57 protein-coding genes, 8 tRNA genes and 1 other RNA gene (1 of these 66 running past the window's edge) are annotated in these 57,671 nt (G+C 30.0%); 53 read left to right on the forward strand and 13 right to left on the reverse strand.

The annotated features are described in order from the left end of the window. The 4 genes from C7U55_RS13795 to C7U55_RS07465 form a co-directional block, all read left to right on the forward strand. A partial coding sequence (locus tag C7U55_RS13795; protein WP_204638415.1) for a hypothetical protein occupies nucleotides 1–261 on the forward strand: 261 nt, incomplete at its 5' end. A gap of 44 nt (nucleotides 262–305) precedes the next feature. Beyond that, nucleotides 306–467 carry a LytTR family transcriptional regulator DNA-binding domain-containing protein gene (locus tag C7U55_RS07455; protein ID WP_275666258.1) on the forward strand — a complete coding sequence of 54 codons (162 nt, stop codon included), beginning with the start codon at nucleotides 306–308 and terminating at the stop codon, nucleotides 465–467. Continuing rightward, nucleotides 464–1,612, forward strand: a complete 1,149-nt coding sequence (locus C7U55_RS07460) for a hypothetical protein (RefSeq protein WP_106988037.1) — start codon at nucleotides 464–466, stop codon at nucleotides 1,610–1,612. Before C7U55_RS07455 ends, C7U55_RS07460 begins: the two co-directional genes overlap by 4 nt. Beyond that, entirely contained in the window at nucleotides 1,609–2,133 is a 525-nt protein-coding gene (locus C7U55_RS07465) for an accessory gene regulator B family protein (protein ID WP_106988038.1), read from the forward strand. The genes C7U55_RS07460 and C7U55_RS07465 overlap by 4 nt, the downstream gene beginning before the upstream one ends. A gap of 18 nt (nucleotides 2,134–2,151) precedes the next feature. Here C7U55_RS07465 and C7U55_RS07470 read toward each other — a convergent pair whose 3' ends face one another. From C7U55_RS07470 to C7U55_RS07480, 3 genes are read right to left on the reverse strand one after another with little or no spacing between them, the layout of a single operon-like run. After that, on the reverse strand, nucleotides 2,152–3,285 hold the full coding sequence (locus tag C7U55_RS07470) for a nucleotidyltransferase (RefSeq protein WP_106988039.1): 1,134 nt from the start codon (nucleotides 3,283–3,285) through the stop codon (nucleotides 2,152–2,154). Next, the gene (locus C7U55_RS07475) at nucleotides 3,282–3,731 is read right to left on the reverse strand and encodes a threonine/serine exporter family protein (protein WP_106988040.1); all 450 of its coding nucleotides are present in this window, start codon (nucleotides 3,729–3,731) and stop codon (nucleotides 3,282–3,284) included. Before C7U55_RS07475 ends, C7U55_RS07470 begins: the two co-directional genes overlap by 4 nt. Further along, nucleotides 3,731–4,486 carry a threonine/serine exporter family protein gene (locus C7U55_RS07480; RefSeq protein ID WP_048923547.1) on the reverse strand — a complete coding sequence of 252 codons (756 nt, stop codon included), beginning with the start codon at nucleotides 4,484–4,486 and terminating at the stop codon, nucleotides 3,731–3,733. The genes C7U55_RS07475 and C7U55_RS07480 overlap by 1 nt, the downstream gene beginning before the upstream one ends. A gap of 148 nt (nucleotides 4,487–4,634) precedes the next feature. On the opposite strand from C7U55_RS07480, the gene C7U55_RS07485 reads away from it, so the two are divergent. The 3 genes from C7U55_RS07485 to thrS all read left to right on the forward strand — a co-directional run bounded on the left by C7U55_RS07485 (nucleotide 4,635) and on the right by thrS (nucleotide 7,633). Then, entirely contained in the window at nucleotides 4,635–5,354 is a 720-nt protein-coding gene (locus C7U55_RS07485) for a pseudouridine synthase (RefSeq protein ID WP_106988041.1), read from the forward strand. A 53-nt stretch (nucleotides 5,355–5,407) separates the two neighbouring features. Beyond that, nucleotides 5,408–5,635: a hypothetical protein gene (locus C7U55_RS07490; protein WP_083991722.1), complete on the forward strand. Its 228-nt coding sequence runs from the start codon at nucleotides 5,408–5,410 to the stop codon at nucleotides 5,633–5,635. Nucleotides 5,636–5,884: 249 nt separating this feature from the next. After that, nucleotides 5,885–7,633, forward strand: coding sequence for a threonine--tRNA ligase (gene thrS, locus C7U55_RS07495; protein WP_106988042.1), 1,749 nt, complete (start codon nucleotides 5,885–5,887; stop codon nucleotides 7,631–7,633). Nucleotides 7,634–7,870: 237 nt separating this feature from the next. Here the strand turns inward: thrS and C7U55_RS07500 are convergent, their stop codons facing one another. The 3 genes from C7U55_RS07500 to C7U55_RS07510 are packed head-to-tail and all read right to left on the reverse strand — an operon-like array spanning nucleotide 7,871 to nucleotide 11,538. Further along, nucleotides 7,871–8,788, reverse strand: coding sequence for a glycosyltransferase family 2 protein (locus tag C7U55_RS07500; protein ID WP_106988043.1), 918 nt, complete (start codon nucleotides 8,786–8,788; stop codon nucleotides 7,871–7,873). After that, complete coding sequence (locus C7U55_RS07505; protein ID WP_106988114.1) at nucleotides 8,781–9,176, reverse strand: GtrA family protein; 396 nt, start codon at nucleotides 9,174–9,176, stop codon at nucleotides 8,781–8,783. Before C7U55_RS07505 ends, C7U55_RS07500 begins: the two co-directional genes overlap by 8 nt. After that, nucleotides 9,166–11,538: a YfhO family protein gene (locus C7U55_RS07510; RefSeq protein ID WP_106988044.1), complete on the reverse strand. Its 2,373-nt coding sequence runs from the start codon at nucleotides 11,536–11,538 to the stop codon at nucleotides 9,166–9,168. Before C7U55_RS07510 ends, C7U55_RS07505 begins: the two co-directional genes overlap by 11 nt. 171 nt (nucleotides 11,539–11,709) lie before the next feature. Here C7U55_RS07510 and C7U55_RS07515 point away from each other — a divergent pair, with 171 nt between their 5' ends. Genes C7U55_RS07515 through C7U55_RS07525 form a run of 3 tightly spaced genes read left to right on the forward strand, consistent with a single transcriptional unit; the run spans nucleotide 11,710 to nucleotide 14,391 of the window. Then, nucleotides 11,710–12,378 carry a PIG-L family deacetylase gene (locus C7U55_RS07515; protein WP_106988045.1) on the forward strand — a complete coding sequence of 223 codons (669 nt, stop codon included), beginning with the start codon at nucleotides 11,710–11,712 and terminating at the stop codon, nucleotides 12,376–12,378. Next, entirely contained in the window at nucleotides 12,375–13,067 is a 693-nt protein-coding gene (locus C7U55_RS07520; RefSeq protein WP_106988046.1) for a response regulator transcription factor, read from the forward strand. The genes C7U55_RS07515 and C7U55_RS07520 overlap by 4 nt, the downstream gene beginning before the upstream one ends. Beyond that, the gene (locus C7U55_RS07525; RefSeq protein ID WP_106988047.1) at nucleotides 13,060–14,391 is read left to right on the forward strand and encodes a HAMP domain-containing sensor histidine kinase; all 1,332 of its coding nucleotides are present in this window, start codon (nucleotides 13,060–13,062) and stop codon (nucleotides 14,389–14,391) included. Before C7U55_RS07520 ends, C7U55_RS07525 begins: the two co-directional genes overlap by 8 nt. Before the next feature lie 49 nt (nucleotides 14,392–14,440). On the opposite strand, the gene C7U55_RS07530 is transcribed toward C7U55_RS07525, so the two are convergent. Together C7U55_RS07530 and C7U55_RS07535 are read right to left on the reverse strand one after the other, a co-directional pair. After that, a complete protein-coding gene (locus C7U55_RS07530) occupies nucleotides 14,441–16,117 on the reverse strand; it encodes a Na/Pi cotransporter family protein (RefSeq protein WP_106988048.1) in 1,677 nt (558 codons plus the stop codon). Nucleotides 16,118–16,204: 87 nt separating this feature from the next. After that, nucleotides 16,205–16,510, reverse strand: coding sequence for a hypothetical protein (locus tag C7U55_RS07535; protein ID WP_106988049.1), 306 nt, complete (start codon nucleotides 16,508–16,510; stop codon nucleotides 16,205–16,207). 78 nt (nucleotides 16,511–16,588) lie between these two features. On the opposite strand from C7U55_RS07535, the gene C7U55_RS07540 reads away from it, so the two are divergent. From C7U55_RS07540 to C7U55_RS07675, 29 genes are all read left to right on the forward strand, one after another. Continuing rightward, nucleotides 16,589–17,293 carry a gamma-glutamyl-gamma-aminobutyrate hydrolase family protein gene (locus C7U55_RS07540; protein ID WP_106988050.1) on the forward strand — a complete coding sequence of 235 codons (705 nt, stop codon included), beginning with the start codon at nucleotides 16,589–16,591 and terminating at the stop codon, nucleotides 17,291–17,293. Between the two features lie 77 nt (nucleotides 17,294–17,370). Beyond that, nucleotides 17,371–17,445, forward strand: a tRNA-Cys gene (locus C7U55_RS07545). A 10-nt stretch (nucleotides 17,446–17,455) separates the two neighbouring features. Further along, a tRNA-Arg gene (locus C7U55_RS07550) sits at nucleotides 17,456–17,532 on the forward strand. Between the two features lie 5 nt (nucleotides 17,533–17,537). Beyond that, a tRNA-Pro gene (locus C7U55_RS07555) sits at nucleotides 17,538–17,614 on the forward strand. A gap of 10 nt (nucleotides 17,615–17,624) precedes the next feature. Beyond that, nucleotides 17,625–17,700, forward strand: a tRNA-Ala gene (locus C7U55_RS07560). Nucleotides 17,701–17,714: 14 nt separating this feature from the next. Next, nucleotides 17,715–17,807: transfer RNA gene (locus tag C7U55_RS07565), tRNA-Ser, on the forward strand. A 14-nt stretch (nucleotides 17,808–17,821) separates the two neighbouring features. Further along, a tRNA-Asp gene (locus C7U55_RS07570) sits at nucleotides 17,822–17,898 on the forward strand. Nucleotides 17,899–17,903: 5 nt separating this feature from the next. After that, nucleotides 17,904–17,979, forward strand: a tRNA-Phe gene (locus C7U55_RS07575). A gap of 15 nt (nucleotides 17,980–17,994) precedes the next feature. After that, nucleotides 17,995–18,071 (forward strand) — tRNA-Asp (locus tag C7U55_RS07580). A gap of 52 nt (nucleotides 18,072–18,123) precedes the next feature. Then, the gene (locus C7U55_RS07585) at nucleotides 18,124–18,849 is read left to right on the forward strand and encodes a histidine kinase N-terminal 7TM domain-containing protein (RefSeq protein ID WP_106988051.1); all 726 of its coding nucleotides are present in this window, start codon (nucleotides 18,124–18,126) and stop codon (nucleotides 18,847–18,849) included. A 12-nt stretch (nucleotides 18,850–18,861) separates the two neighbouring features. Next, nucleotides 18,862–19,245, forward strand: a complete 384-nt coding sequence (locus C7U55_RS07590; RefSeq protein ID WP_275666259.1) for a GGDEF domain-containing protein — start codon at nucleotides 18,862–18,864, stop codon at nucleotides 19,243–19,245. An 82-nt stretch (nucleotides 19,246–19,327) separates the two neighbouring features. Beyond that, nucleotides 19,328–20,449: a DUF2812 domain-containing protein gene (locus C7U55_RS07595; RefSeq protein WP_158569643.1), complete on the forward strand. Its 1,122-nt coding sequence runs from the start codon at nucleotides 19,328–19,330 to the stop codon at nucleotides 20,447–20,449. A 101-nt stretch (nucleotides 20,450–20,550) separates the two neighbouring features. Beyond that, a complete protein-coding gene (locus tag C7U55_RS07600) occupies nucleotides 20,551–21,837 on the forward strand; it encodes an FtsX-like permease family protein (protein ID WP_106988054.1) in 1,287 nt (428 codons plus the stop codon). Beyond that, nucleotides 21,809–22,600, forward strand: a complete 792-nt coding sequence (locus C7U55_RS07605; protein WP_106988055.1) for an ABC transporter ATP-binding protein — start codon at nucleotides 21,809–21,811, stop codon at nucleotides 22,598–22,600. The genes C7U55_RS07600 and C7U55_RS07605 overlap by 29 nt, the downstream gene beginning before the upstream one ends. Nucleotide 22,601: 1 nt before the next feature. Further along, complete coding sequence (locus C7U55_RS14120; RefSeq protein ID WP_275666257.1) at nucleotides 22,602–22,727, forward strand: hypothetical protein; 126 nt, start codon at nucleotides 22,602–22,604, stop codon at nucleotides 22,725–22,727. Between the two features lie 100 nt (nucleotides 22,728–22,827). Then, nucleotides 22,828–23,346, forward strand: a complete 519-nt coding sequence (locus tag C7U55_RS07610; protein WP_106988056.1) for a hypothetical protein — start codon at nucleotides 22,828–22,830, stop codon at nucleotides 23,344–23,346. Continuing rightward, nucleotides 23,346–23,729, forward strand: a complete 384-nt coding sequence (locus C7U55_RS07615; RefSeq protein ID WP_106988057.1) for a hypothetical protein — start codon at nucleotides 23,346–23,348, stop codon at nucleotides 23,727–23,729. The genes C7U55_RS07610 and C7U55_RS07615 overlap by 1 nt, the downstream gene beginning before the upstream one ends. 86 nt (nucleotides 23,730–23,815) lie before the next feature. Further along, entirely contained in the window at nucleotides 23,816–24,727 is a 912-nt protein-coding gene (locus C7U55_RS07620) for a calcium/sodium antiporter (RefSeq protein ID WP_106988058.1), read from the forward strand. 37 nt (nucleotides 24,728–24,764) lie between these two features. Continuing rightward, nucleotides 24,765–25,763 (forward strand): D-alanyl-D-alanine carboxypeptidase family protein, encoded by a 999-nt coding sequence (locus tag C7U55_RS07625; RefSeq protein WP_106988115.1) that lies wholly within the window; start codon nucleotides 24,765–24,767, stop codon nucleotides 25,761–25,763. Beyond that, nucleotides 25,756–26,310 carry a hypothetical protein gene (locus tag C7U55_RS07630; RefSeq protein WP_106988059.1) on the forward strand — a complete coding sequence of 185 codons (555 nt, stop codon included), beginning with the start codon at nucleotides 25,756–25,758 and terminating at the stop codon, nucleotides 26,308–26,310. Before C7U55_RS07625 ends, C7U55_RS07630 begins: the two co-directional genes overlap by 8 nt. Then, a complete protein-coding gene (locus C7U55_RS07635) occupies nucleotides 26,303–26,815 on the forward strand; it encodes a spore maturation protein B (protein ID WP_106988060.1) in 513 nt (170 codons plus the stop codon). The genes C7U55_RS07630 and C7U55_RS07635 overlap by 8 nt, the downstream gene beginning before the upstream one ends. Nucleotides 26,816–26,850: 35 nt before the next feature. Continuing rightward, complete coding sequence (spoIVA, locus tag C7U55_RS07640) at nucleotides 26,851–28,323, forward strand: stage IV sporulation protein A (protein ID WP_048923527.1); 1,473 nt, start codon at nucleotides 26,851–26,853, stop codon at nucleotides 28,321–28,323. 143 nt (nucleotides 28,324–28,466) lie between these two features. Then, entirely contained in the window at nucleotides 28,467–28,739 is a 273-nt protein-coding gene (locus tag C7U55_RS07645; protein WP_048923526.1) for an HU family DNA-binding protein, read from the forward strand. Nucleotides 28,740–28,798: 59 nt separating this feature from the next. Next, nucleotides 28,799–29,497: a zinc metallopeptidase gene (locus C7U55_RS07650; protein ID WP_106988061.1), complete on the forward strand. Its 699-nt coding sequence runs from the start codon at nucleotides 28,799–28,801 to the stop codon at nucleotides 29,495–29,497. 63 nt (nucleotides 29,498–29,560) lie between these two features. Further along, nucleotides 29,561–30,043, forward strand: coding sequence for a hypothetical protein (locus C7U55_RS07655; RefSeq protein WP_106988062.1), 483 nt, complete (start codon nucleotides 29,561–29,563; stop codon nucleotides 30,041–30,043). A gap of 2 nt (nucleotides 30,044–30,045) precedes the next feature. Continuing rightward, nucleotides 30,046–30,633 carry a DnaD domain-containing protein gene (locus tag C7U55_RS07660; RefSeq protein WP_106988063.1) on the forward strand — a complete coding sequence of 196 codons (588 nt, stop codon included), beginning with the start codon at nucleotides 30,046–30,048 and terminating at the stop codon, nucleotides 30,631–30,633. Continuing rightward, the gene (nth, locus tag C7U55_RS07665) at nucleotides 30,626–31,255 is read left to right on the forward strand and encodes an endonuclease III (protein WP_106988064.1); all 630 of its coding nucleotides are present in this window, start codon (nucleotides 30,626–30,628) and stop codon (nucleotides 31,253–31,255) included. Before C7U55_RS07660 ends, nth begins: the two co-directional genes overlap by 8 nt. Nucleotides 31,256–31,264: 9 nt before the next feature. Further along, nucleotides 31,265–31,888, forward strand: coding sequence for a lactate utilization protein (locus C7U55_RS07670; RefSeq protein WP_106988065.1), 624 nt, complete (start codon nucleotides 31,265–31,267; stop codon nucleotides 31,886–31,888). Between the two features lie 25 nt (nucleotides 31,889–31,913). Next, nucleotides 31,914–32,414, forward strand: a complete 501-nt coding sequence (locus C7U55_RS07675; RefSeq protein ID WP_227213250.1) for a flavin reductase family protein — start codon at nucleotides 31,914–31,916, stop codon at nucleotides 32,412–32,414. A gap of 114 nt (nucleotides 32,415–32,528) precedes the next feature. Here the strand turns inward: C7U55_RS07675 and C7U55_RS07680 are convergent, their stop codons facing one another. The 5 genes from C7U55_RS07680 to recU form a co-directional block, all read right to left on the reverse strand. Beyond that, entirely contained in the window at nucleotides 32,529–33,980 is a 1,452-nt protein-coding gene (locus C7U55_RS07680) for a C69 family dipeptidase (protein WP_106988067.1), read from the reverse strand. Between the two features lie 60 nt (nucleotides 33,981–34,040). Then, a complete protein-coding gene (locus C7U55_RS07685) occupies nucleotides 34,041–35,651 on the reverse strand; it encodes a sensor domain-containing diguanylate cyclase (RefSeq protein WP_106988068.1) in 1,611 nt (536 codons plus the stop codon). A 97-nt stretch (nucleotides 35,652–35,748) separates the two neighbouring features. Continuing rightward, the gene (locus tag C7U55_RS07690; RefSeq protein WP_106988069.1) at nucleotides 35,749–38,400 is read right to left on the reverse strand and encodes a transglycosylase domain-containing protein; all 2,652 of its coding nucleotides are present in this window, start codon (nucleotides 38,398–38,400) and stop codon (nucleotides 35,749–35,751) included. Nucleotides 38,401–38,500: 100 nt separating this feature from the next. Then, entirely contained in the window at nucleotides 38,501–40,765 is a 2,265-nt protein-coding gene (locus tag C7U55_RS07695) for a transglycosylase domain-containing protein (protein ID WP_204638416.1), read from the reverse strand. Then, entirely contained in the window at nucleotides 40,762–41,349 is a 588-nt protein-coding gene (gene recU / locus C7U55_RS07700; protein ID WP_106988070.1) for a Holliday junction resolvase RecU, read from the reverse strand. The genes C7U55_RS07695 and recU overlap by 4 nt, the downstream gene beginning before the upstream one ends. 136 nt (nucleotides 41,350–41,485) lie before the next feature. Here recU and C7U55_RS07705 point away from each other — a divergent pair, with 136 nt between their 5' ends. The 14 genes from C7U55_RS07705 to polA all read left to right on the forward strand — a co-directional run. Next, entirely contained in the window at nucleotides 41,486–41,821 is a 336-nt protein-coding gene (locus C7U55_RS07705) for a DivIVA domain-containing protein (protein WP_048923515.1), read from the forward strand. Between the two features lie 2 nt (nucleotides 41,822–41,823). Then, nucleotides 41,824–42,148, forward strand: an RNA gene (rnpB, locus tag C7U55_RS07710) — RNase P RNA component class B. Between the two features lie 87 nt (nucleotides 42,149–42,235). Then, nucleotides 42,236–43,639, forward strand: a complete 1,404-nt coding sequence (locus C7U55_RS07715) for a TrkH family potassium uptake protein (RefSeq protein ID WP_106988116.1) — start codon at nucleotides 42,236–42,238, stop codon at nucleotides 43,637–43,639. Between the two features lie 4 nt (nucleotides 43,640–43,643). Further along, on the forward strand, nucleotides 43,644–44,303 hold the full coding sequence (locus tag C7U55_RS07720) for a potassium channel family protein (RefSeq protein WP_106988071.1): 660 nt from the start codon (nucleotides 43,644–43,646) through the stop codon (nucleotides 44,301–44,303). A gap of 8 nt (nucleotides 44,304–44,311) precedes the next feature. After that, nucleotides 44,312–44,851, forward strand: coding sequence for a TetR/AcrR family transcriptional regulator C-terminal domain-containing protein (locus C7U55_RS07725; RefSeq protein ID WP_048923513.1), 540 nt, complete (start codon nucleotides 44,312–44,314; stop codon nucleotides 44,849–44,851). 98 nt (nucleotides 44,852–44,949) lie between these two features. Further along, nucleotides 44,950–46,290, forward strand: a complete 1,341-nt coding sequence (locus C7U55_RS07730; protein WP_106988072.1) for a dicarboxylate/amino acid:cation symporter — start codon at nucleotides 44,950–44,952, stop codon at nucleotides 46,288–46,290. A 101-nt stretch (nucleotides 46,291–46,391) separates the two neighbouring features. Then, nucleotides 46,392–48,032, forward strand: coding sequence for a SulP family inorganic anion transporter (locus C7U55_RS07735; protein ID WP_106988073.1), 1,641 nt, complete (start codon nucleotides 46,392–46,394; stop codon nucleotides 48,030–48,032). A gap of 128 nt (nucleotides 48,033–48,160) precedes the next feature. After that, a complete protein-coding gene (locus tag C7U55_RS07740; protein ID WP_106988074.1) occupies nucleotides 48,161–49,498 on the forward strand; it encodes an MATE family efflux transporter in 1,338 nt (445 codons plus the stop codon). A gap of 186 nt (nucleotides 49,499–49,684) precedes the next feature. Further along, on the forward strand, nucleotides 49,685–50,956 hold the full coding sequence (locus C7U55_RS07745) for a hemolysin family protein (RefSeq protein ID WP_193446931.1): 1,272 nt from the start codon (nucleotides 49,685–49,687) through the stop codon (nucleotides 50,954–50,956). Nucleotides 50,957–50,985: 29 nt separating this feature from the next. Then, nucleotides 50,986–52,293, forward strand: coding sequence for a class I SAM-dependent RNA methyltransferase (locus C7U55_RS07750; RefSeq protein WP_106988076.1), 1,308 nt, complete (start codon nucleotides 50,986–50,988; stop codon nucleotides 52,291–52,293). Between the two features lie 15 nt (nucleotides 52,294–52,308). Beyond that, complete coding sequence (locus C7U55_RS07755; RefSeq protein WP_106988077.1) at nucleotides 52,309–52,551, forward strand: TIGR03905 family TSCPD domain-containing protein; 243 nt, start codon at nucleotides 52,309–52,311, stop codon at nucleotides 52,549–52,551. A 44-nt stretch (nucleotides 52,552–52,595) separates the two neighbouring features. Then, nucleotides 52,596–52,901 (forward strand): hypothetical protein, encoded by a 306-nt coding sequence (locus C7U55_RS07760; protein WP_048923506.1) that lies wholly within the window; start codon nucleotides 52,596–52,598, stop codon nucleotides 52,899–52,901. A 53-nt stretch (nucleotides 52,902–52,954) separates the two neighbouring features. Then, nucleotides 52,955–56,017: a DNA polymerase III subunit alpha gene (gene dnaE / locus C7U55_RS07765; protein WP_106988078.1), complete on the forward strand. Its 3,063-nt coding sequence runs from the start codon at nucleotides 52,955–52,957 to the stop codon at nucleotides 56,015–56,017. A gap of 8 nt (nucleotides 56,018–56,025) precedes the next feature. Next, nucleotides 56,026–57,671, forward strand: the 5' portion of a protein-coding gene (polA, locus tag C7U55_RS07770) for a DNA polymerase I (RefSeq protein ID WP_106988079.1). The gene runs 967 nt beyond the window's last position; only the first 1,646 of its 2,613 coding nucleotides appear in the window; the start codon lies at nucleotides 56,026–56,028; the stop codon falls past the right edge of the window.

The following is a 57,671-nucleotide window of genomic DNA, read 5'->3' on the forward strand; positions in this document are numbered from 1 at the left end:
TTGAATTTAAAATCGGAGGTATATAAGGCCAACACAAAAGATTCATCATATTTTGAAAAAATGGGCCTTATAAATAACATGTGCAGTTGGATTAAAAGATACATATGGAGATTTATTGGTATGGATGTAGAAAACTTACAAACATATTTAAATTGGTTCATTTATTTACAGCGTTGTAAACGTGACAATGACAAATGGCCAAAAAGTGAGCGTATATTAAGGCATTTGATACTTGAAAGAACTAGATATACCCGTAAATAAAGGATTTGTCAACCACACGATTGTAGATTAATAGAAATTCTTTTATACAAGTACATCGTGCTTATGTGATTAATATGAAATATATTTATCTAAAAGGTAAAACAGCGGTTCAAATGTTTAATGATGATTCTAAAAATTCAGTACCAATAAGCAGAAGATATAAAAGAAATTTAGATAGTGCTTATGGAGAATATTTATTATCATGAGTTATATCATTAATCTTTTAGAAGCACTTATTGTAAGCTATGGACTCGTTGAATTATGTAATATTGATAAAAAGAAACTATTCTTTGTATTGAATACTGTAATTACATTTTTAATGATTAATTACTTTGACTGCATAAATCAAAATTTTACAGTTTCAATGTTGATTTTTGGTTTATTGTGGTATGTGTTAGTTTGTATATTTGCACAAGAAAATTATATATACAATTTATTTATTGCTATTTTTATTAATTTATTATGTGATTTATCTGCTGTAATACCTGTATTATTTATTTACAAGTACAGTGTAGTGTTTGCTGGTTTAACAGCAAAATTGATACAGTTTATAATGACATATCTGTTTGTGAAATTTAGAAGGAAATATTATTATTTTGAAGATAAATATTGGTTTACAATTATAACTGTCATGGTTTTAGGTGAGTTAATAATTATTTTTCAAGATGAACAAATCATTTCTAATGTTTATACAACAACTAATGTGCTGATAAATATATTTATTGTTATAATCATGGGTATTTCTCTTTATTTCTTTCAGTTGATAGAAGAATCAAATTTAGAAAAGGAAAGAATTACAAAATTGTATGAAAAACAAAAATATCAAGATTTAACATATACATTCATGAAATCTGCTAAAGATGAGTTAGATAGATTTGAACATCGGATGATTTATAAGATTCGTAATGTAAAACTAGAAATAGAAAAGCATGATTATGATGAAGCAATCAAATTGATTGAGAATTATAGAGATGAAATACATCGTATTAATCGTACAGTTTATACAGGAAATGGTGTTTTTGATACATCGATGATGTTAAAGCTTAAAGAGTTAGAATATGATGTAACACCTTGCTTTACAATTTCTAGTCGTGAGTTTTATAACAATGTTCAATTTATGAATTTAATTTTAGAATTATTGGATGCAATTCATGTTAGATCGTTAAGTTTGATTATTAAAGAAGAGAAGAATATTTGTATTGTTCAATGTGTAGGCAAAGATTTGAGTTTATGTTTTGATGAAATAAAACATATTTTTGATAAGAAAATAGATTTTGCGTATAAGTATCAAATGCAAGAAAATGACAGTATTGACTTATTTACATTAAAAATAAGGATGGAGGACGAATGAAGTATTTTACACGATATTTAGCGAGAACATTAAATCTTGATCAAGAACAAGAAGATGTTATTTATTATGGCTTGTTTGTTGTGGTCACAAATATTTTTAGTTCTTTAACGGTATTGTTTATAGGTTTTTGTTTGCATCAATTATTTTATACATTTCTATTACAGGTATTTTATACGCCATTAAGATTATATGTGGGAGGATATCATAGTAAAACACCACAAGGTTGTTTTATAACATATAATGCAATTTATTTTGTATTTATTGTGATTATGTCTCATCTTTCTAATTCATTAGTGATGGATTTAGTGACATTTGGATTATTATTTATAATTCTAATTGATCTTTATCTTCATGATGATTCTAAGAAAAGAATGATGAAATTAATTCTTGTTTTAATTCATCTGATATTAATTATTTTGACATCTTCACTATCATTACATTATATCTTTGTATTATCAATTGATATCAATATTTTATTCTATGGCATGAAATATTTGTTTCCTCATACTAAAAATGACTAAAGCACTCGAAAGAGTGCTTTATTTAATAATAGGAATATTTTTAAATTCTTGTTCAAGAATAGAATCGTCTTGTAAAGCAAGAAATTTAGAAGTTTTGATTTCTAAATCAAGAGCAGGATGTTTATAAGTGGATAGATTTGTAATGATCTTGTAGTCACATGTTTTTTTTATTTGATGAAGGTATGCTTGACCTTTTTGATTCATTTTTAATATATGAAGATAATCGACACTAAGCGCATTTTGAATTTCTTGCTTTGTATTATTTAATAAAATATGCAAAAGCATTCTTTGAATTCTTGTTTTTGTATATCTTTTACTTGTAAGAGTACTTACAAGTTCATCGTAATAATTTACTTGATAGATTACTTTCTTTAAAAGATTTTCAATTCCTTCATCAACAAGGTGAAGATTTTTTAATGAATTTTCATCTTGAATGATTATTTGATATTTTAAATAACTAAAGAAATCACTTTGTTTATAAAGCTTTGTATAATAAGACATATCAAATAAGTATTCATGAACATCTTCATGATTAAAAAGTGCTTTTCTTAAAGCAGTTGCAGAAGCAACTTTATTAAGAGTTGTTTCATGATAATCATTTGATCTTTCAATACAATGAAGATTTATTGGATAATGATTAAAAATCACTTCTTTGACATAACCTAATCCTAAAAGATCATTAGGCGTAACAATGCTTTTTCCAAGTAATTGACTTAATGCTTGATTACAGGCATCAGGATAACGTAAACCTTGATTCATTGCATCTCTTACATATTGATTATACGTATCAGGCTGTTTTTCAATAGCATAGGCAATTTCTTTAAAGGTTTCAATAGTGCCACATTCACTGCCAAAAACAAGATCGGTAACACCTATATGATAAAGCAAATCAATGGCTCCTTTACAAAAATAATCAGCACTTTGACTTACATAAACAAAAGGAAGTTCAATAACAAGATCAACACCATATTTAATAGCAAGTTCACTTCGTTTAAATTTATCAATAATTGCTACTTCGCCTCGTTGAACATAGTTTCCTGACATGATTGCAATCGTTAAATCAGGTTGAACGATTTCTTTTGCTTTTTCTAAATGATAAAGATGACCGGTATGGAAAGGGTTATATTCTACAACAATTCCTAATATTTTCATAAGTGATCGTCCTTTTGTTTAATGGTTTTAATAACTTTAAAGAAAGTTGAAACGATAAGAATAGCTGTAGCTAGTGCTAAAGCCGTTCCTACTGTTTGAAAAAGTGAATCAATAAATAGTTTTTGATCATAAGAAATCAAATAAAGCATCGTTTGATAAATTCCTTTACCGGGTACGATAGGGAAACAACCAACGACAATAAAGATGGTTGCCGGTACTTTACATATTCTTGCCATGATTTCACTAAATAAAGCAACAATAATCATCGCACATAAACTTGACATGATATTACTTAAATAAGGAATGACAAGTAAATAGACGATCCAACCAAGCGTTCCTCCAAAGGAAGCAATAAGGACATAATCAAGGCGACGATGAATACGAAAGACAAAAGAAAAGCCAAGACATCCTAAAAAAGCGCCTAAACATTGTATAACTTGTTCCATTAAATCATTCCTTTCATTAAAATTCTCATAAGACCTACACCTAAAGCAATTGCCGTTGCAATAAAGAAAGCCTCGACAAGGCGTGCTTGACCAGAAACATAATTGCCATCAATAATATCTCTTAAACTGTTTGTAATCGCAATTCCTGGTGTTAAAATCATTAAACATCCAATAATAGTTGCATCTAAATTGTTAATCATTTTAAAATGATAAAATATAATAGACAAAGCCGTTAAAAACATACTAGTAAGTGTCGTACGCATAAGGGCATTGATTTTTAAGCTTTCATTGATCCAGATAAAGAAATACATTAAAAAGCCAATAATGGCAGCAATGACTCCTTCTTTTAAACCACCCCCAAAGAATAAAGCAAATCCTCCAGCTCCTAAACCATAGCCAAGAAAAACAAGAGGCATAATGGGATTTAAATGATTGATTTCATTAATTTGTTGTTCAATAAATTCATTATTTGGTTTTTCTAAACAAATTTTTCTTACAAGATCATTTAAAGCACAAACAGCATCAAGGTTTGTACGATTTTGTAGGGTTCTTTTTGTATAAGAAGCACTTGTATTATCTTTAAAAGTCACACTAATAGTAAAGTAAGTAGGAAGGGCAAATACCCCAATATCTTTAAAACCATAGCTTTGACACATTCTTTCTAAACTTTCTTCAACACGGTAAATTTCAGCACCATTTTTTAAAAGAAGGCGACCAATTTCCGCAATATTTTTTAATAATAATTGTTCATTCATTTCTTTATTTCACCAAATGTTAGTATAACAAGGTTTTAAGACTTAGAAAAGAAAAAAGAGACGTTAAAATGAGTTTTTTTATTTATAAAAACAGATTGCAAAGTATGAATTTTTAGGTATAATAGCTTTGATAAAGTAGGTGAGAAAAATGGAAAGATTACAAAAATATATTGCTTCAAGTGGATATACTTCAAGAAGAAAAGCAGAAGATTTAATTAGAGAAGGAAGAGTTTCAGTTAATGGTCAAGTTGTTACTGAACTTGGAACAAAAGTTAAATCTGGAGATGTTGTTTTAGTAGATGGTGAGGCAATCGTTGGTGAAAATAAAGTTTATTATCTTTTTTATAAACCACAAGGTTGTGTTTGTACATTAGATGATGAATTTGGTAGAGATAAAGTTGTTGATTATTTTGAAGATGTAGAAGAAAGAATTTATCCAGTAGGACGTTTAGACTTTGATACAACGGGAGCTTTAATTATGTCTAATGATGGTGATTTTGCGAATATGATCATGCATCCAAGAAGTCACTTAGAAAAAATCTATGAAGTGACAATTAAAGGATTAATTAAAGGGGAAGATCTTCATCATTTAGAAAAAGGGGTTTATTTAGAAGGTAAAAAGACAATGCCTTGTAAAATTAAAGTAACTTATAAAGATATAGAACATAAAACAACTGTTTTAAAAATAAAACTTTATGAAGGTAAAAATAGACAAGTTAAAAAGATGTTTGAAAGTGTTGGACATCCTGTTAAAAGATTACACCGTATTTCTGTAGGATGTGTCAATTTAAAAGGATTACGCCCTGGTGAATATCGTCGTTTAAAACCACAAGAAGTCAAAGATTTAAAAAAATTAGTTGGTAAATAAATTTCGACATCTTTTTTCAATCAAGATGCTTATACTAATTCTTGGTGATAGAAATGAGAGTACAAATTATTGATGAAAAACAATTAGAAATCTGTAGTATATGTAAAGCAACTGGTAAATGGGTCGAACCTGTTTGTGTAAATGGCATTGAAGGACTCTATTGTCTAAAATGTGATACCCTTACATTAAATGAACATCTTCCTTCAAAGTTGGTTTATTTAGCTTTTAAAAAGAAATGTTTAGAAATTAAAGAAAAAAAGAGCAACCAGTTGACAATGTAAAATATTAGGGTAGAATAAAAACGTAAATAAAAAAGCAATGATTTAGGATATGTTTTATAGATGATTTGATTTAGAGAAAAGGTGGTTGGTGAAAACCTTGAGAATGTTTATAAAATACTCCCTAATAGCTACACTTGAAAAAGATTGTCGTTAACTGCGTTAAAGTTTTGAGGCTGAAAAGCAAATTAAGGTGGTACCACGAAACTCTCGTCCTTTGGATGAGAGTTTTTTATGTAAAGGAGAAGAAAAATGGTAGATTTTAAAGAAAATGAACAATTAAACACATTAAATCACTCTTGTGCTCATGTTATGGCACAAGCAATTAAACATCTTTATCCTCAAGCTAAATTCTGGGTAGGTCCTGTTGTTAGTGAAGGATTCTATTATGATGTGGATTTAGGAGATGAAGTTGTTAGTGATGAAGCAATCGCTAAAATTGAAAAAGAAATGAAAAAAATCTGTAAAGATGGTAAAAGAATTGTTCGTCGTGAAATTTCTAAAGAAGAAGCATTAGAAATGTTTAAAGATGATGAATATAAATTAGATTTAATTTCTAATTTAGAAGATGGAACAATTACTTGTTATAGCCAAGGAGATTTTACTGATTTATGTAGAGGTCCTCATGTTGAAACAGTTAAAATGTGTAAAAACTTTAAATTAATCAAACATTCTGGTGCTTATTGGAAAGGTGATAAAAACAATAAAGTTTTACAACGTATTTATGGTGTATGTTTCCCAACTGCTGAAGAATTAGAAGAACACTTAAATTTATTAGAAGAAGCTAAAGAAAGAGATCATCGTAAAATTGGTAAAGAAATGGAAATCTTCATGGTGGATGATTTAATTGGTAGAGGTCTTCCAATGTATTTACCAAAAGGATATGCTATCTGGCAAAAACTTGAAAGATACATCAAACAAAAAGAAAAGAAATTAGGTTACTTACATGTTTTAACCCCTGCTGTAGGAACAGTTAATCTTTATAAAACATCAGGACACTGGGATCATTATAAAGAAAATATGTTCCCACAAATGGAAATGGATGGAGAATCATTTGTTTTACGTCCAATGAACTGTCCTCATCATATGATGATTTATGCTAATAAATTACATTCTTATAAAAACTTACCAATTCGTATTGGTGAAATTGCTCATGACTTTAGATATGAAGCTTCAGGAGCTGTTAAAGGAATTGAAAGAGGAAGACATTTCTGTCAAAATGATGCGCATTTATTTGTAACACCAGAACAAATTAAATCAGAATTTAAAGGAGTTATTGATTTAATCTTAGATGTTTATAAAGATTTCAATATTACAGATTATCGTTGTGTATTATCACTTAGAGATCCAGAAGATAAAGAAAAATATCATGATGATGATGAAATGTGGAATAAAGCAGAAAATGAATTACGTGAAGTAATGAATGAACTTGGTATTGAATATACTGAAGAAATTGGTGAAGCTGCTTTTTATGGTCCTAAATTAGACGTTAATGTTAAACCAGCCATTGGTAATGAAATCACTTTATCAACTTGTCAATTAGATTTCTGTCTACCAGCTAAATTTAATTTAACTTATGTTGCTGAAGATGGAACTAAGAAAACTCCAGTTGTATTACACAGAGCGATTTTAGGTTCATTAGATCGTTTCATGGCTTATATTTTAGAAGAAACAAAAGGAAACTTACCATTATGGTTAGCGCCTACACAAGTTAAAGTATTACCTGTTAAAAATGAATATCATTTAGATTACGCTCAAGAAATTTATCAATTATTATTAGATGAAGGTTTTGAAGTAGAACTTGATTCAAGAGATGAAAAATTAGGATATCGTATTCGTGAAGCACAAATGCAAAAAGCAAACTATATTCTTGTTTTAGGTAATAATGAACGTGATGAAAGAACTGTTACTTATCGTAAACATGGTGAACAAAAAGCAACAACTGTAACAATTGATGAATTTGTTTCTATGTTAAAACAACAAATTAAAGATAAAAAATAATGAATTGAGGCATGCACAGCATGTCTTTTTTCATTTATTATAAAGATAAGTCATAATATTGAAAGTATAATAATTATAGCTATGTGTATCATTGATAGCCCTAAAAATTTATAGTAAGTAAAGTCTTTAAAATGCAACGCATTATGATAGTATACTATCATGTGATTGGTATAAAACTATACTGTAGATGACTTATGAGAAAGGAGCTAAAGAACCTAATCCTTTGGATTAGGTTCTTTAGCTCCTTAATTTTTTATTTGTATTTTTAATGATATAAATCGGTCTTTGTTTTGCTTCAAAGTAACAAGAGGAACAATATTGTCCTAAGATAGAAACAAAGATCAATTGAATTCCACTTAAAAATAAAACAAGACTTGTAAGATAAGAAATAGGATGAACAAAACTGGAATAAAGAGAAGTTATTAAAGAAATACCTATTAAAATCCCACCAATAACCCCGGCAATAGTAATAGGGGTTGATGAAAAGGAAAAGATACCTTTAAATGCATAAGAAAATAAACTTTTAAAACTCCATTTTGTATTACCACCTTGACGTTCTACATTATGAAATTCAAGCCATTTCGTATTAAAACCCACAAAAGAAAATAATCCTTTCATATAACGATTATATTCTTTAAGTTCTAAGATAGCATCAACCATTTGACGTGTCATCATTCTAAAATCTCCAGCGCCATCATCCATATCCATTTTTGTAAGAGTTTGAATTACTTTATAAAAACTATGTGATAAAAAATTACGAAGTTTTCCTTCACCGGTACGATCAATTCGTTTGCCTGCACAACAATCATAGTTTTCCTCTTTTAAAGAACGATACATTTCTTTTAAGAGATAAGGAGGGTGTTGTAAATCGGCATCCATGATGACAACATAATCCCCTGTCGCATTTTCAAGTCCAGCATACATGGCCGCTTCTTTACCAAAGTTACGCGAAAAGGAATAATAGAAGCATTGTTTGTTTTTATGAGCCATGAGTTTAATGAGATCTTCTGTATGATCACTACTACCATCATTAATAAAAAGTAATTCATAAGTTGTATTTTCAATACTTTCTAATACTTTTGTAACCTCTTGATAGAATAAAGGTAAAACATCTTCTTCATTAAAACAGGGAACAATAACACTAATTTTATCCACAATAAACACCTTCCTTTTTAAATACTTTAAATTTACATAAAACATAATTAGAGATAATTGTAATAAAACTGACAACGATTTTAGAAATCATTGGTTGAATATGTAATAAATCAATTAAAAGAGAAAGACAACCTGTTTCAACAAGTAAAGTTACTAATCTTAATAAAACAAAAGAAACAAATTCTTTCTTGCTTTCATTTGAACTTTTAAAAACATACTTTTTATTAGTATAATAAGCAAAAAGTACAGCACCAAGCCACGATACACTATTTGCGATAAGCCAATGAGCATTTAATTTTAATAAAACATAATAAACACTATAATTGACAAGTGTTGTCATCCCACCTACAAAAATATAACGTATCAGTTCTTTTGTATCATTCTTCATTTTTCTTTTTCCTTTCATATATAAAATTAAAAACAACAACCATCATTCCTAAATAAGAAAGCACAAATCCACTGTGATAACCTTTCGGCTTAAATTGAATTGAAATGCGATGATTTCCCTTAGATATCTTACATCCTAAAAAAGCCGTATTTACAATTTCACTCTTAACATTTTTTCTATCTATTTGAATTTGATAGCCTTGATCATAAGGTAAATGGGTAATTAAATAACCTGAATTTGATACATCTATTGTTCCATTGATAAGATCTTTTCCATTTTCTAGAGAAAGAGAATCTACTTCTTTTTCTCTATTCTTAATGATAGAATCATCTAATGTATAAGCTTTGAGGTTTTTTAATTTGTAATTTCCTTTAGAAAATGAAACAATAAGTTCATCATTTTTTATATTTGAAATCAAATAGGTAAAATGAGTGTTTTGATTATAATAGGGTGATGTTATTTTTGATAATTTATTTTTAATACCATTGATTGTAATCGAAACAGCTTGCTTAGGTTTTTTATTTTGTACATCAAATTCTAAAACCAATATTTTATTTTTTAATGATTGTAAGAGTTTATAAGTTTTATTTGTTTTCTTTTTTTGATGTATGGTATATGAATCATCCAATCCTAAATCAAGAACTTTAAATTGACTTTGATAAGTAGAACTTCCTTTCTCTACCACAGCATTGTTGTAAAGTGTATCTAAAGTGTAAGGATAATTGAGTTTTTGAAATTGTTTTTGACTATAAAGTTGACTTGTCGCATAAACAACAGGCATTACTTCTTGGCTTTGATAGAGCTTATAATTTTTTTCTTGGTCAGCTTGTTGATAACTTTCTACTTCTTTAGTTGAAATCACTGAATCAATTGCCATCATCTTTAAATAAAAGGGATTGTCTTGATCAAGTTGAGCAACACGATTGTTTAAAGAAATAGGAAGCTTTAAAGTATCATAGAGAAATGAATTGTAAAGGGCATGGTTTGTCGAAGTATACCCTGAAACACGTGTAACCTTATTTTGAAATGTTTGATTCATGGTTTGAGAAGTATTAGAAAATAAAGCAAGTCGAGATATTTCATTTCTTTGAATTAAAGTAGTTATTTCTTGATTATTATATTTTTGATATTTTTCTTTTAAGAGAAAGCTCTTTGATGGATTGTTCAAATAAACAACTAAGCAAGGAACAAGTAAATAAAGAAAATAACTTTTTATATTTTTTTGTCCAAAATATAAAATGATAAAACTAAATATTAAATCAAGGAGTACCAAAAAAGGTCTTTGAATAAAAAACAAAGGAATCAACCATAAAATAAAGCAGTATTTAAATTTATTAAGAGAATAATCCTCTAATACATATCCTATTTGTAGACAAATAAGGGGAATAAAAACAATCAAAATCTTGCTTCTTGCATAAAGAAAACCATTAAGAATCAAACTAGCTAAAGGCATCAACATAACGAATATTAAAAGTAAAGATAATTTGCGTGTCTTTTCTTTAAAAAGTCCTAAAACAAGTAACATCCATACAAAATACGTCATTCCACAACCATAGTTATCATAAAGAAGACCTCTTAAATCAAAGGTTGGGATCAACAACTTTGAATAATTAAGAGCCTGGACACTTTTATGTCCACCAATAATTACAAACAAGGTTGGTATTGTAAGAATGGCTGTTAATAAAAAGATAGAAAGATAAACTTTAAAAAGGTTGATTATATGTTTTTTATTATTTCTATAAGGAAAATAATGTTTTAAAAAGTAAATAAGATAAACAATAAAACATCCTATACTATAAAAATAACTATGCACAATAAGTAAACTACCCCATAAGATCATCCCTGTAATATTTCCATCTTTAAAATAATGATCAACACTTTTCAACATTAAAAAGAGAAAAGGAAGAACATTAACAAACATGATTTGTTTATGACTTTGAAAAAATAAAGAGGAACATAATACTAATAAACTTATAAAAAAACAAAGTTGGCGTTCTTTTAAATGATTTCTTAAAAATAAATAACAAGAAATTGTTGTAAGAATCATTAAGAAAATACTATAAACACTAAGAATATCAATCATTTTTATATTAATAAATAAAGCTCCAAGTAAAACATCAGGACGTAAATAGCCATAATAAGAGAAATAATAAATATTTACGCCAGACATTAAATTTTTTAGATAAGTAGGAAACAAGGTTCCTTCATCCCTTATAGCCTGTCTTAAAGCATCACTTAACATGACATGTTGGTTAAACCAATCTATTGAATTTCCAAATAAATGTTGCCCTTTTAAAACAAATATCATAGATATTGTTATAATGAATAAAGACAACATATAGATATAATCTTTTTTCTTCATCTTTTTTTACCTCACTTTTATTCTAACAAGGACTTCTTAATAATCACCTAAATGATTTCTAAAGAAATCATAAACAAATAGGAGAATTTAAAGGAAAATATTTAAAAAGTCTTAAGAATTCTTATGAATTTGTTTTAAGAAGGAAGTGGTAAGGTATAAATGGTGAGAAAAATGAAGAAGAGTGTTGTATTATTATGTATAGTGGTTGTTTTAGGAGGTTTTTATTTTGATCAAAGTAAAGTACCGCATCAAAAACAAATCAATCAACTCAATTTAACGGAATGTCAAAGATTAATGATCGTGGCTCATCCTGATGATGAAACAATATGGGGTGGCAGTCATTTATTAAAAGGACATTATTTAGTTGTTTGTTTAACAAATGGAAAGAATGAAGTACGTAAAAATGAATTTATGAAGGTAATGAAACAAACGCATAATCAAGGAATTATGTTTGATTATCCTGATAAAACAGAGGGTAAAAGAGATCGATGGATACATGTTCAACAGGATATAAAAAAAGATGTTTCTTATCTTGTACATAAAAAGGATTGGCAAATGGTAATCACTCATAATCCTTTGGGTGAATATGGACATATTCATCATCGTATTACTTCACAAATTGTAAGTTTACAAGCTTCGAATGAAAACTTATATTATTTTGGAAAGTATTATAAAAGAAAGAAAGTACCTGCTCATTTAAATGAGATAACAAATAAAGATGAAAAAGAAAAAAGAAAACTTACAAATATTTATGCTTCACAAAAGAAAGTGATGAAGCATTTAAATCATATGATGAAATATGAAAATTGGATCAAAGCCAAAGATTGGAGAAGTTTATGAAAGAAAAAATAATGATTGTCGATGATCATGAAGAAATTAGAGAAGTTATTCAAGTGTTGCTTTCAAATGAAGGATATCAAATTATTGAGGCACAAAATGGAAAAGAAGCTTTAGAACTTTTAGATGAGACAATAGATTTAATTATTTTAGATGTAATGATGCCCGAGATGAATGGGTATCAAGTATGCTTGCTGGTAAGAGAAAAAACAAATGCACCTATTTTATTTTTAACAGCGAAAGGACAAGAAAGTGATAAAACACTTGGTTTTTCAAGTGGTGGAGATGATTATTTAACGAAACCATTTTCTTATAACGAGCTTAATGCCCGTGTCAAAGCTTTGCTTAGACGTTATCATGTTTATCAAGGCAAAGAAAGGCATGAAGAAAATACGATACAGATCATTGGTGATTTAGAAATAAATCAAAGCAAAAAAGAAGTAAGACGTCAAGGAAAGAAACTTGCTTTGACAGATTTAGAATATGAAATATTAGGTTATTTATTATTAAATCGTAAGCAAGTGATTTCAGCAAGTCAATTATTTGAAGCAATTTGGCATGAAAATTATTACTATGGGGCAAATAATACGATTATGGTTCATATTCGTAATTTAAGAAAGAAGATAGAACATGATCCACAAGATCCACAAATTATAAAGACAGTTTGGGGAAAGGGGTATTATATTGATTAAAAGAAACTTAAGCTTATCAATGAAGATTATTTTATTACTTCTCTCTTCAGCTGTTCTAGCTATTTTAAGTTATGGCTTTTTTAGAGTGAATGTAACGGATTTTTATACATATATTGAAAATTCTGAAAAACCTTTTGATGAAAAAAAGTTTATGAAAGATTTTAAAAAAGAAGCTAAGAATATTTCTATTTATACAAAAGATAAAGAAGATAAAAAAGCTTTGAAAAAGCTTTTAAAAAAACATGATGATTATATGAATGTTACTCTTTATGATGATCATGAATTGTATATGGATGGAAGCTTTGGGAAAATTCTTGATGAACCAGTAGGATTTACTCCTTTGTATATTTTAAAAAATGATTTTGAACAGTATGCTTATAGTAATTTTTTTGTACAATCGGTTAACTTTAAAGATGGAGAAGGAATCGTTTATGTCAGCTCTATGCATTTATTAAAATATGTTAAATATTATTTCTACGTTGCCTTATTTGTAAGTTTACTTATATTCTTTTTGCCAACTTTTATCTTTATTAGGCGAAAGGTTAAATATATTAATGTTTTAAAACAAGAAGTTTTAAATATGTCACAAGGGGATTTGAATCATGAAATGACGATTCAAAGTAATGATGAACTGGCTATACTTGCAAGTGAAATGGATCGTTTAAGAATAGAATTGAATCAAAATATTGAAAATGAAGCAAAAATTAAAGAAGCGCATCATGAACTAATTACTTCTTTATCTCATGATTTAAGAACACCATTAACAACCCTTAGAGGCTATTTAGATATTTTGAGTTTGCATTGTTATAAAAATGAACAACAAATGGATCATTATTTAAAAGGATGTATTGAAAAAACTGAACAAATCAAGGATTTATCGAATAAGACTTTTGAATACAGTCTGGTTTATGAACAAGATTTTTCCCTGCAGCTTGAAAAAATATCAAGTCAAGAACTCTTTGATTATTTTCAAGATAATTTAGAGTATTTGGAATTAGAGGGTTTTCATCTTCAAAGAGATATCAATTTTCATGAAAAAGAACTGCTTTTAGATTTTTCAATGATGAAACGCATGATCAATAACCTTTGTTCAAATATCATAAAATACGCTAAAAAAGACAAAGCTGTTCTTGTTGGATTTTCATTAAAACAAGATCAATTAAAAATAGTTTTTCAAAACGAAAAGAAACAAGATATCCAACATGTTGAAAGTAATAAAATAGGTTTAAAAAGTGTTCAAAGAATTGTACAAATGCATCATGGGGAAATCTTTATTCAAGATCAAGGCTTTTATACAGTTATTATTGTTTTACCAACGACCTAACAAATTTTTGTTAGGTTTTTTATAAAAGAAAAGACCAACATTTGTTGGTCTAAACATTTGTTTCAGGTTTAATCATTTTTAATTGTTTCATGATTTTACGAATATGATAAAGACTTTCAGCAATATTTAAACCATGATCACCGATTCTTTCGAAATCTGTTAAGATTTTTGTATAGATAACACTATTTTCAGTTGTACATTTCTTTTCTTTTAAACGAATAAGTTGATTAACTGCGAATTGATGTTGTGTTTTATCAATATTATCTTCCATGACATCGACTTTATCAACGATATATTTAAATTCATCATAATCCATAATAATAAGTTCATCTAAAATATTATTACAAAGACTTTCCATAATTCCAATTTCTTTTAAAGCATCTTCAGAAAAATGAGTATCATCTTTAGCAAGTTTTTGAGCTCTAGCAGCAATATTCATCGCGTGATCACCAATTCTTTCTAAATCAGAAGAAAGTTTTAAAAACAAGACAATTGATTGGGAACTTTCTGCTTGGAATTCATGAGAGATAACAGCTGTTGTAAAATTGATGACTTGTTGATTTAAATAATTTATGTATTCTTCATCTTTTTGCAGACGTATGTATTTTTCTTCATCATAATGATCTAATAATTCAAAAGCACGTTTTACGTTATGATTAGCAACATTTAACATATGTTGTGTTTCGTTAAATAGTTGTGTATTGGCAATGGCACTTGTTCCGATATGATAATCATTATCAAAAATACTAAAGTCTAAATATTTTAATTGCATATCTTGTTGATCTTCTTCACTATCAGGTAAAATGCGACAAGCAAGATTAACCAATCTTGTACCGATTGGAAGCAAGAGCAATGTAGTTGTCACATTGAAAATGGTATGTACATTAGCGATTTGAGCTGCTACATTACTTGGTGTTAAACTTTGAACAAGGTCTGCAAATGGGAAAAGCATACTAATTGTCACAAATAAAACAGTTCCAATAATATTAAATGATAAATGAATAACTGTTGTTCTTTTAGCATTTTTTGATGTTCCAATAGAAGCTAAAACAGAAGTAATACACGTTCCAATATTTTGTCCAAATAAAACATAAATTGATGATGAAAGTGTCATAACGCCACTTTTAGCAAGGGCTTGTAAAATACCAACTGAAGCTGATGAACTTTGAATTAAAGCAGTAAATAATGCTCCTACTAAAATCCCAATAAATGGATTTTGAAATTTAGAAATAAGTCCAACGAATTCAGGCATCGTTCTTAAAGGAACCATGGCACTTGACATTGTCTCCATACCAATAAATAAAATACCTAACCCGCCAATAACACCACCGATAGCATCCAATTTTTGACTTTTGAAAAAGACAATCATTGCTACTCCAATAAAGGCAATCAATGGAGCAATAGCTGTAATATCGATTGCAATTAACTGACCGGTAATTGTTGTTCCAATATTGGCACCCATGATGACCCAGACAGCACTTGTAAGTGACATTAATCCAGAATTAACAAAACCAACAACCATAACAGTCGTTGCTGATGAGGATTGAATAATTGCTGTTACAAGAGCTCCTACAAGGACACCTAAAATACGATTTGATGTTAATTTTTCTAAGATTGTTTTCATTTTATCGCCGGCAGCCATCTCTAAACCATTGGACATCATATTCATTCCATAAAGGAATAAAGCAAGACCACCTAACATCGAAAATAGATTTGTAAGTTTCATATAAATCCCCCTATATCCGCAAGTAGCTTAACACTTTCTTAAGGCAATGTATATAAACTTAACATATTCTTAACAAAAAAATAAAGGCTACAAACCTTTACTTTGATGTATATATTTTGTTTTTAAAAAGCGATAAGGCTCCATAAAATCACGCATCTCTTTTGCGTTGAGTTCATTTCCAGAAGTAATCCTATCAAAAATATCTTGATTTTTCTTAGTCACTTCCTTAATTTCATCTGTTGCTTCTGCTTTTCCATGTTCACTAAAGAAACGAATAAAATACTCTTCTGTTTGTTTAGCCATATCTTTTGTATTTAATAAAACCCAATTTTCTTGATGAACAACATCAATTAAATTAATGAGGGTTCTCGCTACTTGTTCTTGATCAATCATTTTTTCCACCTCGTTAAACATTATAGCAAAAAATAAGCAAGTATGTTATAATAATGTCTAACGAAAGGATGTGTTTGTATGAAAAAACCGATCATCGCTTTAACTCCTTTAGTTGACCAAGAACAAGAAAGTGTCTGGATGCTTCCTGGCTATTTAGAAGGAATAATAGAAGCGGGGGGAATACCCGTCATGCTTCCTTTAATTAAAGAGATGGATGAAATCAAAGAAGTTGTCCAAAGATTTGATGGCTTTATTATTACTGGAGGGCATGATGTAGATCCAAAGTTATATCATGAAGAAAAGAAAGATTACTGTGGTGCCTTGTGTAAAGAAAGAGATGAGATGGAAATGGTGTTGATTCCAGAAATCATTAAACAGGATAAACCAATGATGGGAATATGCAGAGGGCATCAAATTATTAATGTATGTTTAGGAGGAAGTTTATATCAAGATTTAGATAAGGAATACAAACTTACAGAAGTTCATCGACAACCGACCCCTTATGATCAACCAAGTCATGAAGTAATGATTTTAAAAGAAACGCCACTTTATCATTTTCTTGAAAGCGAAAGTATGTTTGTCAATAGTTGCCATCATCAAGCAATCAAAGAATTATCATCACAGTTATTACCAATGACGTATTCTTCTGAAAAATTAGTAGAAGCATTCTATATGCCAAATCATCATTATATTGTTGGTTATCAATGGCATCCCGAAATGATTTATAAAAAAAGTGTAGAAAACAAAAAAATATTTAAAGATTTTATCAAAGGATGTCAGTAATTTTAAAAAATTATATTGACTTTCGTTTTATGAAATAGTATACTTAACTAGCTTTAAGTTAATAGAAAGCAAATGTTGGTTCCTTGGCCAAGTTGGTAAGGCAACAGACTGCAACTCTGTCATCATCGGTTCGAGTCCGGTAGGAACCTCCATTTGAATAATGCGCTAGTAGCTCAACTGGATAGAGTGCTTGACTACGGATCAAGAGGTTGTGGGTTCGATTCCTGCCTAGCGCGCCATTAAACGGGAAGTAGCACAGCTTGGTAGTGCACCTGGTTTGGGACCAGGGGGTCGCAGGTTCAAATCCTGTCTTCCCGACCATTTAAAAATTGGGGCCATAGCTCAGCTGGGAGAGCACCTGCCTTGCACGCAGGGGGTCAGCGGTTCGATCCCGCTTGGCTCCACCAATTTTATTTTATGCGGAGATTTACCCAAGTCTGGCTGAAGGGACTGGTCTTGAAAACCAGCAGAGGATTAACGTCCTGCGGGGGTTCGAATCCCTCAATCTCCGCCATTTTTATTGTTATTGGTCTGGTAGTTCAGTTGGTTAGAATGCCGCCCTGTCACGGCGGAGGTCGCGGGTTCGAGTCCCGTCCAGACCGCCAATAATGGTTCCGTAGCTCAGTCGGTAGAGCAGAGGACTGAAAATCCTCGTGTCGGTGGTTCGATTCCGCCCGGAACCACCATTTAATTAAATATTTGGTCTGGTAGTTCAGCTGGTTAGAATGCCGCCCTGTCACGGCGGAGGTCGCGGGTTCGAGTCCCGTCCAGACCGCCAATAGTCGTGTTAAGAGTCGTTTTTCGACTCTTTTTACATATTCGGAGGATTTATGCAATCTTTATTATATATTTTTGAAATCAATATTATCTGTTTTATCGTTCTTTTATTTATTTTTAATTATTATAACTATAAGACAATAAAACGTTCGACAAGAGAAAGAATTTTTAACCATATACTTTTATTATCAATAGGTCTTTGTTTCTTTGGCTTTTGCTTAGAATTTTTAAATGGAAAGATGTTTAATTTGAATCATCTTATTTTAGAAATAATGAATAGCCTTTATTATCTTTCGATGACAATGATTGGTTATAAGTGGCTTAATTATGTTTATATTTGTACTTTTAAAGAAGATTTACAGACTAAAGTAAAACGTCTTCTACAAATACCAATTCTTATTTTAATGTTTCTTATTCTAACAAATCATTTTAATCATTTTCTTTTTGTTATCGATTCAAATAATTTATATCACCGAGGAATGGGAATTTATATTCATTGGATCATTAGTTGGTTTTATATTGTTTTAGCGACAATTATGAGTTTATATGTGATAATTCATACAAAAAGCAAATTTCAAAAAAAAGAGATCTTACCTTATTTCTATTTTGTGATTGCTCCTATTATCGGAAGTATCATTCAAATGTATTACCCTAGTTCAGCTTCTTTTCAAGTAGGAATCACAATTTCTTTATTAATGATTTTCTTTAATTATCAAAATAATATGATTCAAAAAGATCCATTAACAGGACTTAAAAATAGACAGGTCTTGGAACGCTAGTTTGATCGTTTAATTACGCCTCATTTAAGCCCTTTATCAATTATTATGATTGATGTTAATAAATTCAAAAGAATCAATGATGAATATGGACATCTTGTAGGAGATCAAGCCCTTCAAACAACAGCAACTGTCTTAAAGAATTATTTTATACAAAACCATCCTTTCTCAGATCTTTATCGCTATGGTGGCGATGAATTTCTTATTATCCATCATAGTTTAGATGAACAGGAATTAAAAAAAATCAAGAAGGAACTTACGCAAGAATTTCAAAAATTAGATATGCCCTATTCTTTGACGGTCAGTATTGGTTATAGTTGTGGGAATGTTTATTCAGAGGAAACAATAAAAAAAGTCTATCAAGAAGCAGATAAAAATATGTATAAGCAAAAGAATTGATCTGTTCAATTCTTTTTTATAATATAAATAATATTTATTGCATAAAAATAATATATTTTATATAATGACTAAGGGTGATTCTATGAAGTTTAAATACAAATCTACAAGAACATATTTAGTTGAAGAAAAGAAGTTTATTCAACTATTAGAAGAAATGTCTTTAAAAGGGTGGCAGCTTGATGAAATTAAATATAATTTCTTAAAGTTTAAAAAAATAAACCCTCAAAAAAGAAAATATCAGATATTTTATAAACAGAATACACGCAAGTTAAAAGAAGCAGGGTATCATTTAATTTGTACATGTTATGATTTACAGGTTTGTTATGTAGATGATCTTTTTGTACAAAATACTTTCTCTAATGAATCAAGAATAAAAGTCTTAAAAGGTATTTATCCTTTTAAAAACTCAATTGCCTGGATGCTTATTGCCTGTATTTTACTTTTTGCTTATTTTCCTTTTTCAAAAGAAATACAAACACTGAATTATTATATTTTCTATTTAGGAAGATATCTTTTTAATGGGATGTTCTTTTTTGTAGGAGCTTTTTTGTTAGGTTACTCTCTTTATAATTTATATCTTGGAAAGTGTTTAGAAAATTATCATCCAACCATTGAAAAAGTTCTCTATGCTTTAAAGATGTTTTTGCTTGGTTTAGCGATAATTGTTGTAAGTCTTTATATTCTACAAATTGGAATTCTTGCAACCATTATTTTTGTGGCTTCATTGATTTTATCTTGGATCGTGACACATTTTTCTGGTCAAAATTTTAAAAGTAGAGTGATTCGCTACATGTGTATTATTATTTCTATGGCTCTTGCTTGCATTGATACTTCAGCGCCTATTTATGAAAATGTTCAATGTTATCAAGATTCTAAAGGATATGTTACGGAAGATGGTGGAGCTTTTTATAAAGGACTCAACGTAGAAAATAAACGAGGGATTATTGAAGCGGTTTATGAAAGTACAAGTTCATGGCATGCACAACATCTTTATCAATACCAAGTAGAAAGGGTTTATAAGAAACACTTTAAAGAAGTAAAACCATATCAAGAGGCTAAGATGAAATTTACGAGGATTTCACAGGGTTTACAATATAAAAATGAATATCTTCTTTTAATCAATAAAAGAGTGATCTATATTCAAGATATTCATACATATGATTTAGAAACGATCATCAATCATTATAAAAGATTAAGGATTTGAGGAAACTCAAATCTTTTATTTTTATATTAAAATAATAAAAATAATATTGATATATAAATGATATAATAATATAATAAAAGTAAAGAAAGGGGAGAAAAAAGATGTTTGATTACTTGAAGAAAATCATTAAGAGTCAATGGAAGATGTATAGTTTTCTGATTTTGATTCTTTTATGTTTATCATCTTTTGAATTTGTTTTGTTATGTATTTATAGTTGTTTTGAAATAAATCAAGGCATAGATACGATTTTATTAAGATTTATTCCAACTTTAGGGGTTTTTGTTTCAATGTTTCTTACATTATTAATGAATAATTATTTTTTAGAAAGTAAAAAAGAAGAATTTTCAATCATTCTTTTGTCAGGATGTCGTAATCGAGAAATCATTTTTTATATCATTGTTCAATTTGGTGTTCTTTTTCTCATTGGTGATTTTTTAGGAGGTGTCCTAGGGATTGGTTTGATGAAAATTATTAATTTATACTCTAAATATTATTTTTATTATATATATGATAGGGTGTTCTGTTTATATATTGCTTTCTTTATTTGTAAGATTATTTATATTTATATGATCAACTTTAGTCAGTTTATTCAAATTAAGATGTCTATTTCAGACTATCTAACACATCACCAACAAAAAACATCAAAAGTATCTTTTAAAATCAAAAAACAAAAACCAATAAAGGAAATTCTTATTACGATACTTGCTGTTTTGATGATTGTTTTTTCTTTACAAGGTTTGTTTCAAATAGAAAATTCAACACTTCTTCCTATTTATTTTATATTTTTCTTGATGGGAGAGTTGATTTTAATCAATACGACAATTCCTTTTATGTATGATTTACTTCATGATTCTTATTTACTTAAAAATCCAAAAGGTTTAACAGTTTTAAGTTACGTCATGAATTTATCAAAAGTTTTAGGATCTATTGTTTATGTTTTATCAGTTGTGGTTCCTGTTTGTTTGGTTGTTTATTTTTTAAAGATTGATAGTTTAGCTTATGTAAGTGTGTCTAATATTTCTTATATCATGATGCTTTTAATAATGTTTATTTGTTTTATTTTAAGATTTCAAGTATATCTTCCACAAATACATCAAGAAATCGTGGTTAAAAAGGCATTGGGATTTCGTTTAAAGGAGATTCAAAGTATTTATCGGGATGTAGCAGTGGTTTTTGTTTTATTAATTGATATTTTTCCTTTTATTCTTTATGGAACAATGCTTTATTTAGCGTATCTACAAAATCAAATTACCTATAATAATATGCTTTTATTAAGTTTATCTTATTTGATTTTATTTCTTATTTATGGATGTTATATCAATTATCAATATCAAAAAACAATCAAGGAGGTCTATTTCAATGTCAAATATATTAATCGAAGCGAATAATATTTCGAAAATTTATGATCAAGATATGTATTTAAAAAGAGGAATTAATTTTTATGCCTTGCATCATGTTGATTTTATTGTGGAAAGAGGAGATTTTATTACTGTTATGGGGCCAAGTGGTTCTGGTAAAAGTACATTAATGAATTGTATATCAACGCTTGATAAAGTTTCTTCAGGTAAATTAGAAATCTTACAAAAACCTGTTCTTGCGATGAAAGAAGATGAACTGAGTGATTTTAGAAGAAATTATTTAGGATTTATTTTTCAAAATCACCATTTAATTTCTTCACTTACTATTTTTGATAATATCGCGACACCACTTATTTTAAACAAAAATAATCCAAAAGATACCAAGGTAAGGGTTGAAGAAGTTTCAAGAAAACTTAATATAGAAAAAATTCTTTATAAAAAACCTGATGAATGTTCAGGTGGAGAAAAACAAAGAGCTGCCATCGCTCGTGCCATCATTACCCATCCCCTTATTCTTATTTGTGATGAACCAACGGGAAACTTGGATAGTGAAAACTCTTATGAAGTACTTACTTATCTTTCAAAACTCAATGAGGAAGGAACGGCTATTATTTTAGTAACACATGATAGCATGATTGCAAGCTATGCTAAAAAGTTTATGTATTTACGTGATGGAACGATTCATATGGTGATTTCTAGAAATGATGCGAGTCAAGAAGAATTTTTCCAAGCAATCGTAGAAGTCACAACACAAGATAGTTTAAGAAAACGTTTTATGCAAGGAGGCGTTTAAGATGGAAAAGATGCTGGTTATTTCATTGACGATTATTTATATCATTGCATCGGCATACTTTTTTAAAAATAAGATAAGAAATAATATTTTTGATTTTGCAGGCGTATTGTTGATGAGTTTTTGTTAGTCGATTAATCATTATAGTTATAACGCATTTTGTGCGATTATTGTGGGACTAGATTTATTACTTTTATTAGTTGTCACTAGAAAAAAGGGAGGAAAAGAAAATGAGTGAAATGAATATTGTGAATTTAGGAAATAAAAAAGAAAGTAAAATGTATGATAAAAGATTAATTGTTTATGGTGTTGTGGAAAATATGGAAGCTGATCCAACAGCCTTAAAGAAATTGAAACCACTTTATATGTATCAAGATCATTTAGAATTTATCAATCCTTATCATGATCAAATAATTATTGATGCTAGAGATATTGATAAAGTTGTCTTAAAAATGTGTGGACGTATGAAAATTTTTGGTTTCTTTTCTGAAAATAATTTCTATTTAGATTTAGATGTTCATGTCAAAGAAAATATTTATAAATTTGAAGTCCAAAATATGCAAACCGCAAATAATATTATTGATTACTTAAAACATGCCCCTTTTACAGTAGAAGATTATATGGATGTTTATGCTATCTTTGAAAAACATCCTGATTGTTTGGCAAGAACACGTTATCTTCAAGCGAACTTTAAAAAGATAGCCAAGAAATATGGACTTGATTTTCCTCGTCAAGGAGGAACTTATTGATGAAAAAGTTAAGAGTTGATCAAAAGATTATTGTTATTGCTTATGCATTAGATTTATTGATGCCGTTTTTAATAAGTTATGGAACTTATAAACCAGCCTATGAAATGACAAAGTTGATGTATCTCGCTAGTCAGCTTGGGATTATTTGTTATGGAAGCTTTATGATTTTACCAATTCCTTATGCGATTGCATTAGTCTTTTTAAAAGAAGCTGATTTAAAAGGAAATAGTCTTGCGTGGCTTACTTTAGGAATCATCAATCTTGCAATCTTTCATCGTTTTAATGTTCAAAGTATCATTGAAATGCCAACGATCTTTATCTGTATTGTTTTATGTTTATTGATTCAAGTATTTATTTATTATAAGAATAAGAAGTTTGCTTAAAATGACAAAATAAATGGAATAGAAGAAGGATAATAGAAGCATATTATCCTTTTTTTATTATTAAATTTAAATAAGAGGTGAATGTTATGATACAAGCAATCCTGGTTTTAGCTTTAGGTTTTTATGTGCTCGTCAAAGGAGCAGATTGGTTTGTCGAGGGAGCATCTTCACTAGCCTGTTACTTTCATATTCCACAACTGGTCATTGGTTTAACAATTTGTGCGATGGGAACCAGTCTTCCTGAAGCTTCAGTCTCTTTAGTAGCAGCAATCCATGATAATGCTCAAATTACGATAGGAAATGTCGTTGGAAGTAATATTTTAAATATTTTAATTATTTTAGGAATTAGTTCTTTAATCACTCGATTGAAGATCCAAAAATCTACTTTTTTGATAGAAATACCCTTTATGCTTTTTTCAACATTAGCTTTACTTATTATGTCTAAAGATGAAGTCATTACTTTTAATGAGGGAATGATTTTGGGTGCTTTCTTTTTGGGATATTTATTTTATCTTTATTTTCTTTCAAGAAAAAATGAAGAACAAGAGGAAAGTAAACATTCTCTTCTTGTTTGTTTTACTTTAATTTTATTGGGAATCTTTTTTGTTATTATTGGAAGCCATCTTGTAGTAAATAGTGCCACAAGTTTATCAACAATGATAGGCTTATCCAAACGGTTTATTGGTTTGACAGTCGTTGCTTTTGGAACCTCACTTCCTGAATTGGTTACATCGGTTGTAGCTGCTAAAAAAGGTAAAGCTGATATTGCGATTGGTAATATTGTAGGAAGTAATATTTTTAATATTTTATTTGTTGTGGGAAGTGTTTCACTTATTTGTCCAATTCCTTTTGAAAGTCATTTTTTCGTTGATGTTTTAGTTGCTTTAGGTTCTGGTTTGTTTTTATGGATATCAACCATTAAGAATCAAGAACTAAGAAGAATTCATGGGTTCTTGATGCTTGTTTTTTATGGATTGTATTTTTTGTATTTGTGTTAAAAAAGAATTAAAAACATACAATGATACTGGTGATGCTATGAAACTATTACTCAGTATCTTTTTTGTGTTTCAAGTTGTTTGCAGTAAAGTAGAGTTTTATGGAGGTAGTTATCTTGTTTATGATAGTTATAATGATTATGTTGTAGAAAGCTCTAATGAAAATAAAAGGCAATCAGTAGCTTCAATTTCTAAAATCATGACAGCGATTTTAGTTATTGAAAATAGTCGTTTAGATAAGAAAATTATAGTAGATGAAACGATTAATAAGGCTTATGGAAGCTGTGTTTATATACATATAAAAGATAAAATGACGATTCAAGATCTTTTATATGGGTTAATGCTTCGTAGTGGAAATGATTGTGCCTTGATGCTTGCAAAAAGTGTTGGTGGCAGTGTTAATCGTTTTGTGGAAATGATGAATGAAAAAGCACAGGAATTGAATATGAAAGATTCACATTTTTCAAATCCTTCAGGTCTTGATGAAGAAGATGAGGGAAATGTTTCAACGGTAAAGGATATGGCACTTCTTTATGATTATTGTTGTCAAAACCCTATTTTTAATGAAATTGTACAAACAAAAGTATATAAACGTCAGGATGGAATGGGTTTTTGGCATAATAAAAATCGTCTTTTAAAAGACTATTCTTATTGTGTTGGGGGTAAAACGGGTTTTACTAAAAAGGCAAGGAGAACGTTGATTACAAGGGCGATAAAAGGGGATCATGATTTAATTATTGTAACTTTTAATTGTGGGAATGATTTTGAATTTCATAAAAAGAAATATGAAGAATGTTTTGAAACAATGGAAAAGCAAGTGTTTTTTGATAAAGGGGTTTATGTTATTGGAGGAAAACCTTATTTATTTGATGAAAGTTTATTTATAGAAAAGAAAAAGGAAGATTGTGTTTCTTATATAATTAAAGATGAAAGTGTTTATTTGTATGTGAATCAACATTATATTCGAAAACAAAAATTGAAAAGATTTTGTTTTGTAGATCTTTATCAAATGATTTTAAAGGATCTTTTTTATGAATAAGTTCTTTCAGTATACACTTATTATTTTATTAATAATTGGCTTTATCATGAATCATCAACAACAAATGCTGGCAGCTCTTTTAAAAACTCCTTTTGAAGTTTTTGAACTCACTAAAACCCTTGTTTTAAGTTTATGTCTATGGAATGGCTTATTAAAAGTTATTCAGGCTTCACGGATGATGGACCATTTTACCTTTCTTTTAAGACCAATTCTTAAATTCATTTATGGAAAATGCATAGAAGAAGAAAGTCTTTATCAAAATCTTTCTTCTAACTTACTTGCCAATCTATTAGGATTAGGAACTTTGGCAACTTTGAGTGGCTTAAAAGCAATTCAATTACTTAAAGAAAAAGGATATCGACAAGCTATTATGCTACTTGTTGTCATGAATACGGCGGGTTTCTCTATACTTCCAACGACCATGATGACATTACGTCAAAGCTATCATAGTAAGCATCTTTTAGCCTTTTATCCCTATAGCCTTTTTATTGGGTTTATTATTAGTGTGGTTGGAATTTTGATTATTAAGGCGATTGATCATGAATAGTTTTATTCTCATTATTTTATTATGGAGTTTTTTAGAATGTTGCTTTCATCATGTTTCTGTTTATGAAACATTTATAGAAGGAGTCAAAGAGGGATGCCAATATTTATTGACTTTATTTCCACCTTTAATGTTTCTTACTCTTATTGTTTCTTTGTTTCAAAGTTGTGGAATCACAACTTTACTTATTGATCTTTTCAAGGAGCTTTTAAATATTTTGCATATTCCCGTCGATTTATTAGTAATGGCCGTAATTAGGCCTTTATCAGGACAAGGAGCCATGGTTTTATTAAAAAGAATTTATGAATGTTATGGAATAGATCATGTTTATAGTTTACTTGCTTCTATTGTTCAAACTGGAAGTGACACGACCCTTTATGTAGTAACGTTGTATTTTGGCAGTATTAAAGAAAAGAATTACCGTTATAGTTTAGTGCTCGGTTTCTTTTTAGATTTTTTAGCGTTTTCTATGATTATTTGTTTTTATCATTTTGGAATGATTTCATAGAGATTTCATATATTGGAATTAAAGGAGTTATGATAATGGAAACAAAACAAATTCTTAAAGATATTGGACAAAGATGTCAGGGAGATATTTATTTAGGGGTCGTGGGACCAGTAAGAAGTGGAAAGTCTTCTTTTATTAAACGTTTTATGGAAATGGCTGTTATTCCCTATATTGAAAATCCAGATGTAAGATTGCGTACGATTGATGAATTGCCGCAATCAGGTAAGGGAAAAATGATTATGACGGTGGAACCAAAGTTTATTCCTAATCAAGCAGTATCGATTGATTTACAAGAAGATTTGAAAATCAATGTAAGATTGGTGGATTGTGTTGGTTATGTTATTGAAGGGGCAAGTGGTTATCAAGATGATAGCGGAATTCGTCTTGTTAAAACTCCTTGGTATAATGAAAGTATTCCTTTTGATCAAGCCGCTAAAATTGGTACTAAAAAGGTTATACAAGATCATTCAACGATTGGAATTGTCATGACCAGTGATGGAAGTTTTTTAGATATTGAAGAAAGAAATTATCATCAAGCTACTCAAGATATCATTGAAGAACTGCAAAATATTGGAAAACCCTTTATTGTCATTGTCAACAGCAAAGATCCTTCAAGTACCACTTGTCAAAATGTTGTTGAAAGCTATCGTCAAAAACACGATGTGCCTGTTGTGGCTATGGATGTAACAAACATGTTGGAAACGCAAGTTGTTCATTTATTACAAGAGGCTCTTAATGAATTTGGTGTTAAGGAAGTCAAAATCGAAGTACCACGTTACATTGCTATGCTTTCACGTAATCATTGGTTAAAACAAACATTAGATGAAGCTTTAAGGAATTCTTTGGTAGAAATTAAAAAGATACGAGATATTCAGCATCTTACCGAAGGTATGGAAAGTTATGATTTTATTAAAAGAGCATATTTAAAAAATGTGGATACATCTAAAGCTCAAGCAGTGATCAAAATAGAAGAAAGAAGTGGTCTTTATGATGAACTATTAACCGATATTGTAGGTTATGAGGTGGATCGCTCTTCTATTTTAGCTCTTTTACAAGAGTTAATGACAATCAAAGAGGAATACGATGGTATTTCTAATGCTTTATCCATGGTTAAACAAACTGGATATGGTTATGCGATTCCTCGTTTAGATGAAATTGAACTATCAAAACCAGAAATTATTAAACAAGGTTCACGATATGGTATGAAGCTCAATAGTAAAGCAGCAACAACGTATATGATTAAAGTAGAGATTGAAAGTACTTTTGAACCAATAATTGGTTCAAAACAACAAGCAGAAAGTTTTATTGATTATTTAAATCATAATGGTAATGATAAACAAGCAATTTTTGAATGTGATGTTTTTGGTAGAAAATTAGGGGATTTAATAGAAGAAGGTATGTATTATAAGCTCAATACGATTCCTGAAAATGCGAGTATGAGGATTCATGATATTTTATCTAAAATCGTTAATAAGGGAAAATCGAATGTTATAGCAATTGTTTTATAAAGGAAAAAGCTACTTAAATACTGGTGTATTTAAGAGGCTTTTTTGTTTATAAAAAGAATTAAAAAAGATTGTTAAAAAGCACTTGAAACAACTTTTTTTAGATGATATACTAACCAGGTATTTTATTATTGCGGGGTGTGAAAATGAATAAAAAAGAATTAGTTGAATCAGTTTCAGTTGAACGTAATTTAACAAAAAAAGAAGCAGAACTACTTGTAGATACTGTGTTTAATACGATTACTAGAAGTGTTGTTGAAGGAGATAAAGTATTGATTTCAGGTTTTGGTACTTTTAAAGTTAATGATCGTAAAGCAAGAAAAGGTATTTCTCCTAAAACTCAAGAAGAAATGATTATTCCTGCGAGCAAAACTGTAACATTTAAACCTAGTAACAGACTTAAAGATGCGATGAATTAACGCATCTTTTTCATTTTTTGTTCATAAAAGGTGTCTATACTATAAGTGAGGTGAAAAATATGTATTATTATTATGATAGTTATTATATGATTGGTTATTTACTTGTTATTGTGGGTGCAATTATTATGGCTTTAGCCCAAATGAAGGTAAGCAGTGCTTATAATAAGTATTCAAGAATTGAAAACAGTAGACATTTAACAGGAAGAGATGTCGCTTATGAAATCTTAAATCAACATGGTTTAAGTGATGTCCAAATTTATGAAGTCAAAGGACATTTATCGGATCATTATAATCCTTCTAATTTAACCTTAAATCTCTCATCAGAGATTTATCATGGCACAAGCATTGCTTCTTTAGCGGTAGCAGCACATGAATGTGGTCATGCTTTACAACATCAAGAAGGTTATAAACCCCTTACTTTTAGAAATATGATTGTCCCTGTTTGTAATATTTCTCAAACAATTGGTTGGATTGCTATTCTTTTAGGATTATTTATTGGAAAGAGTTCAATTTCTTGGTTAGGTGTTTTACTTATGAGCTTGATGCTGCTTTTTCAAATAGTGACACTTCCTGTGGAATTTGATGCTTCATCGAGAGCACTTAGTATTTTAAATGATCGTTATTTAACAGAAGATGAATATCCAGGTGCAAAGAAAATGTTAACGGCAGCAGCACTTACTTATGTTGCAGCTATGTTATCAACACTTTTATCTTTATTACGTATTGTATTAATGGTCATGTCAAGAGATCGAGATTAAGCCTTTTAGAGGCTTTTTCTTTTTATTAAAAAAGGGTATAATAATTTGGCGGAGGTGTTGTTGGTGAAGGCGTTTTTAAGAAAACATCGATTTAAGATTTTAGTAACAATTTTAAGTTTGATTTTGATTTATGTTTGTTTTTATATGTTATGGGTACATATTCCCTATACAAAGCATCAAAATGAATTAACAAGTATTCAAGAAAGTATTTGTGATAAATATAATTATACGTATAATGGTTATTTTAATGAATATCAAAATAAGAAGACAAATTATATTGTAAAGGTAAAAAATAAGAAAAAGAACATGTATGTTCTTTGTAATACAAAATTAAAGAAAGTAGACACATATAAAGGGAATGGTGTTAAAAGAAGTGATGTTAAAGAAGCTTTTTATCAAAAGTATCATTTAAATTGTACAAAGATAGAAGTGGGTTATGAAAATGAACAATTTGTTTATTGTTTAACTTATAAAGGAAAGGATACGCTTTTATATGCTTATTATAGTTTAGATAATGGGGAATTTTTAAAAGCTTATAGGTTATAAGAATGATAAAATATTTAACAGATTTAGAGTGTATTCAATTTGAAAGATTACTTTTACTTAGAAGTAAAGAACTTTCTTTATCGGATCAAGAAAGTCATTTACTTCTATTAATCTATACATTTAGTTCACTTCGTAAAAAGATGATTACACCAACGCTCTTATTACAGTATTCGTCTTTAACACCTCAAGAAATGGATCATGTTTTAGAATCTTTACTTCATAAAAAATGGATTTCTAATAAAAATGGTGCGATTTGTTTAAATAACTTTATAAAACGTCTTTTAGAAAAGGAAGAAGAAGTTGTTGAAGAAAAGATGAATTTAGTAGATGTCTTTGAAGAAGAATTTGGTAGACCACTTACGCCAATGGAACTTGAAAGTATCAAAGAATGGGTTCAAGGAGGTTATAGTGAAGAAATGATCTATAAGGCTTTAAAAGAAGCTGTTAAAAGTAATGTATCTTCACTTCGTTATATTGAAGGTATTTTAATTAATTGGGCTCAAAATGGAATCAAAGAACGTTATATTGAAGAAAAGCCGAAAGAAAGAGTAGTGCCAGAAAGTCACTATCATTGGTGGGAAGATGAATAAAGAAAAAACCAAGCGTGTCCTTGATTATTTTGAGGAACTTTATCCAGATGCCCATTGTGAACTCAATCATCGTAATGTCTTTGAACTTCTTGTTGCTGTTATGCTTTCGGCACAAACCACAGATAAAAAAGTCAATCAGATAACACCAGGGCTTTTTGAAAAATATCCAAAGGTAAGTGATCTTGCAAATGCTTCTTTAGAAGAATTACAAGATCAAATCAAAGTCATTGGTCTTTATCGAAATAAAGCAAAAAACTTAAAAGCAATGGCTCAAGAACTTGTAGAAAACTATCAAGGTGAAGTACCTTGTACACGAAAAGAACTCGAAAGTTTACCAGGAGTAGGTAGAAAAACCACAAATGTCGTTTTATCCGTTGGTTTTAATGTTCCGGCTTTTGCGGTCGATACTCATGTTGAACGTATTTCTAAACGTTTGGGTTTTGCAAAAAAGGATGATACTGTTCAAGATGTGGAAAGAAAAGTGTGTCGTTCGATTGAAAGAAGTCGTTGGAATAAGGCACATCATCAATTTATTTTCTTTGGACGTTATTTTTGTAAGGCACAAAATCCAAACTGTAAAGAATGTCATCTTTATGATATGTGTAAGGAAAAAAGAAAGTAGGGAGATGTCATGGATCAACATAAAAATCAACTTTTTGAAATAAAAAAGAAAGAATTGAAAAAAGCATTTCAACGAAATGGCATCGAATGTCTTTTTTTAGAAAATAAACAAGAACTTCTTGATTATTTAAAAACTTATTTAAAAGATAATAAAACTGTTGGTGTTGGAGGTTCTATGACTCTTTTTGAAACAGGAGTTATTGATCTTCTACGAAAAAGTCCAGTACAATTTCTAGATCGCTATCAAAAAGATTTAACAAGAGATGAAGTGGAAGATATCTTTCATCAATCATTACTTGCAGATCTTTATCTAACAAGTAGTAACGCTATAGATATGCAAGGTAATCTTTATAATATTGATGGTAATGGAAATCGTGTAGCAGCGATGATCTATGGTCCTAAAAAGGTCTTAGTGATTGTTGGAAAAAACAAAATTGTTGAAGATGAACAAGCGGCGATCCAATATATTCAAAATGTTTCAGCACCGGCAAATGCTATGCGTTTAAATAAAAAAACACCATGTGTACAAACAGGAAAATGCATGAACTGTCAAAGTGATGAACGTATTTGTAGTATGTATACAAAAATATCAAGACAAAAACAAGGACGTATGAGTGTGTTTGTTATAAACTAAGAATTCGGTTATTAGGAGGAAGATTATGTTTGAAAAATTAGAATTGAGTGAATTACAAATGAATCCTTTTGATGAAATTGGTCAACATTGGTTACTTATTTCAGCAAAGAAAGAAGGGGTTGTTAATACCATGACAGCTAGTTGGGGACAAGTAGGACATTTATGGGGTAAAAATGTAGCTACTGTTTATATTCGCCCACAACGTTATACAAAAGAATTTGTTGATGCGGGTGATTATTTCACAATTACTTTCTTTGATGGTTATAAAAAAGAATTAGGAGTACTTGGTTCTAAATCAGGAAGAGATGGAGATAAAATTACAGAAGTTAATTTTGACAAAGAAGAAGTAGAAAATCAACCTACTTTTAAACAAGGAAAAATGGTTTTTATCTGTAAGAAAATCTATAGTGATTGGATCAAACCAGAACATTTTATTGATGACTCTTTAGATGAAAGATGGTATCCACAAAAAGATTATCATGAAATGTACGTGGGTGAAATTATTGCAGCATATAAACAAAAATAGTGAATGATATGAATTGATTTCATATCATTTTTTTGTACTAAAAGTCCACTAAAAAAATCAATTATAAAAAAGATTGTAGAGTCGATATATTTCAACTTACAATCTTTTTAATCTTTAAGCATCTGAACGTGCAAAGGCATTTTTCATAGAATGACTTAATTCATTTAAAACAAGGCTTAAAGTCTTTGATGTTTCTTTCTTTAACATATCCGCAATTTTTTGATTAGCTTCATGTTTAAGTATCATTTGTTTTGTTGAATCTTTTTCTTTTTGAAGAAGTTGGTCATATTCAAAAAGAATTTGATGTCCTTTTGACATCACATTTCTTTGATACCTTTCAATATGTATTGCTGAGTGACGATAAGAAGCATCTGCCATGGCAGCGATTAAACGACTTGACCAATAGAAATTATCGGTTGATACTTCAGCAGTTGTATTAGAAAGATAATCAGGTGTTTCATTGATTGCTCCATAAAATGGAACAAGGGCATTAAAGACGTTTGATGCATAAGCAATCCATTCGATTGCTTGGAATTCTTGAGGCATATAAGGTCTTAATTGTATCACAGAAACGAAGTCATTACGATTGATTCCAATTGGACGATACATTCCTTTTTTAGAAAGGTCTCCATGGTTTTTATAAGGATCATAGTCTGTTCCTTGGAAATGTGAAGATAATACGTATTTGACATCTTCAATTGTAATTTTCTTTTCTGGTTTTAATGACCAAGGAATATCATCATCTTCAGGATGATGATCAAAAGTATGTGGATTTAAATATTTTTCAATAATCCAAGCACGAGGTGTATTATAGATATGATCAGAATCATCATGACTTCCAAAAATATCGCGTGCATTAAAACCACCATCAAAAGAAACATTTAAATGATGAAGATCAATAAATTCTTGTAGATCTTTAGAACACATATGATTTTCTTGTTTTCCTAGAGCATCTTCTAGATCAAATTCATCAATACCAAATTGATTTGGCATCACAACATAGAAATCATCAGGAACTCTTTTAGCTATCCAATGATGTCCACCAATTGTTTCTAACCACCATATTTCATTGACATCTTGAAATGCAATTCCATTCATTTCATAAGTCCCATATTTTTCAAGTAACATTCCAAGTCTTTCTACACCTTCACGGGCACTATGAATATAAGGTAAGACAATATAGACAATGTCTTCTTCACCAATGCCTCCTGGAATATCATTTTCTTCATCATATTCGACAAGTGGATCTGCACCTAGAACACGAGGGTTGGAAGTAATCGTTTCAGTGGCAGTCATTGCGATATTTTCTTCATTGATTCCACTTGCAGCCCAGATTCCTTTTCCTTTTACAGCGTTTGGCATAGCTGTATATTTTAAGGGATTATCAGGTAAATCTATTTCTAGATTTGAAAGAACAGTTTTGTATTTTCTTTGTTGTTGATGTGGTTCTATAACCACAAATTTTTTTGCGGTAAATCCATTAGCTCCAGAATCATCATTTCTTGCAATTAATGTTGATCCATCATAAGAAGCATTTTTACCTACAAGTATTGTTGTACACGACATAATTTTCAACTCCTTTTTTATTTCATTATAGGCTTTTTTTACAAAAAGAAAAGTAGAAGATTATTCTTCTACTTGATAGTGAATTGTAAAACGATGTTGACCATTATTTTTAGATTGATAAAGGGCTTCATCAGCAAATTCAAAGGCATGATCAAAAAGTGTATCATGGTCAAAAAGATAGACTCCTAAACTTAAAGAAAATGGAACGTCTTGATGATCAAGTGTAATTTCATCTAAACAATTCAAGAGTTCTTCACAATGATGTTGAATTTGTATTTTATCTGTTTCTTTAATAAAAATGATAAATTCATCACCACCCATCCGAATGACGATATCATCATTTGCACTGTGAACAAGTAAATATTTAGCTAACGAAACAAGTAATTCATTTCCTATAAGATGTCCAAAAGTATCGTTAACACTTTTAAAATGATCAACATCTAAAACAATAAGCGCATGTTTGTTTGACGGAAAGTTCTTTATATAATCATTCGCTAAATATTTTCCAGCTTCCAAATTATAAAGATGTGTTAATGAATCTCTTTGAATTTTTTGTTTAAGCATATTTTGTTTATGCCAGTTTTCTGTAATATCTGATGCTGTTGCTAAAACAATTTCTGGTTCATCATTTGAATTATAAATGACAGTTGATTCTAAAGTCTTTACACAATAATTCTTTGAATTACGATAGAATTCACGATAAGTAACAGGTCCTTTTATTTTTTGAGTAAATAAATCAACTATTTTATGACGATCTTCTTTAAAAACTGTAGTACGATCTGAATCTACATATTCTAAATAATGGTCATAGACTCTTTTCTTTGATTCATCTAAAATATCGATAATCATTTTATCTTCTTGAATATGATATTCAAGAATAGAAATAGCATTATCTTTTAAGACCATTTCATATTTTTCTTTTTCTACAATTGAATTAAGTTCACGATCTTTAATAGCTGAAATATCAGTAATAAAACATTGAACAGTGAGGTATTTTTCATTATTAAAAACATATTGCCCTTGATCATATATCCATAAATAAGAACCATCATTTTTACGAATACGGTATTCTAATTGATGAGTTGGAGAAGTAGACATATTTTTTGTCAATGTTTCTTTAACTTCTTTAAAATCTTTTTTATGGATACAGTTTGACCAGTGGTGTTGACAATCCTTTAAGAATTCTTCTTTATTGCAATAATGTAAAAGATTTAGAAGATTATCATTAATATCTACAATTGTAAAATCATTATCAAGTTTAAAAGAACAAGAAGCAAGAACATAAGGGGCAGGTTCTAAATTCTTTTGTATTGAAGCGATAGATGTATGTAAAACTTCTACTTTATGATTTTTAAAAATAAGTGTATAAAAATATTTTGTTTTTGTATGGTAGCTTTGCATATTTAAATAAAATGATCCTTCTATTATACTTACAACATCGTTTTCATAGACAATTGTTGAGGTAATATCTTCAATATTAAATGAAAAATCATTATCTTTATATTGTTGGATATGCTCTAGAATATCTTGGTAAGTTAATATATTTTCTGTATATAATCCCATTGCTTTAATGCTTTTTGAAAGATAGGGAATAATAACATTTATATCTTGATTGTTAAATATACAGTTTATTATCTTTTTTGCGAGTTCAATATAATTTTCTTTTTCCATAGATAAGGCTCCCTTTAAAAAATTATACAATATGTTTCTTTGGTTTTGTTAAAAAATAAAAAGAATGCTTCAAATTAAATTTTGAAGCATTCCTCTTTTATTGCACTGTAAAATGAATTGTTTTTTCAACTGTACTTGTTCCGTTTGATTCGCTCATTTTAATAGCATAACTATTTCCAGAGGTTAGATTAGAAATGGTAGCACTATTTTGATTGATTGAGGAAATAATAGTGCCATTACTATCTAATAAAGTAATAGAACATGTGTTACTTTCACTTTGTAATTGAATATTTACTTGTAAAGAAGAATTATGAATGGTTGAGCCATCATAGACATCTCCTTGTTCATTTTTAATGACAGCATTTAAAGAATTTAATTGTAATTGGATTTCTTTTTCAATTTTATTAGATGTCTTATCTCTTGCTTTTTCATAATTATAATATCCTGTAACTTTCACGTTTTGATTTACAGTATAATTAATAGTTCCCGTAGGTGATGAAAAACTTTCTTGATGAACTATTTGACCGTTATTATCAGTGACGATGACGGTATATTGAACTTTTCCAAAAAGTTTTGTTGATTCTGTAGCGTTTTCATCACTTGTCGCATTTTCTGGTGAATAAGGCGTAAATTGATAATTAATTTTATTTTCACTATTTAGTGAAATATCAAATGAACTAAGCTGATTTAAATTATAAGCATCACTATCTAATTTATTACTTGGTACAGTTCCTTTTTTAAACCATGCTGTGATGACAGTGTCTTCACTTGCTCCTTCTGTCGGTAAAACATAAGGGTAAATTCCTTTCATAATTGTTGCTTGTTCCACGTCATCAGGTTGACTTGGATAAGATTTACCTGTCCCTTTATTTTCCAAATGCTTCAATAAAGTTTGCACAACCTTACCAGGATAGGCCTTATAAGTACTTGTCGTTTTTCCTTTATCAATACCTTCTTTTGCAAATCCCATCCATACGGAACAAATATATTCACTTGAATAAGCTGACATCCATAAGTCACGGCTTTTTCCTGCCATACCTTTCCCTTTTTTAGAATCCCAGTTTGATGTTCCAGTTTTAGCACCAACGTTAGAAAGACCGGAAAGATAGGCATAATTACCACTACCATTTTTAGTGTAATCAAGCATGGTTTCTCTTACCATAAAGGCACTCGCTTTAGAATAAGCACTTTGTTTAATGTTATCTTGAATTTCCTGATCAATTTTATAAACTTTACCTGTTTGAACGACTTCAATATAGTTGATTGTATGGCTTTCAACATATTGGCCATTATTAGAAATAGTTGCATAGGCACTTGCCATTTCTAAAGGAGAAATCCCATTTGTCCATCCTCCAATAGCACTTGCAAGTCCAATGGATTCGCCATCCATATTGATACCAATGGATTCCATTGCTGATTTTATTTTTTTATTACCAACTTTTTGTTCGACTTCATCAAAAGTTTTGATAGCAGGAATATTCCATGAATTTTCAAGGGCATTTGAAACAGTGACCATTCCATGGAATTTACGATCCCAGTTTTTAAACTTACCACCATAAGCATCATCATCCATAATAGAATGTCCCGTACACCAATCTAAATATTCAAAAGCAAGACCATAATCTAAAAATGGTTTTACTGATGAACCAGGTTGTTGTTTTGTTGTCGCAAAGTTAAGGTTACCGTAAGAATAATTACGACCACCAATAAGAGCAACGACACGTCCATCTTGACTTGATTGAATGGCACCTCCCATACGCATATCTTCATCGCTATAATCATACTTTTCGCCATTTCCAATAGCAGTGGCAAGTTCTTGTGTTTCTTTATCACAATAAGTGTAAATATTCATTTGAACTTCTTTTGGATCAAGTCCTGTACGATTTTTGACTTCTTCAGTGACAAGATCAACGTAAGCTGCAAGTGACGAATTATTTGTACTAGGTGTTGCTAAAGTGTTTTCAATTTTTACTTTTTTTGCTTCATCACATTCTTCTTGAGTAATATAGCCATGTGTTACCATTAAATTTAAAATACGGTTACGTCTTGTTGTTGCTTTGTCTAAGCAATAATAAGGATCAAAATTATAAGGTGAATTTAAACTTCCAGCAAGCATGGCAGCTTCGGGAAGAGTTATTTCACTTACATCTTTGTTAAAGTAATAACGACAGGCAGCAGAAATACCAATTGAATTTGTACTTCTACCAAAGTAAATTTTATTTAAATAAAGTGTTAATATTTCTTCTTTACTTAATTGTTTATCTGCTTGAATTGCTAGAAAGATTTCTGAAAGTTTTCTTGTATATGTTTTTTCTGCGTTAGGAAAATAAGTTTTTTTAATCAATTGTTGAGTGATTGTTGAACCACCGCCACGAATATGTCCCGCTGCTAAGTTAGTAATAGCTGCTTTTGCAATACGTGGTAAGTCAAAACCATCATGTTCAAAAAAACGCGAATCTTCAGCAGCAACAACGGCATCGACTAAAACTTGAGGTAAATCCTCATAAGTGATATTTTCTCTTGTTCCATTTTCTTCACTACCGTAAGTATAAATGGCTTCACCATTTTTATCATACATAACACTCGCACCAGAAGATAGCAATTTTTTAGCATCGAAAGCTTCTGTATCTTTATAAATTCCATATCCTAAAAAACCTATTCCTCCGACAACAAGTAATGAAAAAATGATAATACAAGTAATAACAATTCTTTTTTTATTGAGTTGTTTCATTATTTTATTTGCAGGCATAATATTCCTCCAATCTTATTTGTACTAGAATAAGTATACCTTATTTTAATTCATAAAAGCAAATCTATAAAAAAGGAAATAGAGAATTTCTATTTCCAAGTTATTGATTTGTATTTTGTGAGGTATCAGGTGTTGTTGAACTATCTTGATTTCCCTGACTGCCAGTACCTTGATCTGTAGTTCCTTGATCTGTAGTTCCTTGATTTGTAGTACCTTGATCTGTAGTTCCTTGCTCACTGTTTCCTTGATCACTAGTACCTTGATTTTGGGAACTTTGATCTGTATTTCCTTGATCCGTAGTTCCTTGATTACCAGTATCTTGACTTGTTGTATCATCTGTATTTTCAGTCGTTTGTTCCTCTGTTGCTTCTTCAGTTGTTTCACTTGCATGATGACTATGAGATGTTCCTTTTTTATAATATTCATTACCATCTTTAATAACTGTAGAAGGTTGTTCTGGATAAATCTTATTAGAATCATTTTTTTGTAAATGCTTTAACAACATTTGAACAACTTTTCCAGGATAAGCTTTATAACGACTTGTTGTCTTTCCTTTATCGATACCAGTTTTATCAAATCCCATCCATACCGAGCATACATAGTCAGGTGTATAAGCTGTCATCCATAAATCACGGCTTTTTCCACCCATACCATTTCCTTTGCTTGAAGCCCAGTTTGAAGTCCCTGTTTTAGCACCAACATTATCAATACCTGATAGATAAGCGTAGTTCCCACTACCGTTTTTTGTATAATCAAGCATGACTTCACGAACCATAAAGGCACTTGCTTTCGAATAATCACTTTGTTTTGCTTCGTCTTGAATGTCTTCATCAACGTTGTAAACTCTTCCCGTTTGAACAATTTCAATATAATTAATTGTATGACTTTCTGTATAAAGACCATTATTAGAAATTGTTGCATAGGTACTTGCCATTTCTAAAGGAGAGATACCTGTTGTCCAACCACCGATGGCATAAGAAAGGTTTGCTGGATCTTTTTGCTTAGACATGTCAATACCAAGGGATTCCATCGCTGAAACAACTCCGGATTTACCAATTTTCTTTGTAACTTCTTCATAAGTTTTAATGGCAGGAATGTTCCATGAATTTTCTAATGCAGAAGTTACAGATACTGTACCATGGAATTTTCTGTCCCAGTTTTTAGGTTTGAAGTTTCCTTTTGAATAAGGTTCATCAACGATTGTTTGACCAGTGCACCAATCAAGATTTTCAAAAGCAAGACCATAATCTAAGAATGGTTTTACGGAAGAACCTGGTTGTTGTTTCGCTGTGGCAAAGTTTAAAAGTCCGTAAGAATAATTACGTCCACCAATAATGGCAACAATTCGGCCATCCTGACTTGATTGAATAGCACCACCCATACGCATATCTTCATCACTATAATCATATTTATCACCGTTAGCAATAGCTGTAGCAAGTTCTTGAGTGTCTTTATCACAATAAGTGTAAATGTTCATTTGAACTTCTTTTGGATCAAGTCCTGTACGTTCTTTAACTTCTTCAGTAACAAGGTCAACATAGGCTGCAAGAGTCGAATTATTGCTTGTTGAAGAAGAAGTACATAAAGTATTTTCAATTTTTACTTGTTTTGCTTGGTCACATTCTTCTTGGGTAATATAACCATGGACAACCATTAAGTTTAAAATGGTATTACGACGATTTGTTGCTTTATCTAAACAATAATAAGGATCATAGTTATAAGGTGAATTCAAGCTTCCTGCAAGCAGTGCTGCTTCGGGAAGAGTAAGTTCACTGACATCTTTATTAAAATAGTATTTACATGCAGCAGCAATCCCAATTGAACGAGTACTTCTACCAAAATAAATTTTATTAAGATAAAGTGTTAATATTTCTTCTTTACTTAATTGTTTATCTGCTTGAATTGCTAGAAAGACTTCTGAAAGTTTTCTTGTATATGTTTTTTCAGCGTTTGGAAAATAAGTCTTTTTGATTAATTGTTGAGTGATTGTTGATCCACCTTGTCTACCACCAGTTGCTAAATTGGAAATAGCAGCTTTAGCGATACGTGGTAAATCGAAACCATTGTGCTCAAAGAAACGAGAATCTTCAGCAGCGATGACAGCATCGACTAAAACTTGTGGAAGATCATCGTATGTGATATTTTCTCGCGTTCCATTTTCATCACTACCATAGGTATACATAACCTCGCCATTACTATCATACATGACACTTGCACCAGAGGATAAAAGCTTATCGGCATCGAAAGCTTCTGTATCCTTATAAATATTAAATCCTAAAACACCAGCTAAAACAATAGCACTAGCTAATGCAATTGTTCCTATAATACGAATAGGTTTTAATTTTTTTAAAGTTCTTGTTTTCATTTAAATACCTCACAATAATATTGATCAACGATTTCTAAATAATGAAGTCGTGGAAGATAGCCTGTTCTAATCAAATGTCCATTTTCTTTAATGGTTTCATACTTGAGAGATTTCCGATCATTTTTCCGATAAGCTTCAACCATAAAAGAAGCATCCAGTAAATAAACTTCATTTACTCGTGTGAAAGCAATAATTAAAAAAGCAATTCCTCCGTGTTTTATAATTCTGTCTAAATGATTGATTTGATGTAAAGAAATATTTGTAAAAGGAAAAGAAAATGTTTTGGTTTCTTTTGCTTCAAAATCAATATATCTTCCTTTATAAATCCCATTGTAGTCTGTTGTTGAAGGTGCTTGGAAGTAGGCTTCCACGATTTTAGCAGCACTTCTTTCTGGATAAGAGACTTTAACGATTTGAATAGGTGTTGGTTTTTTATGAATAACTGCTATATCGTTGGCTAAATAATATTGATTTGTAAGATTGATATCTTCTTCTAGATTCATTCCACGATGAGCAGTATCATGTTTACCATCTATTTTACGTATATAGGATTGTACTTTTTTCTTATTTGGATAATTAACCATAGAGACCTCTTTTAAATTTTTATAGCAGTATTATAACACATATTTAATTTGTGATAACAACTCTTTGATAAGAAATTGTTTTTTATCTTGAAAAAAGGAAATAAATTGGTACAATGAGGTAAAGGAGTTGAAAAGCATGGAAAATAAAGTCGTATTAAGTCCAAAGAAAATTGTTAGTAAAGAATTTAAAGTAGATTTTAAAGGATATAATGCAGATGAAGTTGATCACTTCTTAGATCAAGTTGTCAAAGATTACGAGGCTTTTGCAGGATTATTAAATAATTCTTATGATCGTATTGAACAGTTAGAAAGACGTTTAGCTGATCAAAAAGCAATGCTTGCACGATTAGAAAGAGAAAAAGCTTTACAAGATGATAACTTAAGAGCTTTAGAAGATAATGTGTCATCAAATGTTGATATCTTAAAAAGATTATCATTATTAGAAAAAGCAGTATTTTCACAAAATAAATAACAAATGACAGATAATCGCTGCTTCTTTGAAGTAGAGGAAAGTCCAGGCTGCCACAATCTGCGATGATTGTAGTGTTTGTGCCTCACGAATCAATAAGTGAGGGTAGTGTAAACTAACGACAGAAGGAAAACCTAAGGGCAACTATGGTAGAACTTCATAAATGGCTCCACAGAGACAATTCCATAGGAAACTATGGGTGAAAAGAGGAAAGCTCCGCAAGGCAGAAACCCAAATTTGGTAGGGGAATCTTTAAATCGGAATTGAACGGGATAAAGGACGTTTCGGCGTAGATAAATGGTTATCATGTACAGAACTTGGCTTATTATCATTTGTTTATATAAGGCATGGCACCATGTCTTTTTTTTATTAGATTTTTGATGTATAATAGGGCATATTCAAGGAAAGGAAATGGTTATGAAAACAAGAACGGTTCATAAACCTTATAAAAAATTAGATATTTCAGCCGTGAGAAGAATAGGATTTAGCTTTTTTGCGGTTATTTTAATTGGTTCATTTTTACTTAATTTACCAATGTCTCATGTTGTACATTCTTCAAGCAGTTATCTTGATCACCTTTTTGTGGCAACATCGGCAACATGCGTGACAGGACTTGTAACCCATGTTACTTGTCAAGAATATACTCAAATTGGACAAATTATTATTATTTTACTTATTCAAATAGGAGGACTTGGTTTTTTAACCTTACTTTCTATGCTTTATGTGGTTTTTAAAAGAAAACTAAGTTATGCTAATAAGATTGTCATGCAAGAAGCTTTAAATCGTACGTCTTTAAAAGACATGGGAATTTATATTAAGCGTGTATTTAAATATACGGCTACTTTTGAAGGTGTAGGAGCCATTTGTTTAATGTTTTCTTTTGTTCCAAAATTTGGAATATCAAAAGGAATCTATTATAGTATTTTCCATTCGATTTCTGCTTTTTGTAATGCAGGATTTGATATTTTAGGCGCTAATTCATTAATGAATTATGTAGGAGACCTTTGGGTCAATTTAGTGATTTGTGGTTTGATTATTGCGGGTGGATTAGGTTTTGTGGTATGGATTGATTTACGTTTATCATTGATTCATTATCGTGAACATTTCAAATATTTTAAATTAAAAAAATATTTAGAATCACTTTCTTTGCACACAAAGATTGTTTTGATTTCTTCATTTGTTTTGATTTTTGGAGGAATGGCTGTGATCTTTTGTTTAGAATTCAATAATCCACAAACATTACAGCCTTTATCTTTACCGCAAAAAATTCTAGCAAGTTTCTTTCAATCGGTCACTTTAAGAACAGCTGGTTTTGCGACAATCGATATGGCAGCCCTTCATCAATCAACAAAGTTTTTTATGTCTGTTGCTATGTTTATTGGTGGTTCACCAGCTGGAACAGCAGGTGGGGTCAAAACCGTAACAATTGTGATTACTTTGTTGTATGTTCGTGCTTTAATGCGAGGAGATGATAACATTCATGTTTTTAAACGAACAATAGATGATCAAATCGTTAAAAGAGCGTTAACGATTCTTATTGTTAGTTTTACTATAACTGTTGTTGGTCTTTTTGTTTTATCGGTGAGTGAAAATGCGGAATTTATTGATTTGGTTTTTGAAGTCTTTTCAGCCTTTGCAACGGTTGGGTTAACGGCGGGTCTAACACCAAATTTAACGGTCGTGGGAAAAGTAATTATAATTATTATGATGTATATTGGACGTATTGGATCAATTACGATGGTTTTACTTTTTGTTAAAAAATATAATTCAAGGAAAGGAAAAGATGTGAACTTTGTAAAAGAACATATCTTAATAGGATAGAAAAATGGAAAAACAATTTGTGGTTTTAGGGCTTGGTATATTTGGGTCAACACTTGTTAAAACGTTATCACAGTTTGGTAGAGAAGTAATTGCTATTGATAAAGATTCTGAAAATGTACAACGTGTCTCTGAATTTGCGACAAAAGCGGTAATTGGTGATGTTACAGATATTCAGTTTCTCACAGATTTAGGATTAGATGATATAGATGTAGGAATTGTTGCCATTGGTGATCGTTTAGAAGACAGTATTCTAGCAACTATGAATCTAAAAGAACTAGGTGTTCCTTATGTGATTGTTAAAGCCAAAAATAAACGCTTTAAGGTTGTTTTAGAAAGAATTGGCGCAGATCATGTGGTACGTCCTGAAAAAGAAATGGGGGAAAAGATTGCCCGTACATTGCTTCGAAAAAATATTAAAGATTTAATTGAATTGGATGAAGAAAATTGTATTGTGGAAATGAAGGTTCCTCAATCTTGGATAGGTAAATCATTATCACAACTTGATTTAAGAAAACTTTATAGTATCAACGTTTTAGGAAAACGTGATCCTAAGACTCATAAACTTGAAGTCCCTGTTGATCCAAGTGCACCAATAGAAATGAATGATACTTTTTTAGTTTTAGGTCAAACAGATAAGATTGAAAAATATGATTATTTATTATAGAGGTCTCTATGAAAAACGAAGAAACGCTTTTACTTTTTGCTAAAGCAATCAAATCTTTAATAAAAACACAGCCTTTAGATAAAATTACCGTAACAGATATTGTCTTCCAAGCAGGAAAAACAAGACAAACATTTTATCGTCATTTTCAAGATAAATATGATCTTGTGAATTGGTATTTTGAAAAATTGGTTTTAAAATCATTTGAAGAAATGCGTCAAGGAGGAAGTTTACAAGAAGCCCTCAATTTAAAATTTGCTTTTATTGAACAAGAACATGCTTTTTTTAAAGAGGCTTTTAAATCAAATGATTATAATAATTTAATTCATTATGATTTTTGTTGTATTTATGATTTTTATAAAAAATTTATTTATAAAAAGACTGGAAAAGATCTTTCAAAAGATATTGATTTTTTATTAAATATGTATTGTCGAGGATCTGTCGATATGACGGTTGATTGGGTTTTAAATGATATGCCCATTAAAAAAGAAGAAATTGTTCAATATTTAATGGATGCGATTCCTGATAAATTAGAAGCTTATATGATTTAAAGATTATCTTTTTTGGTAATCTTTTTTTATTTATATATTGTATTTTGAATAAAAACATGTATAGTAATGGCAATTTGGGTAAATTTAGGAGGAAAACTATGAAAGAAAGTAGTGGAAAGCAGTTAGCAAAGAAAATGTTGATTGCTTTAGTTTGCGGTCTAGTTGCTGGATTTGGATGTATTTTATTAAGAGAACATTTGAATTCAAGTGGTCAAGCAGATTTATGGAAAACAATTAATAATATCTTTTTTCAAGATATTAGCGCAGAAGGGGCAACAAGTGCAGCTGGTATTTTCTATATTATCGGACAAGTTTTTGTTAATTCTTTACAATTAATCATTGTACCAATGGTTTTTGTTTCAATTACACTTGCTATCTGTACAATTACAGATACAAAGAAATTAGGAAGAATTTCTTCTAAAACAATTTTTACTTTTTTAAAGACAACCGTATGTGCTTTGATTTTTGCAGGTGTTATTGGTTTTATTGTTTATCATTTAGGACTCTTTAATTCAGTAGATGCAGGAAATATTAGTGTACAAGAAGGAATAACAGGATCAAATCCTTTAAATATTATTGTTTCGATTGTACCAAACAATTTTATTAGTGCGTTTACTAATAATGGAAATGTTCTTGCTATTGTATTTCTTGCAGTTGTTACAGGTCTTTCAATGAATGCATTAGAAGACCAAACAAAAACATTAAAGAAATTATTTGAAGAAGTATCAAAAATCATTTCTTTATTCTTAACATTCGTTATCAACAAATTTGCACCTTATGCAATCTTTTGTTTACTTACAAGAACATTTGCAATCTATGGGATTGATTCATTAAAACCAGCTCTTGCTTATGTTGTAACTGTTATTATTGCGTTATTTGTTTATTTATTCTGTGCATATCCAATTTATTTAGCTACGATGGCAAGAGTAAATCCTAAACCATTTATGAAAAAAGCTGCAAAAGTAGCGTTGTTTGGTTTTTCAACTTCATCTTCAGCAGCAACACTTCCTTTAAATAAAAAGACAACAACAGAAGAATTAGGTGTTTCAGATCAAATTGCTTCATTTGTCTTACCATTAGGAATGACAATCAATATGGATGGAACAGCCATCATGCAAGTTATTGCAGCAATGTTTGTGGCGGTTTCTTCAGGATATAAAGTAACCTTTATGTCAATGGCAATTATTGCGGTTTTAGCTTTAATTGCTTCTATTGGAACACCGGCAGCACCAGGTGCAGGAGCCGTTATTCTCTTTACAATTCTAACAGGAATGGGATATACAAACGATGCAGCCCTTCTTGCTTATTCATTAATTCTTGCTATCAATAGACCAATTGAAATGCTTGTTACCTCATTAAATGTTGTGGGGGATGCCTCAACATCGGTCATTGTAGCGAAAAAAGAAAATATGCTTGATGAAGAAATATATCATCGCTAAGATCATAGAAAAAACTATGATCTTTTTTATTTTGTAATGGACCTTTTTTTTAGAACATGAAATGTGTATAATGACACGGGGGTATATTAGAGGGGGATTTTATGTTTAAAGATTATATTAGTGCTTTGAAACAAGAGTTTCATGGCTATAACGTACAAACCTTAATGCAAGATTTACTTGCCGGGTTGACCGTTGCCGCCGTTGCTTTACCACTTGCTTTAGCCTTTGGGGTAAGTAGTGGGGCGGATGCCGGTGCGGGATTGATTACCGCGATTATTGCTGGTCTTGTTATTGGTGTGCTTTCAGGTGCAAGTTATCAAATTTCAGGACCAACAGGAGCAATGTCCGCAATTTTAATTGGGCTTTCAACAACTTATGGCTTACAAGGTGTCTTTATTGCAAGCTTTTTATCTGGATGTATGTTGATTATTGCCTCATTGTTTAAGTTTGGTAAGATTGTTTCTTTTATTCCAACAAGTGTTATCACAGGATTTACCAGTGGAATTGCGATTATTATCGCTTTAGGACAAATTGATAATTTCTTTGGAACAACTTCAGTAGGATCGAGTGCTTTAGAAAAACTTTTTTCTTATATAAAATTAGGTTTTCCTATTTCACTTCCCACAGTCTTTTTTGGTGCTTTAGTTGTTGTTATTATGATTCTATGGCCTAAAAAATGGGGTGAATATTGTCCTTCATCATTAGCGGGAATTATTATTGCTTTAATTTGTCAATTATTTTTAAATTTACCTGTTCATGAAGTAGGAACAATTCCAAGTACACTTTTTCCAAAAGCAAGATTATCGTTATCTGCAATTCATTTAAGTACTTTAACACAATTGATGTTACCTGCTTTAAGTATTGCAGCATTAGGAATGATCGAATCACTTTTATGTGGGGCAAGTGCTGGAAAAATGAAAAATGAAAAGTTGAATGCAGATCAAGAATTAATGGCACAAGGAATTGGAAACATGTTGATTCCATTATTTGGTGGCGTTCCTGCAACAGCAGCGATTGCCAGAACATCTGTTGCGATTAAAGCGGGAGGAAAAACAAGACTTGTCAGTGTTTTCCATTCTGTTGTTATTTTAATTTCGATGTTTTTACTTGGTTCGTTAATGTCACGTATTCCTTTATCGGCTCTTGCAGGAGTTTTAATGGTTACGGCATGGCGTATGAATGATTGGCATGAAATTAAAACATTGTTTCATAACAAAGTTAAGACAAATATTTCTCAATATTTGATTACAATGTGTGCAACCGTTGTTTTTGATTTAACAGTTGCTATTGTTATTGGAGTTATGGTTTCTATTATCTTATTTGTTTTAAATAACTCACATTTACATATTGATATTCGTGATATTGACAAAGATCGTGTTGGTAAAGATTTAAAACATCATCATCAAAAAACACGTATTATGTATTTAAGTGGGCCAATCTTCTTTGGAACACAAGAACAAATGACACAAGTTTTAGATGAAATTGATGATTCATTAGAAGCTATTATTTTCTCTATGAGAGGTGTCCCTTCTATTGATGATTCAGGTATCCATGAATTCTTTGATATCGTTGATTGTTTGCAAAGTAATAATTGTAAGATTAAATTTTCAGGGGTTCAAGAAGAAGTCATGGCACAATTTAAACGTAATCATTTTGATGAATATGTTGGAAAAGACAGTTTCTGTTGGGATGCGATTATGGCATTAGAAGCTTTAGATAAAGAATTATTAATTAATGATTGACAAAAATTAAAAAGTCAATTAATATAAAACACGCAAATTAAATACTGCTTAGGTAAGCTATAGATTTCTCTATTTCTGATCATAAATAGACATCTATAGCTTTTTTTATGGAAAGGAAGGAGACCTCAATGGAAAATAAAAACCCAATGGAATACAAAAAAGTATTTCCTTTATTAATGTCAATGGCTATTCCGCCAATGATTTCAATGCTTATACAATCTCTCTATAATATTATAGATAGTATTTTCGTATCACAACTTGGAGAAGAAGCATTAACAGCCGTTTCTCTTATTTATCCTTTACAAAACTTATCATTAGCTGTTTCTTGTGGAATTGGGATTGCGATGAATGCTTTTATTGCCCGTCATCTAGGAGCAAAAGATGATAAAAAAGCATCTTATTATGCAACACAAGGTATTGTGATGTCCGTAGCACATTCTTTATTATTTTTAATTATTGGATTATTTTTAATTCGTCCATTTTTAAATATGTTTACGACAAATACAAAGGTTATTGAATATGGAATGCAATATGGAATTATTGTTGTTTCTTTAGTCATTGGACAATTTATACATCTTGCAATTGAAAAAATGTTTCAAGCAACAGGTAATATGATGATGCCAATGCTTATGCAAATCTTTGGGGCAGTTATCAATATTATCTTAGATCCAATTTTAATTTTTGGTTATTTTGGTTTACCTGCTTTAGGTGTTTCTGGGGCAGCTATTGCAACAGTAATTGGGCAATTTTCAGCAGCAATTCTAGCGGTTGTTTTATTTAAAAGATATAATACTCATCTTCATATTTCTTTTAAAGGATTAAAAATTGATTTTCGTGTTATGTCACAACTTTATAGTGTTGCGGTGCCATCAACGGTTATGATGTGTTTGCCATCTATTCTTGTTTCATTACTTAACGGAATGTTGGCGACAATTTCTCAAAGTGCTGTTGCTTTCTTTGGTGTTTATTATAAATTACAAACTTTTATTTATATGCCAACTACAGGTGTCGTTCAAGGTATGAGACCATTAATGTCTTATAACTATGGAGCACATTTAAAGGAAAGAATGCATCAAATTTTAAAAGTATCTGGACTTGCTATTGCAACTATTTTAGGACTTGGAACTTTATTATTCTTTATGATTCCTGATATTCTTCTATCGTTATTTAATGCAAGTAAAGGAATGTTAGAAATTGGACAAACAGGGTTACGTATTTTATCAATCAGTTTTGTTGTTTCATCTTTTGGAGTGTTGATGTCAGGAGTATTTGAATCGCTAGGAATGGGAAAATATTCACTTATCGTTTCATTACTTAGACAATTAGTTATTACAGTACCACTTGCCTATCTTTTATTACAAATTATGGGTATTGAAGGCATTTGGTTATCGTTTGTGATTGCTGAACTCATTGCAAGTATGGGTGCTTATATTTTCTATTGTAAAAAATTTAAAGTTTTATTATAAAAGCGAAAAATCTTCGCTTTTTATTATCTTTAATTTTATGATGTTAAAAAATACAAATACCTGTGCTTATAAGTTTTTTTAAAGTTAAGAAATAAGGGAGTATTTGACATTTATTTGTAATTATACTATTATAAATTTCAATAATAGATTCAAAGGAGAAATGGTAAAGTGGAGTCTGCCCAGATAATGAATATCATATCATTAATTATATTATTAATTCTATCGTCGTTGTTTTCTTGTAGTGAGACAGCTTTTTTAGCTGTAAGCAAAATTAAAATGCGAACACTTGCAGAAGAAGGCAATAAGAAGGCGAAGTTAGTAGAGTCTTTACTAGAAGATCAAGATCGCTTGTTAAGTGCTATTTTAGTAGGAAATAACCTTGTAAATATTGGGGCTTCCTCACTCACAACAGCGACAATTATGGCTATCTTTGGTGATGGAGCACAAACGGTTGCAATTGCGACAGGAATTGTCACATTGTGTATTTTGATTTTTGGCGAAATTACACCAAAATCATTAGCTACCCAAAATGCAGATCGTTTAGTACTTGCGTTAGCTCCGTTTATACGATTTATTTGTGTTATTACAAAGCCAGTTGTCTTTGTTTTAAATATTATTACAGGATTTATTATTCGTTTATTAGGCGGTAATAAAGAACAAGGTCCAAGTTTAACAGAAGAAGAGTTGAAAACAATCGTAACGGTTGGTCATGAAGAAGGTGTTCTTGAAAAAGAAGAAAAAGAAATGATTCATAATGTTTTTGAATTTGGTGAAACCGAAATCAAAGAGATTATGACACCACGTATTCATGTAGAAAGTTTACCTGATGATTGTACATATGATGAATTGATGAAAGTATATCATGAAGCACAATATTCAAGGTATCCAATTCATGATGAGTCTTTTGATGAAATCATTGGTGTTTTAAATATGAAAGATTTATTATTTATTGACATTGATAAAGAGCATTTTGATGTTAAAAAATATATGAGAGGTACATTTGTTGTCTATGAGTTTAATCAAGTCAATGATGTCTTTGCATCCATGAGAAAGAATCATGCTACTCTTGCCATTGTTTTAGATGAATATGGGGTCATGAGTGGAATTGTGACATTTGAAGATATTGTTGAAGAAATCGTTGGAGAAATAGATGATGAGTATGATGAAGTCAATGATTCCATTGTTAAAATCAATGATCATGAATATTTAGTAGATGGTAGTTTGAATTTAAATGAGGTCAATGATGAAATTGATACTCATTTTGAATCAGAAGATTTTGAATCTATCGGAGGTCTTGTTTTAGGAGAATTTAGTGGTGTTCCTAAAATTAAAGATCAAATTGAATTTCCAGGTGTTACAATTATAATTGAAAAGATGCATAAGAATCGAATTGAACTTCTTAGATTAAAAATACATGAAATAGAAAAAGAGGAAGAAGGAGAGGAAAAACATCAATAGATGCTTTTCCTCTTTTAAGGAGAAAGGTAATGAAAACAACAGTTGAAATAAAAAAAATGGGGATCAACGGTGAAGGAATTGGTTATATAAACCGTAAAGTTGTGTTTGTAAAAGGGGCTTTACTTGGTGAAACCGTTGAAGTAGATGCACAACAATATAAAAATAAAAATTATTATTTTGGTGATTTGATCCGTGTTGTTCAAGCATCGCCAATGCGTGTAAAAAATCCATGCCGTGCCAATAAAGAATGTATGGGATGTAATTTACTTCACTATGCTTATCCAGCTCAATTAAAACATAAAAAAGATTTAATCAAGGAATCTTTAAAGAAATATACAGAACTTGATCGCTCACAAATTAAGATTCATGATATTGTGGGAATGAATCAAAAGAAAGAATTTTTAACACAAGTCAATCTACCAATTGTTGATTTTAAAGGAAAAGTAACGTTTGGTATTTATCAAAGAGAAACAAAATATTTAACAGTAATGACACACTGTTTAAAACATCATCCATTAATTAATCAAACATTATTAGATTTAGAAGAAATCTTAAATAATACAAAATGTAAAACATATAATGATAAATTTAGAACAGGTTTAAGATTTATTAAAATTCGAGTTTTTCAAGATAAAATTCAATTGATCTTTATTACAGGAAAAGATGGTTTAAAAGATGAAGTTGTAGCTGGTATTAAAAAATTAAAATATGTTAGTGGTTTATTTATGTCAATTAATACTGCTAAGTATCAAGATTTTGAAAAACAAGGATATAAGAAAATCTTTGGTAATTCCAAGGAAGAGCTTTATGTAGATCATCAAAAATATATTTTATCAGTTAAATCTTCGTTACCAGATCATATTGAAGCTTTTGAAGTAGAAAATAAGATTATTAAAACAATGATCAAAGAAAGCCAAAAAGTAATTTCTTTAAATTGTGGAAATGGTATTTTAGAAATGAATTTACCTCAAGAAGTTGTCGCAATTGATAATAAAAAAGAAAATATTGAAGATGCCACTTATAATGCGAAAGCTTTAGGAAAAGATAATATTCGTTTTGTATATGGTGATTCTTTAAAGAAAATGGTTCCTTTTGCGAAAAAGAAAGATTATGATACAGTGATTATTCGTGGAATCAATAGAATTAGTGATGAATTAAAAGATACCCTTCGTTTAGGTAAAGTCAAAACAGTTATTTATGTTAATTCTTCTACATCTATGCTTGCAAAAGATTTGCAAGAACTTTCAAAATATTATAAAGTAATAGAGATTAAAGCAGTTGATAGTCATATTTATCAATCTTATGTGACATCAATTGTAAAATTAATTAAAAAATAGGAAGAAGGAATAAAGATGGAATTTGATTATACACCTAAGGGAGTATGTTCAAGAAACATTCATGTTGAAGTTGAAGATGGCATTGTTAAAAATGTTCAATTTACTGGTGGATGTTCTGGAAATACACAAGGTGTGGCAGCCTTATGTAAAGGAATGAAAGCAGAAGATGTGATTGCTCGTTTAAAAGATATTAAATGTGGTGCTAAACCAACGAGCTGTCCAGCACAACTTGCTAAAGGTTTACAAGAGAATTTATAATTCTCTTTTTTTTATTTGTAACATAAAATAGAATGGTGATAATTATGTTGATTCGTATCAAAAAGATGCAGTTTATTGTTGGATGTTGTATGATCTTACAAATTGTTTTTTCATCAATTTGGATTCCATTTCATTTTATTGCGATGCTTTTATCAATCATTATTATTTTATGGCAAAGAAAGTTTTGTGTCTTACAAATTCATTACCATTATTATATATTACTTCTCTATATTTATCGGCTGTTTATCTTAATGATTTTAACTTATCCTTTCTTTGAAATGCTTTATTTAATCTTCACATTATATGTTGGAGTTATCTTAATTTTGTTATCAATGAAAACATTTTTGTAGTTCTTTTCTTCCTATTTAATTTAGCGTATAATGATAAAAAAGGTGGTGGGAATATGATTGGTGAATTAAATATCTATAGTTGTTATAGCTTTCAAAATAGTACGATTCTTATTAAAGATTTATGTAAAAGAGCTCATGATCTTCATTTAGAAGCAATTGCTTTAACGGATATTAATAATATGTATGGGGCGGTAGAGTTTTCTAATGAGTGTCATAAATATGACATTAAACCTATTTTTGGAATGCAAGGCAATGTAAATGTTGAAGGAGAAATCTATCCTTTTTTATTGTTAGCGAAAGATCAAGTCGGTTATCATGATTTAATGAAGATTTGTAGTGATATTAATTTAAGTGATCAAAAAGCCATCGATTTAGAAAAATTACGTCTTTACCATGAACATCTTTTTATTCTTTCTGGATGTAAAGAAGGAATTGTCGAAAGATGTGTTTTAAAAGAGCTCGAATCAGAGGCATTACGCTATATGGCTCTGTTTAAGGAAATGTTTAAGGATAATTATTATATTTGTCTCCAAGATCATGGCATCCAAATGCAAAAACACTTAAATGAAAGACTTAAAGCTCTTGCAAAACTTCAAGGTATTAAAGTATGTGCATCGAATGAAGTTCGCTATCTCTATCCTCAAGAAGCGTTTGCTATTGATTTGATGCAGGCAAGTGTTCATGGTGAAAAAAGAAGTCAACGAGATACTTTACAAACAAATCAAAAATATTTAAAGAGTGGCTATGAGATATCTTTACTTTTTGAAAGAGAAATTATTGAAAATACTAATGATCTTTTAAAAAGATGCAATGTGACTATTGAAACAGGACAAATGCATTTACCTCTTTATCCCTTACCAGATAATGTTTCAAGTCAAGATTATTTAAAACAATTATGTATTGTTGGTTTGAAAAAAAGATTCAAAGGGAAAAAGATTTCCCAAGAATATATAGAAAGACTCAAAAAAGAATTAAATGTGATTTCTAAAATGGGTTTCAATGACTATTTCCTTATTGTTTTTGATTATGTTCGCTATGCTAAAACCCATCAAATTCTTGTTGGACCAGGAAGGGGTTCAGCAGCCGGAAGTTTAGTCAGTTATGTTTTAGGAATTACCAATATTGATCCTTTAGAATATGATTTACTTTTTGAACGCTTCTTAAATGAGGAACGTGTAACCATGCCAGATATTGATATTGATTTTCAAGACGACCGACGTGATGAAGTAGTACGTTATGTCACAGAAAAATATGGACAAGAACATGTTGGACAAATTGTTACCTTTTCAAGTTATGGTCCTAAAGTTGCTTTAAAGGATCTAGGAAAGGTTGTTTCAGTGCCTCTACCTAAACTTGAAATGATGTGTAAATATATTCCTACTCAAGGAAAAAATAAAAAAACGGTAAGAGAAGTTTATGAAACATCGTATGCTTTTAAAAATATGGTTGATCAAGAACCTGAACTTAAAAGAATCATGCCAGCCATCTTTCTTGTAGAACGTTTACCAAGAAATATTTCTATGCATGCTGCGGGTGTGGTTTTATCTAGAGATTGTTTAAATGAGGTTGTTCCTCTTACTAGAGGCCCTCACCAAAATGTTTTAACCCAATATTCTAAGAATTATATTGAAAGTGTGGGACTTTTGAAAATGGATTTTCTAGGTTTAAAAAATCTCACGATTCTTTCTTATATATTAAATAATATTGAAAAATATGAAGGTATTCGTTTAAATTTGAATGAGATTCCTTTAGATGATCTAAAAACTTTTCAAATGTTAGAAAAAGGTGATACTTTAGGTGTTTTCCAATTAGAATCACCAGGTATGAAAAATTTATTTAGACAATTAAAGCCACGATGCTTGCAAGATATTGGCGATGCCAATGCCCTTTATCGACCAGGACCTATGGGAGAAATTCCTCATTATATTGCACGTCGTTTTAAAAAGGAAGAAGTTGCTTATCCTCATAAGGATTTAAAAGAAATCTTAGAGCCAACTTATGGGATTATGATTTATCAGGAACAATTGATGCAAGTTGTTCAAAAAATCGCTGGTTTTTCGCTTTCTAAAGCAGATAATTTAAGAAGAGCGATTTCTAAAAAAGATTTTGATTTAATGGCTTCTATTAAAAATGATTTTATCGAAGGAGCTTTAAAGAATGGATATAGTCAAAAACAAGTAAATGAGATCTTTGCTTTGATAGAAAAATTTGCGGATTATGGTTTTAATAAATCGCATGCTATTGCTTATGGTTTGATTGCTTATCAATTAGCTTATCTTAAAGCAAATCATCCACTAGCATTCTATGGGGCAATTCTTTCTAATGAACAAAATAGTGATGTTCATAAAATGGAATATATTGCTGAAGCAAAGAAATATCGTATTCGTGTTTTACCACCTTCTATTAATTATTCAACAAACCGTTTTGAACAAGTAGAAGGAGATTTACGTTTTTCTCTTTTAGGTATTAAAAATGTAGGACAAGCGGGTTATCAAGCGATTGTTGAAGAAAGAGAAAAGAATGGTTTGTTTAAAGATATTTTTGATTTTATTTCACGGATGGATGGAAAAAAAGTCAATACGATGATGTTAGAGAGTTTAATTGATGCGGGAGCTTTTGATGAATTCGAATTGAATCGGGCTACTTTAAAAGCTAATCTTGAAAAGATTGGAGAGTATGCTAATTTAAAAAATACGATTGGTATAGATGAACCTCCTTTATTAGATATTGTTCAAGAAAATAAAATGGTTCGTCTTGAATTAGAAAAGAAAGCTTTAGGAGTTTATTTATCAATGCATCCTTTGGCGTATTTAAAACAAAAATTACAAGTTCCTGTAATTGCGATTGCCCGTTTAAATGAATATGTCTCTAAAAATGTGAGTGTTTTATTAATGCTTACAAGAGTCAAAGTAATTGTTGATAAAAAGGGTAATGAAATGTGTTTTATTGAAGGACATGATGAAACAGGAAATGTCGAGGGAGTTGTTTTTTCATCAACTTATCGACAAGTAAAAGATTTATTAGAAAAGAATAAAGTAATCTATATTGAAGGTAGAATAGATTATCGAGATAAATTATCTTTGGTTGTCCAAAGAGTCAAAGAAATAAGTAAATGAGGTATAAAATGGAAAAGTTAGTTGTTATTGATGGAAATTTTTGGTTGTTTAGTTGTTATTATGCTACGGCAGCAATGGGAAATTTAATGGTAAATAAAGATGGGATTCCAACGAATGCGGTTTATGGTTTTGCCAATCGTTTAGAAAGTCTTTTAAAACAAGATCCAGAATATTTAGTTGTGGCTTTTGATGCCAAAGGGAAAACCTTTAGAAGTGAATTACTAGAAGAATACAAGGGAACAAGAAAACCAACGCCTGATGAACTTATTTGTCAGTTTTCAATGGTTAGAGAGTTTTTAGATGCTCATCATATTCCTTATATTGAAAAGGAAGGATATGAAGGAGATGACATTATTGGTACCATTTCTAAAAAAGCAGCAAGTCAAGGAATGGAAGTTGCTATTTATACAAATGATAAAGATATGATGCAACTGATTAATCCTTTAGTTAAACAATATAAAAAACCTCAAAAAACCAATGATTATGAAATCGTTAGTGAAGAAAGCTTTGTTGAAAAATATAACTTGAAGCCTGATCAAATGCGTGATTTATTAGGACTTATGGGTGATAGTGCCGATAATATTCCAGGTATTCCAGGTATTGGTGAAAAAACAGCTTTAAAGCTTTTAAATCAATATGGAACGATTGAAAATTTAAAAGAACATATGTCAGAACTTAAAGGAAAAATGGGAGAAAAAGTAAGAGAAAATATTGAATTAGGGCTGCTTTCTAAAAAGATTGCGACAATTCTTACCGATGCTCCTATTGAACTTGATTTGGCTGTTTGGAAATATCAAAAACAAGATTATAATAATGATCTTGCCGCTTTCTATCGTCGTTATGATATGAATTCTTTACTTAAAAGAATGTCTATTTCTAATGAAACAAAACCGGTAAAACCATTAGAATATCAAATTGTAGATACTTTACCAACCATTAAAAAGGATAGTGCTCTTGTTGTTGGTGTTTATGATACTAACTATCATAAATCACCAATTCTTGGTTTTGGTATTTATAATGATCAAGAAGCGTATTATATTTCTTTAGAAAAGGCAATTCAAGATCAAGGATTTAAACAATTTATTGAAGATGAAAATATAAAAAAATATGGTTATGATATTAAAAAATGTATCAATGCATGTCGTTGGCATGGTCTTACAATTAAAGGATATTCTTTTGATTTACAATTAGCTTCTTATATTTTAAATCCATCATTAAAAGATGAATTAAAAATTGTTTGTGATTATTATCAATATTTCTACTTACAATTTGATGAGGAAATCTTTGGTAAAGGTGCTAAAAAACATGTTCCTGAAGAAAGTATTCTTTCAAAACATTATGTTTTACAAGCAAAAGCCATCTATGAATTAAAAGATGAAGCAATCAATCGTTTGAAGAAGGACCAACAATATGATCTTTATGAAAACGTAGAAATGCCTGTTGCCTTTATTTTAGCGGATATGGAATATCAAGGAACTAAAATGGATCAAGGTGTTTTAAAAGAATTAGGGGATACGTTTAAAACACAAATCGATCAATTAGAAAAGGAAATCTATCTTTTAGCCCATAAAGAATTTAATATTGCCTCTCCTAAACAATTAGGAGAAGTGCTTTTTGAAGAATTAGGCCTTCCTAATGGAAAGAAAACAAAAAC

The organism is Faecalibacillus faecis (assembly GCF_003024675.1).
GTDB lineage: Bacteria > Bacillota_I > Bacilli_A > Erysipelotrichales > Coprobacillaceae > Faecalibacillus > Faecalibacillus faecis.

Excerpts from the sequence above, each read along its gene's own strand:
- C7U55_RS07460 (WP_106988037.1), top strand. The coding sequence starts at position 464 with ATGAGTTATATCATTAATCTTTTAGAAGCACTTATTGTAAGCTATGGA.
- C7U55_RS07465 (WP_106988038.1), top strand. The coding sequence starts at position 1,609 with ATGAAGTATTTTACACGATATTTAGCGAGAACATTAAATCTTGATCAA.
- C7U55_RS07470 (WP_106988039.1), bottom strand. The coding sequence starts at position 3,285 with ATGAAAATATTAGGAATTGTTGTAGAATATAACCCTTTCCATACCGGT.
- C7U55_RS07475 (WP_106988040.1), bottom strand. The coding sequence starts at position 3,731 with ATGGAACAAGTTATACAATGTTTAGGCGCTTTTTTAGGATGTCTTGGC.
- C7U55_RS07480 (WP_048923547.1), bottom strand. The coding sequence starts at position 4,486 with ATGAATGAACAATTATTATTAAAAAATATTGCGGAAATTGGTCGCCTT.
- C7U55_RS07485 (WP_106988041.1), top strand. The coding sequence starts at position 4,635 with ATGGAAAGATTACAAAAATATATTGCTTCAAGTGGATATACTTCAAGA.
- C7U55_RS07490 (WP_083991722.1), top strand. The coding sequence starts at position 5,408 with ATGAGAGTACAAATTATTGATGAAAAACAATTAGAAATCTGTAGTATA.
- thrS (WP_106988042.1), top strand. The coding sequence starts at position 5,885 with ATGGTAGATTTTAAAGAAAATGAACAATTAAACACATTAAATCACTCT.
- C7U55_RS07505 (WP_106988114.1), bottom strand. The coding sequence starts at position 9,176 with ATGAAGAATGATACAAAAGAACTGATACGTTATATTTTTGTAGGTGGG.
- C7U55_RS07510 (WP_106988044.1), bottom strand. The coding sequence starts at position 11,538 with ATGAAGAAAAAAGATTATATCTATATGTTGTCTTTATTCATTATAACA.
- C7U55_RS07515 (WP_106988045.1), top strand. The coding sequence starts at position 11,710 with ATGAAGAAGAGTGTTGTATTATTATGTATAGTGGTTGTTTTAGGAGGT.
- C7U55_RS07520 (WP_106988046.1), top strand. The coding sequence starts at position 12,375 with ATGAAAGAAAAAATAATGATTGTCGATGATCATGAAGAAATTAGAGAA.
- C7U55_RS07530 (WP_106988048.1), bottom strand. The coding sequence starts at position 16,117 with ATGAAACTTACAAATCTATTTTCGATGTTAGGTGGTCTTGCTTTATTC.
- C7U55_RS07535 (WP_106988049.1), bottom strand. The coding sequence starts at position 16,510 with ATGATTGATCAAGAACAAGTAGCGAGAACCCTCATTAATTTAATTGAT.
- C7U55_RS07540 (WP_106988050.1), top strand. The coding sequence starts at position 16,589 with ATGAAAAAACCGATCATCGCTTTAACTCCTTTAGTTGACCAAGAACAA.
- C7U55_RS07585 (WP_106988051.1), top strand. The coding sequence starts at position 18,124 with ATGCAATCTTTATTATATATTTTTGAAATCAATATTATCTGTTTTATC.
- C7U55_RS07595 (WP_158569643.1), top strand. The coding sequence starts at position 19,328 with ATGAAGTTTAAATACAAATCTACAAGAACATATTTAGTTGAAGAAAAG.
- C7U55_RS07600 (WP_106988054.1), top strand. The coding sequence starts at position 20,551 with ATGTTTGATTACTTGAAGAAAATCATTAAGAGTCAATGGAAGATGTAT.
- C7U55_RS07605 (WP_106988055.1), top strand. The coding sequence starts at position 21,809 with ATGTCAAATATATTAATCGAAGCGAATAATATTTCGAAAATTTATGAT.
- C7U55_RS14120 (WP_275666257.1), top strand. The coding sequence starts at position 22,602 with ATGGAAAAGATGCTGGTTATTTCATTGACGATTATTTATATCATTGCA.
- C7U55_RS07610 (WP_106988056.1), top strand. The coding sequence starts at position 22,828 with ATGAGTGAAATGAATATTGTGAATTTAGGAAATAAAAAAGAAAGTAAA.
- C7U55_RS07615 (WP_106988057.1), top strand. The coding sequence starts at position 23,346 with ATGAAAAAGTTAAGAGTTGATCAAAAGATTATTGTTATTGCTTATGCA.
- C7U55_RS07620 (WP_106988058.1), top strand. The coding sequence starts at position 23,816 with ATGATACAAGCAATCCTGGTTTTAGCTTTAGGTTTTTATGTGCTCGTC.
- C7U55_RS07625 (WP_106988115.1), top strand. The coding sequence starts at position 24,765 with ATGAAACTATTACTCAGTATCTTTTTTGTGTTTCAAGTTGTTTGCAGT.
- C7U55_RS07630 (WP_106988059.1), top strand. The coding sequence starts at position 25,756 with ATGAATAAGTTCTTTCAGTATACACTTATTATTTTATTAATAATTGGC.
- C7U55_RS07635 (WP_106988060.1), top strand. The coding sequence starts at position 26,303 with ATGAATAGTTTTATTCTCATTATTTTATTATGGAGTTTTTTAGAATGT.
- spoIVA (WP_048923527.1), top strand. The coding sequence starts at position 26,851 with ATGGAAACAAAACAAATTCTTAAAGATATTGGACAAAGATGTCAGGGA.
- C7U55_RS07645 (WP_048923526.1), top strand. The coding sequence starts at position 28,467 with ATGAATAAAAAAGAATTAGTTGAATCAGTTTCAGTTGAACGTAATTTA.
- C7U55_RS07650 (WP_106988061.1), top strand. The coding sequence starts at position 28,799 with ATGTATTATTATTATGATAGTTATTATATGATTGGTTATTTACTTGTT.
- C7U55_RS07660 (WP_106988063.1), top strand. The coding sequence starts at position 30,046 with ATGATAAAATATTTAACAGATTTAGAGTGTATTCAATTTGAAAGATTA.
- nth (WP_106988064.1), top strand. The coding sequence starts at position 30,626 with ATGAATAAAGAAAAAACCAAGCGTGTCCTTGATTATTTTGAGGAACTT.
- C7U55_RS07670 (WP_106988065.1), top strand. The coding sequence starts at position 31,265 with ATGGATCAACATAAAAATCAACTTTTTGAAATAAAAAAGAAAGAATTG.
- C7U55_RS07675 (WP_227213250.1), top strand. The coding sequence starts at position 31,914 with ATGTTTGAAAAATTAGAATTGAGTGAATTACAAATGAATCCTTTTGAT.
- C7U55_RS07680 (WP_106988067.1), bottom strand. The coding sequence starts at position 33,980 with ATGTCGTGTACAACAATACTTGTAGGTAAAAATGCTTCTTATGATGGA.
- C7U55_RS07685 (WP_106988068.1), bottom strand. The coding sequence starts at position 35,651 with ATGGAAAAAGAAAATTATATTGAACTCGCAAAAAAGATAATAAACTGT.
- C7U55_RS07690 (WP_106988069.1), bottom strand. The coding sequence starts at position 38,400 with ATGCCTGCAAATAAAATAATGAAACAACTCAATAAAAAAAGAATTGTT.
- C7U55_RS07695 (WP_204638416.1), bottom strand. The coding sequence starts at position 40,765 with ATGAAAACAAGAACTTTAAAAAAATTAAAACCTATTCGTATTATAGGA.
- recU (WP_106988070.1), bottom strand. The coding sequence starts at position 41,349 with ATGGTTAATTATCCAAATAAGAAAAAAGTACAATCCTATATACGTAAA.
- C7U55_RS07705 (WP_048923515.1), top strand. The coding sequence starts at position 41,486 with ATGGAAAATAAAGTCGTATTAAGTCCAAAGAAAATTGTTAGTAAAGAA.
- C7U55_RS07715 (WP_106988116.1), top strand. The coding sequence starts at position 42,236 with ATGAAAACAAGAACGGTTCATAAACCTTATAAAAAATTAGATATTTCA.
- C7U55_RS07720 (WP_106988071.1), top strand. The coding sequence starts at position 43,644 with ATGGAAAAACAATTTGTGGTTTTAGGGCTTGGTATATTTGGGTCAACA.
- C7U55_RS07725 (WP_048923513.1), top strand. The coding sequence starts at position 44,312 with ATGAAAAACGAAGAAACGCTTTTACTTTTTGCTAAAGCAATCAAATCT.
- C7U55_RS07730 (WP_106988072.1), top strand. The coding sequence starts at position 44,950 with ATGAAAGAAAGTAGTGGAAAGCAGTTAGCAAAGAAAATGTTGATTGCT.
- C7U55_RS07735 (WP_106988073.1), top strand. The coding sequence starts at position 46,392 with ATGTTTAAAGATTATATTAGTGCTTTGAAACAAGAGTTTCATGGCTAT.
- C7U55_RS07740 (WP_106988074.1), top strand. The coding sequence starts at position 48,161 with ATGGAAAATAAAAACCCAATGGAATACAAAAAAGTATTTCCTTTATTA.
- C7U55_RS07745 (WP_193446931.1), top strand. The coding sequence starts at position 49,685 with ATGAATATCATATCATTAATTATATTATTAATTCTATCGTCGTTGTTT.
- C7U55_RS07750 (WP_106988076.1), top strand. The coding sequence starts at position 50,986 with ATGAAAACAACAGTTGAAATAAAAAAAATGGGGATCAACGGTGAAGGA.
- C7U55_RS07755 (WP_106988077.1), top strand. The coding sequence starts at position 52,309 with ATGGAATTTGATTATACACCTAAGGGAGTATGTTCAAGAAACATTCAT.
- C7U55_RS07760 (WP_048923506.1), top strand. The coding sequence starts at position 52,596 with ATGTTGATTCGTATCAAAAAGATGCAGTTTATTGTTGGATGTTGTATG.
- dnaE (WP_106988078.1), top strand. The coding sequence starts at position 52,955 with ATGATTGGTGAATTAAATATCTATAGTTGTTATAGCTTTCAAAATAGT.